This window comes from Pseudoxanthomonas sp. PXM01 (genome assembly GCF_014851815.1).
Classification (GTDB): Bacteria; Pseudomonadota; Gammaproteobacteria; order Xanthomonadales; family Xanthomonadaceae; genus Pseudoxanthomonas_A.
Window position 1 is genome coordinate 284,509 of record NZ_JACVAJ010000001.1, and the last position, 55,204, is coordinate 339,712.

The window sequence follows — 55,204 nt, forward strand, 5'->3', positions numbered from 1 at the left end:
GAGGAGGCGATGCGTACCCGTGCCGCGGTCTACGACACGCGCTTCGCATTCGACTATTACCGGCCGCTGCCCGATTCCCGTTTGCTGTGGGGAGGGCGCATCTCCATCCTCGACCGCTCGCCACATGCGGTCAGACGCCTGCTGTACCGCGACATGTTGAAGGTCTTTCCGCAACTGGAAGGGGTGGGTATCGACTACGCCTGGTCGGGCCTCATGAGCTACGCACGTCACGAGATGCCGCAGATCGGGCAGGTCGAGCCCGGTCTCTGGGTGGCGCAGGCATTCGGCGGGCACGGTGTGGCCCCGACGACGCTGGCTGGCGAAGTCGTAGCCTCTGCCATTGCGGAAGGCGACGGACGTTGGCGTGAGTTCGGTGCCTATGGCCTGGTATCGGCGATGAAGCCAGCAGGATTCCTGGGTGCCCAGCTCAGCTACTGGTGGGCCGAAGCGAAGGATGCGTGGAAGGCGCGGATGGAACAGGGGCAGCGACCATGAGCGGAACTGCAGACCCGATCGGGTGGGACGACTTCATGCGTGTCTGGTTGTGCGCGGGCACCGTGCAGAGGGTCGAGCCATTTCCGGAGGCGCGAAAGCCGGCGTGGAAGGTATGGGTCGACTTCGGACCCTATGGGGTGAAGAAGACCAGCGCGCAGATCCGGTCGCTGTATGCGCCCGAAGATCTGGTCGGACGCCAGATCGTGGGTGTCATCAATTTCCCGCCCAAGCAGGTCGGTCCTTTCATATCGGAGTTCCTGCTGACCGGATTTCACACCGACGAAGGCGTGGTGGTCACGACGGTCGAACGCCCGGTGCCCGACGGCACGCGCATGGCCTGATCACGCTCACCGAATGCAAAGGAATGGCGCCTTCCGGCGCCATTCCTCGTTCAGGCGGGCGAACGGTCTGCTTACAGCGATTCGAAGATGCCCGCCGCGCCCATGCCGGTGCCGATGCACATCGTCACCATGCCGTACTTCTGCTGGCGACGACGCATGCCATGGACGATGGTGGCGGTACGGATCGCACCGGTGGCACCCAGCGGGTGGCCGAGGGCGATGGCGCCGCCCAGCGGGTTGATCTTAGAGGGATCCAGCTCGCTGTCGCGGATCACGGCCAGCGCCTGCGCGGCGAAGGCTTCGTTGAGCTCGATCCAGTCCAGCTGGTCCTTGGTCAGGCCGGCCTGCTTCAGCGCCTTCGGGATTGCGGCGATCGGACCGATGCCCATCACTTCGGGGCGCACGCCGGCGACCGAGAAGCTGACGAAGCGGGCGAGCGGGGTCAGGCCGTAGTCCTTGATTGCCTGCTCCGAGGCCAGCAGAACGCCGGCCGCGCCGTCGCTCATCTGCGAAGACGTACCAGCGGTCACGGTGCCACCGAACTGCGGGTTGCGGAACACGGTGCGCAGCTTGGCCAGGCCTTCCAGCGAGGTGTCGGCGCGCGGGCCTTCATCCTGTTCGACCAGCAGCTTCTTCAGGCGCACGGTGTTGCCGGCGAGGTCGGGTTGGCGCGAGATCACTTCGTACGGACTGATCTCGTCCCTGAACTCGCCGGCAGCCTGCGCGGCCAGCGCCTTCTGGTGCGAGGCGACGGCGAAGGCGTCCTGGTCCTCGCGCGAGACCTTCCATTCCTCGGCGACCTTCTCGGCGGTGATGCCCATGCCATAAGCGATGGCCACGTGGTCGTTGTCGAACACGCTGGGGGCCATGGCGATCTTGTTGCCCATCATCGGCACCATGCTCATGCTCTCGGTGCCGCCGGCCAGCATCAGGTCGGCGTTACCTAGGCGGATCTGGTCCGCCGCCATCGCCACGGCCTGCAGGCCGGACGAGCAGAAGCGGTTGATGGTCTGCGCCGCGATCGTGTTCGGCAGGCCGGCCAGCAGTAGGCCGATGCGCGCCACGTTCATGCCTTGCTCGCCCTCGGGCATCGCGCAGCCGATGATGGCGTCGTCGATGCGATTGAGGTCGATGCCCGGCGCCTGCGCCACGACCGACTTCAGCACGTGCGCCAGCATGTCGTCGGGACGGGTGTTGCGGAACACGCCCTTGGGCGCCTTGCCGACCGGGGTACGGGTGGCGGCGACGATGTAGGCTTCCTGTACTTGCTTGCTCATGTCTCTATGTCCTGTGTCGTCGGCGGTCAGTTACGCAGCGGCTTGCCGGTCTTCAGCATGTGCGCGATGCGGGCCTGGGTCTTTTCCTGCTGGGCCAGTTCGACGAAATGCTGGCGTTCCAGCTTCAGCAGCCACTCCTCGTCGACGAGTGCACCGCGGTCGACTTCGCCACCGCACAGCACGGTGGCGATGCGCACGGCGATCTCGTAGTCGTACGGGCTGATGAAGCGGCCTTCCAGCATGTTGACCAGCATCATCTTGAAGGTCGCGATGCCGACATCGCCGGCCACCTGGATGCGGCGGGCGGGCAGGGGCGGACGGTAACCGGTCTCGGCCAGCGCCAGCGCTTCCTGCTTGGCGATATGCAGCAGTTCGTAGGCGTTGAACGCGACCTTGTGGCCGGCACGCACCAGCCCCAGTTCCTTCGCCTCGACGGCGGAGGCGGACACCTTGGCCATCGCGACGGTCTCGAAGGTCTTCTTGAGTTCGGCGAACACATCACCGCCCGGGCCCGCCGCCTGCGACGCGCGCACCGCGATTTCCTTCAAGCCGCCACCGGCCGGCAGCAGGCCGACGCCGGCCTCGACCAGGCCGATGTAGCTCTCCAGGTGAGCGACGGTGCGTGCACTGTGCATCTGGAACTCGCATCCACCGCCCAGCGCCAGCCCGCGCACCGCCGCCACGACCGGCACGAGCGAATACTTGATGCGCTGGCTGGTGGCCTGGAAGTTGGCGACCATCGCCTCGAACTCGGCGATCTTGCCGGCCTGCAGGGCGCCCAGTGCGCCGGCGAGATCGGCACCGGCGGAGAACGGCTCCTTCGGCTGCCAGATCACCAGGCCCTTGAACTTCTGCTCGGCAATCGTGATCGCCTGTTGCAGGCCGTCCAGCACGGCGTCGGACACGGTATGCATCTTGGTCTTGAAACTGACCACGCCGATACCGTCGCCGTCGGTCCACAAGCGCACGCCGTCGTTCTCGAACACCGTCTCGCCCTGCGGGAAGGTTTCACCCAGCAGCGGATCGGGGAAGCGCTGGCGCTTGTACACGGCCAGCGAGGAGCGTGGCAGCTTGGCGTTCTTGACCGGGCTGTAGCTGCCCTCCGCCGCATGCACGCCTTCGCGGCCGTCGAACACCCAGTTCGGCAGCGGCGCGCTGCTCATGGCCTTGCCGGCCACGATGTCGTCGGCAATCCACTGCGCCACCTGCTTCCAGCCAGCGGCCTGCCAGGTTTCGAACGGACCCAGCGACCAGCCGTAGCCCCAGCGGATGGCCAGATCGACGTCGCGCGCGGTCTCGGCGATGTCGGCCAGGTGGTAGGCGCTGTAGTGGAACAGGTCGCGGAACACCGCCCACAGGAACTGCGCCTGCGGATGCTGGCTCTCGCGAAGCTTGGCGAACTTCTCGGCCGGGTTGCGGATCTTCAGGATCTCGACCACCTCGGGTGCCGCGGTGCGATCGGACGCGCGATAGTCCTGCTTCTCCAGGTCGAGGACGACGATGTCCTTGCCGACCTTGCGGAAGATGCCCGCGCCGGTCTTCTGGCCCAGCGCACCCTTGGCGATCAGCGCTTCCAGCCACTTCGGCGACTTGAAGTAGCCGTGCCACGGATCCTCCGGCAGGGTGTCGGCCATCGTCTTGATGACGTGGGCCATCGTGTCCAGACCGACCACGTCCGAGGTGCGGTAGGTCGCCGACTTCGGCCGCCCGATCAGCGGGCCGGTGATGGCGTCCACCTCGTCGAAACCCAGCTTGAACTCGCCGGTGTGGTGGGCGGTAGCGAGGATCGAGAACACGCCGATGCGGTTGCCGATGAAATTGGGGGTGTCCTTGGCGTACACCACGCCCTTGCCGAGCGTGCTGGTCAGGAAGCTTTCCAGGCCTTCGAGCACCGAGGCATCGGTGGATTTGGCCGGGATCAGCTCGGCCAAGTGCATGTAGCGCGGCGGGTTGAAGAAGTGGACGCCGCAGAAGCGGTGGCGGAGTTGCTCAGGAAGCACCTCCGCCAGCTTGTTGATGCCCAGGCCCGAGGTATTGCTGGCCAGAACGGCATGGTCCGCCACGAACGGCGCGATCTTCTTGTACAGGTCCTGCTTCCAGTCCATCCGCTCGGCGATGGCCTCGATGATCAGGTCGCAGCCCTTCAGGTGCTCCAAGCCGGTCTCGTAGTTGGCCGCCGTGATGGATTCGGCCAGCGACTTGCTGGCCAGCGGAGCGGGGCTCAGCTTCGCCAGATTGGCGATCGCCTTGTGCACGATGCCGTCGGGATGGCCGTCCTTGGCGGGCAGGTCGAACAGGACGGTGTCGACACCGGCATTGGTGAGGTGCGCGGCGATCTGCGCGCCCATCACGCCGGCGCCCAGCACGGCCGCCTTGCGAACAAGCAGGGGATTGGACATGGGATTTCCTTGGATTGCAGGGGTTTAGGTGCGGTCGGCGCGCAGGCCGGCCTCGGCGAAGCGGATCAGTTCACGGGCGGCACGCTCACGGTGCGCTGCCTCCGTGACACCCGTGGGGCGCTTGATCAGGCCGAAATCGGCCATGGCGTAGGTCAATGCCCCGGAGAAAAAATCGAGTCGCCAGTACAGCTCCTCCTTGCTGAGGTCGGGCACGCAGGTGGCGATGGCCTTGCCGAACTCGCGCAGCACGTGGCCGTAGTGGTCGGAGAGGAACTTGCGCAGGCCGTCGTTCTTCTCGGCGTAGGCGCGCGCGATGACCCGGACGAAGGCACCACCGCCATGCCGGTCCTGGGCCAGGGCCAGAGCGGGCTCGACGAAGGCGGCCAGGATGGGCTCAAGCTCGCCGGGGCGGTCGGCCAGCGCCTTTTCCAGCAGCGAAAGGCGCGCCACGGTCATGTCGTCCATGCGCCTGCGGAACACCTCGTTGACGAGGTTTTCCTTGCTGCCGAAGTGATAGTTGACCGCGGCGATGTTGACGTCCGCCCGGCTGGTGACCTGCCGCAGGGAGGTGCCGGCGAACCCGTGCTGGGCGAACAGCTCTTCGGCCGCTCCCAGGATCCGCTCCTTGGTCGAGAAATGCGTGGTGTTGCCCATGACCCCCTCCGGGACTGAATCAAACGCTTGTTTGACTCATTGTCTGTCTGGGCGGGTCGGGGTGTCATGCTGCGAAGCAGCAAATCTGCCCGTCCCCCGGCTGCACACTTCCGTCGGATACGTTAGAATCTCGCTACGCTTTCTGGTCTAAGCCCGCGTTTCGACGCGGGTTTTTCATGTTAACCTTGGGCCTTCAGTGGCCCGCCCAACGGAGATAATCCCCATGGCGCTGGAGCGCACCCTGTCGATCGTCAAGCCCGATGCCGTTGCCAAGAACGTCATCGGCGAAATCTATGCCCGTTTCGAAAAGAACGGCCTGAAGATCGTCGCCGCGAAGATGAAGCACCTGTCGCGTCGTGAGGCCGAAGGTTTCTACGCCGTGCACCGCGAGCGTCCGTTCTTCAATGCGCTGGTCGAATTCATGATCTCCGGTCCGGTCGCCATCCAGGTGCTGGAAGGTGAGAACGCTGTGCTGAAGCATCGCGACATCCTCGGCGCCACCAACCCGAAGGACGCTGCGCCGGGCACGATCCGCGCCGACTTCGCCGACTCCATCGACGCCAACGCGGCACACGGTTCGGACTCGGTCGAGAACGCGAACATCGAGATCGCGTATTTCTTCGCTGCGACCGAAGTGTTCTCGCGCTAAGCGATAGACGATGAGCAGCCACGAACTGCCGCCGATCGAGTTGAAGCTGGCCACGGACGCTCCGTCCGTGGCTATCGGCGCGTCCGTGTCCGCGAAACAGAACCTGATGGACCTGGATCGTGAGGGTCTTGAGCGGTTCTTCGTCGGTAAGCTGGGCGAGCAGAAGTTCCGTGCGCATCAGGTGATGAAGTGGATCCATCACCGGTACGTCACCGACTTCAATGAGATGACCGATCTCGGCAAGAACCTGCGCGCGAAGCTGCAGGAGCATGCTGAAGTCGTTGTGCCGCAAGTAGTGTTTGATAAGCCCTCCACCGACGGCACCCACAAGTGGCTGCTCGGTATGGGCGTGGACGGCAAGAATGCCGTCGAAACCGTCTACATTCCCGACAAGAGCCGCGGCACGCTGTGTGTGTCCTCGCAGGTCGGTTGCGGTTTGAACTGTACTTTTTGCTCGACCGCCACGCAGGGGTTCAACCGCAACCTGACGACCGCCGAGATCATCGGGCAGGTGTGGGTGACGGCGCGCCACCTGGGCAACGTGCCCGCACAGAACCGTCGCCTCACCAACGTGGTGATGATGGGCATGGGCGAGCCTCTGCTCAATTTCGACAACGTCGTGCGCGCGATGAACATCATGCGCGACGATCTGGGCTACGGTTTGGCGAGCAAGCGCGTCACCCTGTCGACCTCCGGCTTGGTGCCGATGATTGATCGGCTCTCCACCGAGACCGACGTATCGCTCGCGGTCTCGCTGCATGCACCCAACGATGCGCTGCGCGAACAGTTGGTGCCGCTCAACAAGAAGTATCCGATCGCCGAACTGATGGCGTCGTGCGTCCGCTACCTGCGCGCCAACAAGAAGCGCGATTCGGTGACGTTCGAGTACACCCTGATGAAAGGCGTCAACGACCAGCCCGAGCATGCGCGCCAACTGGCGCAGCTGATGCGCAAGTTCAGCAATGCCGCGCAGCTGAAAGATGCCGGCAAGGTCAACCTCATCCCGTTCAACCCGTTCCCTGGAACACGCTATGAGCGTGCACCAGAGGAAGACATCCGCGCCTTCCAGAAGCTGCTGCTCGATTCCCAGGTGTTGACCATGGTCCGCCGGACCCGGGGCGACGATATCGACGCCGCCTGCGGTCAGCTGAAGGGACAGGTCATGGACCGGACCCGTCGCCAGGCAGAATTCCGCCGGCAGTTGCAGGAAAAGGGCATCGACGATGCGGCCTAAGGCGATCTGCCTGCTGCTGATCACTCTATTGCTGGCTACGGCCTGCAGCCGCCTGACCTTCGTCCGACCCAAGGGCAAAATGGAGCCCATGTCCGGGCAGCAGACAACGCCTGAGTACTCGGTTGGCGACAGTCCTGAGGTGAAGCGCCGCCAAGCCTTGCAGACACTGCTGGCCCGTGCGGTGCAGCGACTGCAGGCGGGCGAGCCTGATGCGGCTGAGAAGGACGCGCGCGCAGCGCTGAAGCTGGATGCCGGCTCGGCTGATGCGACGACCGTGCTCGCGGTGGTCGAAGACCAGCGCGGCAACAGCGACGCGGCTGGAAAGCACTACAAGCGTGCTGCAGAGTTGGCTCCTTCGCAGGGCGCGGCGCTGAACAATTACGGTACCTGGCTGTGCGCAAACGGGTTTGCTGCGGAGTCGCTGGTGTGGTTCGACCGTGCGATCCAGGCCCCCGGTTACGCCACCCCTGCCTCGGCCATGGCCAATGCGGGAAGCTGCGCGCTGAAGTCCGGTCAGGACGAGCGCGCGGCGCGTGACCTGCGTCAGGCGCTCGCGCAGGAGCCGGCAAATGCGGTCGCACTGGAAGCCATGGGCGAACTCGAGTTCCGCCAGCAGCAGTACATGTCGGCCCGCGCGTTCGTCGAACGCAGGTTGGCGGCGGCGCCCGCCAGCGCCGCTGTGTTGAAACTCGCATCACAAATCGAGGATAGACTCGGCGACAAGGCCGCTGCCAGTCGATATGTTCAGCGGATTCGGGCGGAGTTCCCCGACGCGCAGGACGTCACAACCGGGGGAAATGCAGGGCCATGATGCAATCGGTAGTCGGGGATGTGCCCACGCCGCAGGGGTGCGGCGTGGTCTTGAAGGCGGCACGCGAGCGGGCCGGCCTGTCGGTGCAGGAGATCAGTCAGCGGCTGAAGATGCCCGTGCGGGTGATCCAGTCGCTTGAAGCGGGGCAATGGGACCAGTCCGGGGGCGTGGTATTCGTCCGGGGTCAATTGCGCAGCTATGGCCGCCTGCTGAAAGTGGATGTGGAGCCGTTCCTGCAGCAGGCGGAGACGGTGGTGGCGAGGCCGGCCGAGCTGGTCAGCCATTCCCACACCCCTCGTTTCCAGTACTTCTTCGAGAGTTTCAAGCGGCGTGCGGTCTATGTCGTGCTGACGCTCGTCATCGCCACGCCGGTGTGGATGGCGTTGCGTCCTTCGTCCGGTCCTTCGCCGGATGCCGCCACCGCGTCGCTGGACGTGGTGCCGGTCGCGCCGCGTGCGGGCCCGATGGCGGACGCATCGTCTCCTGCAGTCAAGCCTCAGGCGGCTCCTTACGTCGCCTCGATGGCGCCGTTGCCTCGTGCGGCGACACCTTGGCTCTCGCTGTCGTTCAAGGGCGACAGCTGGGTAGAGGTCAACGCGCCCGATGGCCGCAAGGTCGAGCACGCGTTGCTGCGTGCGGGCGATGAGCGGCGCTACGCGCAGGGCGAGGTGGGCCGCATCAAGCTCGGCGATGCGACGGCGGTCGACGTTCAGCAAGCGGGTAGTACGGTGGATCTGGCGCCGTACCAGCGAGCGAATGTCGCACGCTTTACGGTATCCTCTGAGGGTTCCCTGGCGCCGGTCGTTGACTGACCCGCGTGCGGGTTTGTCCAACCTAGACCGAGACCCCGCCTGAGACGGGGCAAGAGAGCGCATGGCGATTGACGATCTGCTCGACGAGCACGAACAAAGCGAACGTGTCCGCAGCTGGCTGAAGAACAATGGTGCCGGCCTGTTGGGCGGCGTGGTCCTGGGGCTGGGTGTGATCCTCGGCTGGCAGTGGTGGCAGAAGGACCAGGCCGGCAAGAAGGAGCAGGCGTACCAGAGCTATCAGGCTGCCGTCGAAGGGCTCGCCAAGGGCGATCTCAAGCAGACCCAGGGCGCGGTGGATGCGCTGGTCAAGGAGGACGCGCTGTACGCCGACGTCGCCGGACTGCAATTGGCCAAGGCGCAGATCCAGGCTGGCGAACGTGATGCCGCTATTGCCACGCTGCGCACCCTTACCCCTGACAATGCGTTGCGGCCGTTGGTGAATCTGCGGCTCGCACGCCTGCTGATCGATGCGGGCAAGCATGATGATGCGTTGAAGGTGCTGGACAAGGCAGACGATGCCTCCAGCCTCGAAGTGCGTGGCGATGCGTTGCTGGCGACCGGCAAGTCAAAGGAAGCGCAGGATGCCTACACCCGCGCGTTGACCACGCTGGATGCGGTTTCTCCGCAGCGCCGGCTGGTGGAGTTGAAGTTGATCGATGCCGGCGGCACGCCGCCCAAGACCGGAGGTGCAGCATGAAGCGCGCTACCGGTCCCGTGGTTCGCCTGGTCGCGGCCGCCACGATCGTGGCCGCGCTCGGCGGCTGCAGCACGGTGAAGGGCTGGTTCTCCGGCAAGGAAAAGGAAGGCGAAAAGCCGGTCGATCCTGCGGAGTTGGTCGACTTCACGCCGGTCACGTCGGTTTCCAAGCTGTGGAGCGCGAACGTGGGCAAAGGCGAGAAGCGCCTCGGCCTGCAGCAGGTGCCCGTGGTCGACGACGGTCGTGTTTATGCCGCAGCGGTGGAAGGCGGGGTGCGTGCGTTCGACCTGCAGACGGGCAAGCAGGTGTGGCAGTACAAGTCCGACCTGCGTCTTTCTGGCGGTCCGGGTGCCGGGGACGGGCTGGTGGTCGTGGGCACCCTCGACGGACAGGTCATTGCCCTGGACGCAGCGACGGGCGCGGAGAAGTGGCAGGCGAAAGTGCCCAACGAGGTCATCGCGGCACCGGCCATCGGCCAGGGCATGGTCTACGTTCGCACCAATGACGGACGAGTGACGGCGTTGTCGGTGGAAAGCGGCGAGCGTCGCTGGTTCTGGAACAACGAACTCCCCAGTCTCACGGTGCGCGGCAACGCGCCGGTCGTAACGGGTCCGGGCGTGGTGTTCGCGGCCAGCGACGACGGCACGGTCACGGCGCTGGCCGGCAACGACGGTCGTCCGATGTGGACGCAGGCCGTCGGCATTCCGGAAGGCCGCAGCGAGCTGGAACGCATGGCTGACGTGGACGGTGCCCCCGTCTTGGAAGGCAGCACGCTGTACGTCACCAGTTTCAAGAAGGAAACGGTCGCCCTCGAAGGCCCATCCGGGCGTCCGCTGTGGACCCGCGACAATGGGGGCGCCGGTGGTCTGGGCGTGACCAGCAGCGCCGTTGTCGTGTCCGACCCGGCCGGTACGGTGTGGGGGCTGGACAAGTACAGCGGCAGCGCGCTGTGGTCGAACACCACGCTGGCACGCCGGTCGCTCACCGCGCCGACGATCCATGGTGATTACGCGGTGGTCGGTGATTACGACGGCTACCTGCACTGGCTGAAGACGGACAACGGCGATGTCGCGGCGCGTGCGCGCGTCGGCGGCAAGGCCATCCGTGGCAAGCCGGTCGTGGCTGACGGCATCCTGCTGGTGCAGGATGTGGAAGGCGGGCTGACCGCATTCGGGTTCAAGTGATCCGATGAAGGAGCGGCCAGGCCGCTCCTCCGAGTTTCAGGAAAGGGCCGCATTGCGGCCCTTTTTCGCGAAGGGGGGCGTATTCCGCTACCATGGCGACCCCTTGATCGACCGGAGCGGTCGCGCCACCCGCGCGACGGCGAGCGTCCGGCGCCCCCTTTCTTCACGGTTGCCCCCTGCATGCTGCCCCTCGTCGCCCTGGTGGGCCGTCCCAATGTCGGCAAATCCACCCTGTTCAACGCGCTGACCCGCAGTCGTGACGCGCTGGTCCACGACCAGCCGGGCGTGACCCGTGACCGCAACTACGGTGTCTGCCGCCTCGATGAGGAGGACCCGTTCCTGGTGGTCGATACCGGCGGCATCGCCGGCGAAGAGGAAGGTCTGGCCGGCGCGACCGCACGGCAGGCGCGCGCCGCGGCCGAAGAGGCCGACCTGGTCCTGTTCATCGTCGATGGCCGCGAGGGCGCCTCCGCGCTGGATGACGACATCCTGGCCTGGCTGCGCAAGACGTCACGCCCCACGTTGCTGGTCATCAACAAGATCGACGGCATCAACGAGACCACCGCGATCGCGGATTTCGCGCGCTATGGGTTCGCCGACGTCATTACGATCTCTGCCTCGCACCGCCAGGGCATCGACGACCTGCTGGAAGAAGTGCACCAGCGCCTGCCCGAAGAAGGCGGCTCCGCGGGCTTGGACAACGATCCGAACCGCATGCGCGTGGCTTTCGTGGGGCGCCCGAACGTGGGCAAGTCGACGCTGGTGAACCGCCTGCTGGGCGAAGAGCGCATGATCGCGTCCGAGGTGCCTGGCACCACGCGCGATTCCATCGCCGTGGACATGGAGCGCGATGGCCGCCAGTACCGTTTGATCGACACCGCCGGCCTGCGTCGAAAAGGCAAGGTGGAGGAGGCCGTCGAGAAATTCAGCGTGGTCAAGACGCTGCAGGCCATCGAGCAATGCCAGGTGGCCGTGCTGCTGCTGGACGCGACTGAGGGCGTCACCGACCAGGACGCGAGCGTGCTCGGTGCCGTGCTCGATGCCGGCCGTGCGCTGGTGGTGGGGATCAACAAGTGGGATGGACTGACCGCCTACCAGCGTGAGCAGGCCGAAGCGCTGCTCGCCCGCAAGCTGGGCTTCGTCGAGTGGGCCGAAGTGGTGCGCATCTCTGCCCTGCATGGCTCGGGGCTGCGCGAACTGTTCAAGGCGATCCACCGCGCGCATGCGTCGGCGACCAAGGAGTTCGGTACCAGCGAGGTCAACAAGGCGCTCGAGATCGCCTACGAGACCAATCCGCCGCCAAGCATCCGCGGGCATGTCTCCAAGCTGCGTTACGTGCACCCGGGCGGCGCGAATCCACCGACCTTCATCGTCCATGGCACGCGCCTGAAGGTGCTGCCGGAGTCCTACAAGCGCTATCTGGAAAACTTCTTCCGCAAGCGTTTCAAGCTGGTCGGTACGCCGGTCCGCTTCATCTTCCGCGAGGGCGCCAACCCGTACGAAGGCAAGAAGAACGTGCTGACCGAGAAGCAGATCGCCAAGAAGCGCCGTCTGATCCGGCACGTCAAGCGCGGCAAGTGACGGGTTACCCGACCCGCATCGATTTCGCCACCGCTGCGGAGATCATCCGCGACGTCGCCGCCAACCGGATGCTGAAGGCCGAACGCGTCCCCGTTGGCCGGGCCGCTGGCCGCGTGTTGGCCGAGGACATCAACGCACCGCTCTCGCTGCCGCCATTCGACAACAGCCGCATGGACGGCTTCGCTTTCGCCCATGCCAGCCTTGCGCAGAACGAAGCGACGACGCTGCGGCTCGCGGGTGAGCAGTTTGCCGGCCGCTTGCAGGATATCCACGTCGGAACAGGCGAATGCATCCGCATCACCACCGGTGCTCCGCTTCCGGCCGGTACCGATACCGTCGCCATGAAGGAAGCATGTGTCGAGGCTGACGGCCAGGTCCGTGTACCGGCAGGATTGCCACGGGGCAACGATGTTCGCCGTGCCGGCGAGGACGTGGTGGCTGGCACGCACGTGCTCTCCGAGGGACAGTGGCTGACGCCGGCGCGCGTCTCGCTGGCCGCAGCGTTGGGCATCGCATCGTTGGCCGTCACGCAGCGCCCGACCGTGGCCGTCTTCACCACCGGTGACGAACTGGTGGAGCCGGGCCTGCCGTTGGCGCCCGGCCAGATCTACAACAGCAACCGCGAACTGCTGATGGGTCTGCTGCGCGCGGAGGGTCTGGAGCCAACCGCGTGGCCGACCCTGCCCGACGATCCCGAACGGATGACGACCCTGCTCACCGACGCGGCTGCGGCGTTCGACGTGGTCATCACCTGCGGTGGCGTGTCTGCGGGCGAGAAGGATCATCTGCCCGGGCTGCTGGCCGCGCATGGCCGTACCCACTTCTGGAAAGTCCGCATGAAGCCGGGCATGCCGGTACTGTTCGGCGAAATGGACCGTGCGCTTTTCCTGGGCCTGCCTGGTAACCCGGTCTCGGTGCTGGCGACGTTCATGACGTTGGGCCGTGGGCTGCTGGATGGTCTGCAGCGCCGACGCGAGCCACGGCCGCAGTGGAAGGCGGTCCTCGGCGCGCCGTGGCGGAAGACGCACGAGCGACTGGAGTTCCTGCGCGGCTGGCTGGACAGCGCCTCCGATGGCCGGTTGCAGGTCGTGCCGAATACGGCCGATGCGTCGCACCAGCTGCGTGCGGCGGCCGACAGCAATGCCCTGATCGTGCTGCCCGAAGGGGTGCGCGACTACCGTACCGGTGATGTCGTGGACGTGATCGCCTGCTGAGGCGGGCGACGCCGCGACTTGCGCGATAATCGACGCATGGCCATCCGCGAAATCGAACCCCGTGACGTTGCCGCGCTGCTCGCGCAGGGCAGCGTGTTCATCGACGTGCGCGAGGAACACGAACGCGCCAGCGGCCAGGCGGAAGGGGCGCTCGGCATCGCGAAGGCGGAGCTGGAACGCGATCCCGCAGCCCATCTGCCCGACCGCAATGCGAGCGTCGTCCTGATCTGCCAGATGGGCGGGCGCTCGATGGACACGGCGCGCGTGCTCGAAACCGCTGGCTACACCACGTTGGCTTCGGTCGCGGGTGGCACGTCTCGGTGGAGGGAACAGCGCCTTGCGATCGTCGTGCCGGCGCAGTCCGACGATGCGCGCGATTTCAACGAGCGCTATTCGCGCCATCTGTTGCTGCCCGAGGTGGGCGTCGCCGGCCAGCAGCGCCTGCAGCAGGCACGCGTGCTGATGATCGGCGCCGGTGGACTTGGCTCGCCGGCGGCGTTCTACCTGGCGGCGGCCGGGGTAGGGCACCTGCGCATCGCGGATGACGACGTGGTGGACCGTAGCAACCTGCAGCGCCAGATATTGCATACCGAAGCACGCATCGGCGAGCCGAAGGTCGCGTCGGCGCAGGCCACGCTGGCCGCGCTCAATCCACGCACGCAGGTGGAGGCGGTCGCCGAGCGCGTCACCGCGGACAACGTCGAACGTCTGCTCGAGGGTGTTGACGTGGTGCTGGATGGCGCGGACAACTTCCCGGCCCGCTACCTGCTCAACGACGCCTGCGTGAAGCTGGGCAAGCCGCTCGTGTACGGCGCCGTGCAACGGTTCGAAGGGCAGGTGAGCGTGTTCGACGCCGGGCGTCACCGCGGCGAGCAGCCCTGCTATCGCTGTCTGTTCCCGGAACCACCCCCGCCGGAGTTCGCGCCGAACTGTGCCGAGGCCGGTGTACTGGGCGTGTTGCCCGGCGTGATCGGACTGCTGCAGGCCACGGAAGTGATCAAGCTGCTGCTCGGTACCGGCGAGACGCTGGCCGGCAGGTTGCTGCACTTCGATGCGCTGGCCATGCGGTTCCGCGAAACCCGCCTGCGCCACGATCCGGCGTGCCCGGTCTGTGCGGCCGATCGGCCGTTTCCCGGTTACATCGATTACGCCGCGTTCTGTCGCACGTCCTGATCAGTAGGTCGCGCGCATGCGCAGTCCGTCGCGGAACTGTCGCGGGGTGATGCCGGTGTCACGCTTGAACGCGGCGCTCAGGTGGCTGTGGCTTGCGAACCCGCACGCGTGTGCGATGTCGGTGATGTCGTCGCTGCCGTTGAGCAGGTACCAGCGTGCGCGGCGTAACCGCTGCGCCAGGATGTACTGCGCCGGGGTCGTGCCGAAGGTGCGCCGGAACGCGATCAGCAACTGGTGCACGCTCATGCCCGCCAGTGAGGCGAGGTCGGCCAGTGCGATGCGCTGGCCCAGCGTGTCCTCGATATGGTCGCTGAGCTGCCGCGCCATGCGGGGTGCGAGCGATGCCGGGGCCGGCGCCGGCACGGCGGGCAAGCGGTAACCGTCGTACAGATGCTGGCGCAACAGCAGTTGCAGCCGCTCGGCCATCATGGCCGACACATCGTCGTCCTGCTGGCTGAGCCTGCCCAGCCGCGCGACGCTGTAGTGGAGGAATTCGTCGCGATGGCCCAGCCTGGGCATGAGCCCCTCGATGGGGACGCGCCGGTCGGCACCGATGTCGACGTCCGCCGTCGGTGAGATGCGCAGTTCGGCGTAGGTGATGACCTGTCCCATCGCCTGGCTGGCGTAGCGCTTTCCCGCGGGCACCAACCAGATGTCGCCGGGAGAGGGCGGGGCATGCGTGGCGCCGACGCCGTCGATCTCGGTATCCAGTTCGCGCATCGTGCCGCCCAGGTGGACGATGACCGTATGGCGTGGCGCGTCGATCGCCCACAGCGTGCGCTGGCGGATGTCCTCCCGGCAGAGCACCAGTTCCACATCCGGCCAGTGTGCCTGCGCCAGCACCCGGTACTGCGGCGCAGCGCCGGACGCCGGATCGTTCGCGGGCGGGATCGCCTCATGCGGCTCACTAATGTGAGTTGACGCCGGAGAATTTGATAGCGGATGGGACATCGTGAAAGCCCGCCGGAACGCTTCCATCGCATCTTAGACGTGCCTCGCCGCGCTGCCCACTGCAGCGGCGGTGGGTGTCCTTCCCTGCCAGGAGCATTCCCATGACCGACCATTCCATCCGCGGCAAAGTCGTCCTGATCGCCGGCGGTGCCAAGAACCTCGGCGGCCTGATCGCCCGCGACCTTGCGCAGCAGGGTGCCGCGGCCGTCGCCGTCCATTACAACAGTCCGGCCAGCAAGGCCGATGCCGACGCGACCGTCGCCGCCATCCAGGCTGCAGGGGCGAAAGCCGTCGCGCTGCAGGGCGACCTGACCACGGCGGCGGCCATGGAACGCCTGTTCGCCGATGCCGTCGCCGCCGTCGGGCGTCCGGACATTGCCATCAACACGGTCGGCAAGGTCCTGAAGAAGCCGATCGCCGAGATTTCCGAGGCCGAGTACGACGAGATGTCGGCGGTCAACGCCAAGAGCGCGTTTTTCTTCCTGAAAGAGGCGGGCAAGCACGTCAACGACAACGGCAAGGTGGTCACGCTGGTCACCTCGCTGCTTGGCGCCTTCACGCCGTTCTACGCGTCGTACGCCGGCACCAAGGCGCCGGTGGAGCACTTCACCCGCGCGGCGGCCAAGGAGTTCGGCGAACGCGGCATTTCGGTGACGGCGATCGGTCCCGGCCCGATGGATACGTCGTTCTTCTACCCGGCCGAAGGCGCAGACGCCGTCGCTTACCACAAGACCGCGGCCGCCCTGTCGCCGCACAGCAAGACCGGGCTGACCGATATCGAGGACGTGGTGCCCTTCATCCGCCACCTGGTCAGCGACGGCTGGTGGATCACCGGGCAGACCATCCTGATCAATGGCGGTTACACCACCAAGTAAGTCGCGCGGTCAGGCGGCCTCGTGCTGCCTGGCCCATGTCGTGCGGCGTGCGCTTGCGATAACGTGAGCGCAACGGACGACTACCGCAGAGGAAGAGCGTCATGCGCACCCTGATCTTCATCGCCGTCGGCGTGCTGCTGGTGGGCAGTGCGATGTGGCTGGTCCGCCCCGGCAGGCGTCGCGCCGTGGCGGCGGTCTTCAGCGTGGGCTGGCTGGCGGCCGTGTGGTGGAACCTGCGGACCGGCATGTCGCATGGCTATTCGCTGCAGGAAGAACTGCCGATCCAGGCCGCGATCTATGTCGTGCCGGTCGCGTTGGCGTGGTGGTTGGCGAGAAAGACCCGGCACTGAAGCGCGTGCATACCCCAGGATAGGGACGGCAAGGCGGACACCATCCGGTAGACTTCCCGCATGAGCGCAGAATCCGGTGCCAGCCAACTGGTCAGTGTCGTCGCCCTGCTGGGCGCAGCGGTGGTTGCGGTGCCGATCTTCCGGCGCCTGGGTCTGGGGTCGGTGCTCGGGTACCTGGCCGCAGGCCTGGCGATCGGACCGTTCGGACTGAAGTGGTTCACCGATCCCCAGTCGATCCTGCACGTTGCCGAACTGGGCGTGGTGATGTTCCTGTTCGTCATCGGCCTGGAGATGCGGCCCAGCCACCTGTGGAGTCTGCGCAAGCAGATCTTCGGCCTGGGTGCGCTGCAGATCGCGGTGTGCACGCTGCTGCTGACCGGCGTCGGCCTGCTGTTCGGCTATTCGCTGCCGGTGTCGTTCATCGGCGGCATGGGCTTCGTGCTGACCTCCACCGCGGTGGTGATGCAGTTGCTGGCCGAACGCGGCGATGTCGCCCTGCCCAACGGGCAGAAGGTGGTCTCGATCCTGTTGTTCGAAGACCTGTTGATCGTGCCGCTGCTGGTGCTGGTCGCCTTCATGTCGCCGCAGGTGGTGCAGCCGGAAGAGGGCTCCCGCTGGCTGTCGATCGGCATCGCCGCGGCCTCGCTGGGCGGCCTGGTCGCGGCTGGCATCTGGCTGCTGAATCCGTTCTTCCGCATCCTCGCCGCTGCCAAGGCGCGCGAGGTGATGACGGCCGCTGCGTTGCTGGTCGTTCTGGGCGCGGCTTTGCTGATGCAGCTGGGGGGCCTATCGATGGCGATGGGCGCGTTCCTGGCCGGCGTGCTGTTGTCCGAGTCGACCTTCCGCCACCAGATCGAAGCCGATATCGAACCGTTCCGCGGCATCCTGCTGGGCCTGTTCTTCCTCGGCGTCGGCATGGCCCTGGACCTGGCCGTGGTGGCCGCCAACTGGCCGCTGATCGTCAGCGCGGTGCTGGCGATGATGGTGGTGAAGGCCCTCTGCATCTACGTGGTGGCGCGCGTGACCCGCAGTTCGCACGTCGAGTCCCTGGATCGTGCCGTGCTGATGGCGCAAGGCGGCGAGTTCGCGTTCGTGCTGTTTGCCGCGGCGGCGGCGGCCGGCATCATCGACGCCACGGTCAACGCCAACCTGACGGCGATCGTCGTGCTGTCGATGGCACTGACGCCGCTGTTCGTACTGCTGCTGCGTCGCTTCACCCATCCCGAGAAGCCGTCGATGGAAGGCATCGAGGAGGCCAAGGGGCTCAGCGGCAGCGTGCTGATCATCGGCTTCGGTCGCTTCGGCCAGGTCATGAGCCAGTCGTTGCTGGCGCGCGATGTGGACGTGACCATCATCGACACCGACATCGAGATGATCCGCAGCGCCGAGGAGTTCGGCTTCAAGATCTACTACGGCGACGGCACGCGACTCGACGTGCTGCGCGCCTGCGGCGCGCAGACGGCGCAGTCCATCGCCATCTGCATCAACGACAAGGAAGCGGCCAGTCGCATCGTCGAACTGGTCCGGCACGAGTTCCCGCAGGCGCAGGTGCTGGCGCGCTCGTTCGATCGCGAGCACTCGCTGGCACTGATCGCGGCGGGCGTCGATTTCCAGATCCGCGAGACCTTCGAGTCGGCGGTGGAGTTCGGCAAGGCCGCGCTGATGAGCGTGGGCACCTCGCCGGAGGAGGCCGATGCGATCGCGCTGGAGATCCGCCGGCGCGACGCCGAGCGCTTCGAGCTCGAGATCGCGGGCGGTGGCGACCTCAAGTCCGGCATTCCTGCGCTCTACGGCAATGCCAAGCCGGCCAAGCCCACGCCGACTCCGTTCACCAAGCCCAAGCGCGAAGCGAAGGCATTGAACGAGGAAGCCGCCGAAGCGATCGGAGAGGAAGAAGAGGAGTAACCGTCGCGATCAGTCGGCGGGCGCCAGGAAGGCGCGGATGGCTGGCCAGTAGGACGGATCCGACGACAGGTCGTCGTGTCCGGCATGCGGAAAGTCGACCACCTGCGCCTGTCCCTTGTATGTCGCCAGCAGCCGGTCGGTGTGCGGGGGCGGTACCACTGCATCCCGGCCGGCGCGTAGCGCGAGCAGCTTCCCGTGGTGGCCGGGCAGTCGTGCGACGGAGTCGTAGCGGTCCTTCAGCAGCAGGCGGACCGGGAAGGCCGGATAGTGCGATTGCGCGACGGCGGCCAGGCTGTCGAACGGCGTGACCAGCACCAGATTCCGGACGGGGCGCTCCGCCGCCACGTACGTTGCCACGCCACTCCCCAGGCTGCGGCCGATCACGGCCACGTCGCCCCCCGTATGGCGCCCCGCGATGTCGTCAAACACTGCGTGCGCATCGGCCAGCAGCGCTGCGTCCGAGGGTTCACCGTCGCTCGCGCCGTAGCCTCGGTGGGCTACCAGATAAACCGTGCGGGACGGCAGCCACTGGGCAAATACACCGCGGTTGGCCTGCAACGCTTCGGCATTGCCACCGAAGTAAAGCACCGCGTCCCGGTGACCGGGATTGACGGTCCAGCCCCGCAGGACGGCGTCGGGTCGGGAGATCGCGAAATCGGTCTGGTCCGCAGCGACCCGGGTGAACTGCGGGTAGTAGATCAACCGGCGCTGCTGCAGGTAGAGCAGGGCGCACAAGGCCAGATACACCGCCAGCAGGGCAAGGGCGACCCACAGGAGCATGCGGCGGACGCGGCGCTCAGCCATGGCGCTCCTGCGCGGCCTTGAAGGCGGCCAGCTGCTCCGGCGTGGCCTCGCGCTGGTGCTTCGCCTTCCAGTCCGCGAACGGCATGCCATAGACGCGCTCGCGCGCCTGCTCCTTGTCCATCGCGATGCCCGCATCCACCGCGGCGTCGCGGTACCAGTCGGCCAGGCAGTTGCGGCAGAAGCCGGCGAGGATCATCAGGTCGATGTTCTGCACGTCCGGACGGTCCTGGTTGAGGTGTTGCAGCAGGCGGCGGAACGCAGCGGCGTCGAGGGCGGTCGTGTCTGTCATGGGTGCGGGTCGCGCTGGGGTGGGGTAATCGGGGACAATACGCGCCGACTCTACACCGCCCCTTCCCATGACTGCCCGAATCCTGGACGGCCGCCGCATCGCCGAGAACCTGCTGGACGAACTGAAAGTCCGGGTCGACGTGCGCGTGGCGGCGGGTCTCGGCAGGCCGGGCCTGGCGGTGGTGCTGGTGGGCGGCGATCCGGCCTCCACGGTCTACGTGCGCAACAAGCGACGCGCGGCCGAGAAAGTCGGTATCGAGGCGTTCGACTACGACCTGCCCGCGGGCACGTCCGAGGCGCAATTGCTCGCGCTGATCGACCAGCTGAATGCCGATCCCAAGATCCACGGCATCCTGGTGCAGCTGCCGCTGCCGGGCATCCCCGATGCCACGCGCCTGATCGAGCGGATCGATCCGCGCAAGGACGTGGACGGCTTCCATCCCGCCAATGTCGGCCATCTGGCACTGCGCCAGTTCGGCCTGCGCCCCTGCACGCCGCGCGGCATCACTACGCTGCTGGGCTATACCGACCAGCCGGTGCGCGGTCGCAACGCGACCATCGTCGGCGTCAGCAACCATGTGGGCCGGCCGATGGCGATGGAACTGCTGATTGCGGGTTGCACGGTGACCAGCTGCCACAAATTCACCCCGCGCGAGGTGCTGCAGGCCCGGGTCGGCGATGCCGATATCCTGGTCGTGGCCGCGGGCAAGCCGGGCCTGGTACCGGGCGAATGGGTCAAACCGGGCGCCGTGGTCATCGACGTCGGCATCAACCGGCTGGATGACGGGCGGTTGGTGGGCGATGTCGGTTTCGATGCGGCATTCGAGCGCGCCAGCTGGATCACCCCGGTGCCGGGCGGAGTAGGGCCGATGACCGTCGCCACGCTGATGCAGAACACGCTGGAAGCGGCTGAAGCGGGGCTCTGAGTCCGCTGGCCAGCGTTGCGGCCGTCGCACCGGCCCGTTCCATCCGCGACCACCGGACGCAGGCCCATGACCGGCGTTGTGCGGTACAATATCGCGCTTCCCCAACTATCCGGGCCCGCCGATGCTGCGCATCCAGGCTGAAGCACTGACGTACGACGACGTCTCCCTCGTCCCCGCCCATTCCACCGTCCTGCCCAAGGATGTCAGCCTGGAAACGCGCCTGACGCGCGACCTGCGGCTGAAGCTGCCGATCGTCTCGGCCGCCATGGATACCGTCACCGAGGCCCGCCTGGCCATCGCCATGGCCCAACTGGGTGGCATCGGCATCCTGCACAAGAACCTCACCGTCGAACAGCAGGCCGCGGAAGTGGCCAAGGTCAAGAAGTTCGAGGCCGGCGTCATCAAGGAGCCCTTCACCGTCGGGCCCGAGACGACGATCGCCGAGGTGCTCAAGCTCACCCGCGCGCGCAACATCTCCGGCGTGCCGGTCGTCGACGGCGGCCAGCTGGTCGGCATCGTCACCAGCCGCGACATGCGCTTCGAGACCAAGCTCGACGATCCGGTCCGCCACATCATGACCAAGAAGGATCGCCTGGTCACCGTGCGCGAGGGCGCCAGCGACGGCGAGGTGCTGCAGCTGCTGCACAAGCACCGCATCGAGAAGGTGCTGGTGGTCAACGACGCGTTCGACCTGCGCGGCCTGATCACCGTCAAGGACATCCAGAAGAAGACCGACAATCCCAACGCCGCCAAGGACAGCGCCAGCCGCCTCGTCGTCGGTGCCGCGGTGGGCGTCGGCGGCGATACCGACCAGCGCGTCGAAGCCCTGGTCGCCGCGGGCGTGGACGTCATCATCGTCGACACCGCGCACGGCCATTCGCAGGGCGTGCTGGACCGCGTCAGCTGGGTCAAGAAGCGCTTCCCGTCGTTGCAGGTCATTGGCGGCAACATCGTTACCGGCGACGCCGCGCTGGCACTGATGGACGCCGGTGCCGACGCAGTGAAGGTCGGCGTGGGTCCGGGCTCCATCTGCACCACCCGCATGGTGGCCGGCGTGGGCGTGCCGCAGATCACCGCGATCGACATGGTCGCCGAGGCGCTGCAGGACCGCATCCCGCTGATCGCCGACGGCGGCATCCGCTACTCGGGCGACATCGGCAAGGCGATCGCCGCCGGTGCGTCGACGGTGATGATCGGTGGACTGTTCGCCGGCACCGAGGAAGCCCCGGGCGAAGTCGAACTGTTCCAGGGCCGCAGCTACAAGAGCTACCGCGGCATGGGCAGCCTGGGCGCGATGGAGAAGGGGTCCAAGGACCGCTACTTCCAGGACGCCAGCGACGCCGACAAGCTGGTGCCGGAAGGCATCGAAGGTCGCGTGCCGTATCGCGGCTCGGTCGGCGGCATCATCCACCAGCTGGTCGGCGGCCTGCGCGCCACGATGGGCTACGTGGGCTGCGCCACCATCGAAGACATGCGCAGCAAGCCCAAGTTCGTCGTCATCACCGGCGCGGGCCAGCGCGAAAGCCACGTGCACGACGTGCAGATCACCAAAGAGCCGCCGAACTACCGGATGGGCTGATCGTTATCAGAGAAGGGAGACGCCAGCGTTTCCCTTCTTCGTTTACAGCTGCAGGACACCATGACGAATATCCACACCGACAAGATCCTCATCCTCGACTTCGGCGCGCAGTACACGCAGCTGATCGCCCGCCGCATCCGCGAAATCGGCGTCTACTGCGAAATCTGGGCGTGGGACCACGATCCGGAAGAGATCGCGAAGTTCGGCGCCAAGGGCATCATCCTGTCGGGCGGCCCAGAGTCCACGACGCAGCACGGAGCTCCCGCGGCGCCGCAGCAGGTATTCGACAGCGGCCTGCCGATCCTGGGCATCTGCTACGGCATGCAGACGCTGGCCGCGCAGCTGGGCGGCGCGACGGAAGCTGCCGATGCGCGCGAGTTCGGCCATGCCGAACTGCAACTGGTCGCGCACGACGCGCTGCTCGGCGGCCTGAGCGACCATCAGGGCGAGCCGCGCATCGATGTGTGGATGAGCCACGGCGACCACGTCGCCAAGGCCCCGCCGGGCTGGACGATCACCGCCACCACCGACCGCATCCCGGTCGCGGCGATGGCGCTGGAAGAGAAGCAGTGGTACGGCGTGCAGTTCCATCCGGAAGTGACGCATACCAAGCAGGGCCAGACGCTGCTGCGCCGCTTCGTGGCTGATATCTGCGGCTGCAAGACGCTGTGGACGGCGGCGAACATCATTGACGACCAGATCGCCCGCGTGCGCGAGCTGGTCGGCTCTGACGAGGTGATCCTTGGCCTGTCCGGTGGCGTCGACTCCTCGGTCGTCGCCGCGCTGCTGCACAAGGCGATCGGCGAACAGCTGACCTGCGTGTTCGTCGACACCGGCCTGCTGCGCTGGCAGGAAGGCGACCAGGTGATGGCGATGTTCGCCGAGCACATGGGCGTGAAGGTCGTGCGCGTGAACGCCGCCGACCGCTATTTCACCGCACTGGAAGGCGTCGCCGATCCGGAAGCCAAGCGCAAGATCATCGGCAACCTATTTGTCGAGATCTTCGAGGAAGAGTCGAACAAGCTGAAGAATGCCAAGTGGCTGGCGCAGGGCACGATCTACCCGGACGTGATCGAGTCGGCCGGCAGCAAGACCGGCAAGGCACACGTCATCAAGAGCCACCACAACGTCGGCGGTCTGCCGGAGCACATGAAGCTCGGTCTGGTCGAACCGCTGCGCGAGCTGTTCAAGGACGAAGTGCGCCGCCTTGGCGTCGAGCTCGGCCTGCCGCGCACGATGGTCTACCGCCATCCGTTCCCGGGCCCGGGCCTGGGCGTACGCATCCTGGGCGAAGTGAAGCCCGAGTACGCCGAGCTGCTGGCCAAGGCTGACGCCATCTTCATCGATGAACTGCGCAAGGCCGACCTGTACGACAAGACCTCGCAGGCCTTCGCGGTATTCCTGCCGGTCAAGTCGGTGGGCGTGGTCGGCGACGCGCGTGCCTACGAGTGGGTCATCGCGCTGCGGGCGGTCGAGACGATCGACTTCATGACCGCGCACTGGGCGCACCTGCCGTACGAGTTCCTCGGCACGGTCAGCAATCGCATCATCAACGAACTGCGCGGCATCTCGCGCGTGGTCTACGACATCTCGGGCAAGCCGCCGGCCACGATCGAGTGGGAATGATGGATTGCCGCGGCTTGTGACGGCCGCGGCAATGAAGCCGCCGCCGGGCGCAGGCCCGGCGATCAGCTCGGCATTACTGGATGGTGGTGTTGTCCGTCTGGGTCAGGCAGGACTCGAAGCCCGACACCTCGATGCCCACGGACGTGTTGCCCTTGCACAGTGCGGGTTGGCCCGACAGGCCCGAGACACCGGGCTCGCGCATCATCAGCGCATTGTTGATCAACTGGCCGCCCGTGGTGTTCGCGCCCTGCGCCCAGCCACTCAACCAGATGGCGATGGCATGCGTGTCCGTGCGCCGCCGCAGATCCATCACATGGTTGTTGACCAGTCGCGGATTGGTCGAGCCGGAAATCATGAGGCCCACCAGCAGATAGTCCGCCGTCAGGCCCGCGACCGTGTTGTTGATCGCCTCCTGACCGGTCGCCGAGATCGCGGGCGAGTAGGGCATCAGGCTGATCCCGACGACCTGGTAGGCGGCGCTGGGCAGGATGTTGGACACACGGTTGTTCACCACGCGCGCGTTGTGTCCCCAGACCATGATGCCGTCGGACAACACGTTCTCGACCCGGTTGTTGAGGATCTGGGTGTTGCTGCCTTCATGGCCCGCACTGATGCCGCGATCGAAGTTCCTGACGATGCAGTTCTGCACGGTGACGTTCTGCAGTCCCGACATGCCCGCGATACCGTCCGAACCGGGCGATTGCGTCGCGGCCTGGATGCTGCGGCCCCGGCAGTTCAGCACGACGTCGCTGGAGGCGATGTGGATGCCGTAATGGCTCTGGACGACGGCGTTGCTGCGCAGGCAATAGTGGCCTGGTGCCGTGATCGTGTAGGGCAGTGACGTGATGATGGTGGAGCAGGTGCCTGCGGTGGTGGCGTCCTGTGCGAAGGCCGGAGTGCCCAGGGCGGCCAGGGCGAATACCGCTGCGAGTTTCCCAAACATTTGCGCATCCTTGTGATCGGTTGATGGTGTGGGAGCGCACGCACACCGGCGCCCCCGCTCGCGCGGGCCGTCGGCCTTGGTATCGTCCCCGCGCCGATTCTATCCCTGCCTCAGGGCCTGCGTGATGGCAGCGCGTTGTGCGCCGCGGCAACGCAGGCGACAATCCCGGCATGGCTCCAGGACGATCCCCCGGATGAGTGGCATCGACGACGAACACTGGATGCGCCAGGCCTTTGCGTTGGCGGATCGCGCTCAACAGGAATTCGACGAGATTCCGGTCGGCGCGGTGCTGGTGGATGCCGGAGGACAGGTGCTGGGCGAGGGCTGGAACCGCAACATCGTCGACCACGATCCCACCGCACATGCCGAAGTCGTGGCGATGCGCGAGGCGGGCAGGGTGCTGGGCAATCATCGGCTGGTGGGTTGCACGCTGTACGTCACGCTGGAGCCGTGCGCGATGTGCGCGATGGCGCTGGTGCATGCGCGCGTGGCGCGGGTGGTGTACGGCGCCACCGATCCCAAGACCGGCGCCTGCGGCAGCGTCTTCGACCTGGTCGCGGATCCGCGCCACAACCACCGCATCGAGGTCGTCGGCGGCGTACTGGGCGAAGATGCCGGGCGCCGTCTGACCAACTATTTCCGCGCCAAGCGCGGTCGGCCACTGGTCTAGGGTGTCGGGAACTTCCGCTTGACCTTGCGGTGATCCATCTCTTCGTTGATCGCAGTCACCGCCAGCGTGGACTCGCGCGCAAGCAGCAGGCTTGCCGCCAGCATCGCCACCACGCCCAGGGCAGCCAGCCATGTGGGCAGCGAGCCCAGCTTGTGGCCTGAGAACGTATCGACCGCCACCGCCAGACTGGTACCGACGAAGCAGCTGATCGCTGCGTAAAGCAACTGGCCGGCACGCAGGATGATCAGGCTACGCAGGCGTTGCAGTGCGATGCGTTTCTCCAGCAGCGAGCGCTCGACCTCCTCTTCGGCCTCGGCCAGTTCACGCAACAGGGTGCGGGCCCGATCGATGATGCGTGCCAGCCGGTTGTTGGCCGACAACAGCAGCGACGCCGTCGCGGTCAGGAAGAATGCGGGCGCGAGCATCGCGGTGAGGACGGCATGATCGGTGGATGGGTTCATGGGCCGGTCGCCGGAGTGGTCTGCGTTATGATGACACGATGCGGCCAGTCCGCATTCCCGGCGTGGAATGGCCGGACCTTCTTCCCCGTCATGGACCGCTGCATGGCCTCGAACAACGCGCACACCGACCGTCTGATCTGGATCGACCTGGAAATGACCGGGCTCGATACCGATCGCGACTCCATCCTGGAGATCGCCACGGTGGTCACCGACTCGAAGTTGAACGTGCTGGCGGAAGGGCCCGAATTCGCCATCGCCCACCCCGTCTCGGTGCTGGAGGCGATGGACGACTGGAACCGCAACCAGCATGGCCGTTCGGGCCTGTGGAAGCGGGCGGTGGAGAGCGAGGTGTCGCTGGGGCAGGCGGAAGCGCAGACCGTGGCCTTCCTCAACGAGTGGCTGCCGGCCGGTGCGTCACCGATGTGCGGCAACTCGATCTGCCAGGACCGTCGCTTCCTGCACCGGCTGATGCCGCGGCTGGAGAAGTACTTCCACTACCGCAACCTCGACGTCAGCACGTTGAAGGAACTTGCGCGCCGCTGGGCGCCGCAGGTGCTCGAAGGCGTGCGCAAGCAGGCCAGCCACACCGCGCTGAGCGACGTGCGCGATTCCATCGAAGAGCTGCGTCACTACCGCAAGCACATGGCGGCGCTCGCGGGCGAGTGACGTCACCGGGACGCGAGCTCTGCCGCAGGAATCGACGCAGGATTTGACCTCCTGGAAGCGGCCTGCAGATAATGCCTTGGCCGTCGCAGGGCTTTGATAGGGGCGGCCTGGGCTTCTTGTCGGGGACATCTTGATGCGTATCCAAGCCTGGACCGTCCTGGTCATCGGACTGTGCTGCAATTTCTCCTACGCCACACCCGCGGCACCACAGATCGCACAGGAACTTCCGCGATGCCAACGGCTGCATGGTGACGCGCCCGCGCTACCGGTCGCGGAGGACTACCCCGGCGGCTTTTCGGCCAAGGGTAATGCGTTGACGCCGGCGACCGTGGCCGGTGCCCACACGGTCAATCCGGAAACAGCATCCTGCCTGATCGAGGCTCTTGGCGAGGAACTAGTGGTCATGCAGCCCATGAGCGATGCCGAGGGCATCGTTGATGCATGGTCTCTACCAGGGGTTGGCATGGGTCGCGAGCCGACGTCCGGCGAGCGGGAGGCGTTGCGCAGCCTGTTCGATACCATGATCAAGGGACGAAAGGACCGTCCGGTGCTGGTGTACTGCCATCACACGAGTTGCTTCCTTTCCTACAACGCGATCCTGCATTTGCGTGCGGAGGGCTATACCAATCTGCTGTGGATGCGTGAAGGCACGCGTGGATGGCGAGCAGCGGGTCTGCCGACGGGACTGACCCGGCAGAAGGGAAACCGTCAATGGCCCGACGTCGCGATCCCCGTGGTGACACCGACATTGGGTGACACCAACTACCCTGCCGCTCCGGACCACTACGACGATGCGCGCTGGGTATCGCTGAACGCAGCCGGTTTCGATCGACGCGCGTTCTGTCGGGCCATCGAGTCCGATGATGGCGACGTGGTAGGCGACCATGTGCGTTTCGCTTTTGAAGCCGTACTGGACAAAGCGGCGGGCGTGGATCGTCGCTTGGACAACTCTGTCGCCGCCGCCCGGAAGATACGTGCATTCTGGGTCGCCAATGCCCACCGGATGGAATGCCACGAGCCATTCGTCGGACAATTGAACGCATTCAAGTACGCGCTGTACAAGCGGCACGACTCATTGATCCTTCGTGCTGTCGAGGAGTGGCGGCTACCGGCCCCCGCATTCAACGTCATCGATGCCACGGATGGACGCACCTTGCTGGATTTCATTGCCGATCTACATGCGCGACGCGGCGGACAGTCAGGTCAGGAGGGCTTGCGCATGGCGTATCGGTACCTGTATCGCGCCGGTGCACGCACGCGGGCCGAACTGGAGGCCAGTGGCGTACTTCCAAGAGCTGCCGAACTACAGGCGCGCATCTTGCCATTGTGGCGCGAGCGTGCAGAGGCTGGGGATTCGGGTGCCATGTTCCATCTTTCCCACGTGTATCGACGCGGAGTCCACATAGCCGCCGATCGTGGAGAGGCCGATCGTTGGTGGGACAGAGCGGGAAAGCTCGCGATCGAGCGACGCGATGGCGCTACTTTGGCCAGCATCGGTACCACCTACTATCCGGGCATGTATAGCAAGCCGCACCCCAACGATATCCCCGCCGATCCGGCCAAGGCGTTGCTGTGGATCAAGCGGGCCCAAGCGCTCGATCATCGGGACGGCAACTTATGGATGGGGCGTACTTTCCTGGACGGGGTAGGCAATCCGCGCGACCCGCGTGCAGCCATCCCCTACCTGGAGCGCGCGCATGAGCAGGGTGACTTCAGCGCGGCGGTCAAATGGTTGGCAGTCGCGCACATCCGTCTCAATGAAGGCAGCAAGGCAGCCTACTATCTGCGCAGTCTGCCGCCGATTTCAGACGTGGAAGGCCTACTCGCGGAGGAGTGGTTCGACAGATTGAACGTGGACTTCTGCGGTCCGCGGGCCGGCCTGCCGGAGATCGTCTGCGACGGCACCAATCGGCGCCCGCCAGGAATGCCGTTCGGGAGCTGATGTCCAGCCGTGGCCATCCGTCAATTCGCACTCGTCAGCGGGGCGCTGCAGCATCGCCGTCGTCGGCGACGCCTTTGGTGATGATGTCGGTCAGCGGCGTGCCGTCGCTGTTGTGGTGGTACACGTGCAGGTCGCGTTGCGGATACGGGATGTTGAGGCCGTTGCCGATGATCTCGGTGCGGACGGCTTCGGTGAGGTCGCTCTTCGCGTCGCCGAAGTCGCTCGTGTTCGACCAGGCCTGCAGGATGAGGTCCACGCTGCTTTCGCTCAGTTTCGACACGATCACGCTGGGCGGGGGATCGCGCAGGACGAGGGGGTGATCCTCAGCGATCTGCAGCAGGATCTGTTTGGCGCGTTTCAGGTCGTCGTCGTAGCCGACGCCGACAGCGATGTCGATCCGGCGGTGCGGCTTGGCGGTGAAATTGATGATCGGTGCCGTCGTGATCAGGCTGTTCGGCAGGACGATCAGGCGGTTGTCGGCCGTGCGCATGCGGGTCTGGAAGATGCGCACTTCCTCGATGGTGCCTTCCAGGCCGGCTGCGAGGACGAAATCGCCGTCGCGGAACGGACGAAGCACGATCAGCATGACGCCGGAGGCGATGTTCGACAGTGAATCCTTCAGCGCCAGGCCGACGGCCAGGCCGGCGGCGCCGAGTACCGCAAGCATGGATGTGGGATTCACGCCCAGCGACGTGAGCGCGGTGATGATGACCAGCACCATCATCGCGGCATAGCTCGCGCGGCGCAGGAAGCCACCCAGCGTCGCATCGGCATGCGTGCGGCCGAGCACGCGCTCCAGGCCCGTACTCAGCCGCTTGGCCAGCCACATGCCGACCAGGAAGATGATCACGGCGGCCAGCAGCTTCAGACCCCACGTTTCCAGCAACTGCAGCCAGTCGATACCGCGAAGCTCGCGCATCAGCGCGGCGGGTTCGGTCGGAATCTCGGTGAGGGCGGGCGCGGTGGCGGTTGCTGCGGGTGTGGGCATGGGCACTCCTGAAAAGCAGCACGCCCCATCAGGGGCGTGCCGGGTCTACAGGAAGATGGTAACCGCCTTTGCGTGAAGGAAGTTGCGGTCGCGTCAGCCCGCCTTGGTCTTGGCCAGCCGCAGCCAGGTGTCGACCACAGTGTCGGGATTCAATGACACCGATTCGATACCTTCCGCCATCAGCCACTCGGCGAGGTCCGGATGGTCGCTGGGGCCCTGGCCGCAGATGCCGACATACTTGCCCTTGCTGCGCGCGGCCTTGATGGCCATCGACAGCATCTTCTTCACCGCCGGATTCCGTTCGTCGAACAGGTTGGCGACGATGCTGGAGTCGCGATCCAGGCCCAGCGTCAACTGGGTCAGGTCGTTCGAGCCGATCGAGAAACCATCGAAAATGTCCAGGAACTCCTCGGCCAGCAGGGCGTTCGACGGCACCTCGCACATCATGATGATCTTGAGCCCGTTCTCGCCCTGGCGCAGGCCGTGCTTGGACAGCACCTCGACGACCTTGCGGCCTTCCTCCAGCGTGCGCACGAACGGGATCATCACCCACAGGTTGTCCAGCCCCATCTCGTCGCGGACGCGCCGGACGGCCTGGCATTCCAGCGCGAATGCCGGCTCGAACGACGGATCGACGTAACGGCTGGCGCCGCGGAAGCCGATCATCGGGTTCTCTTCATGCGGCTCGTAGCGCGTGCCGCCGATAAGGTTGGCGTACTCGTTGGACTTGAAGTCCGACAGGCGCACGATGACCGGATGCGGAGCGACCGACGCCGTAATGGTGGCGATGCCTTCCGCCAGCCGGTCCACGTAGAAGCTCACCGGATCGGCATAGCCGGCGGTCTTGGCGTCGATTTTCTTGCGGACGTCGAGGTCCTGGCGGTCGTACTCCAGCAGCGCCAAAGGATGCACGCCGATGTGGCTGGCGATGATCATTTCCAGGCGCGCCAGGCCGATGCCGGCGTTGGGCAACTGGCCGAAATCGAACGCGCGCTCCGGGTTGGCCACGTTCATCATGATCTTCAGCGGCGCCGGCGGCATCGCGGCGAGATCGGTCGTCGTGCGCTCGAAGGGCAGGGCACCGGCATAGATGAAGCCGGTATCGCCCTCGGCGCAGCTGACGGTGACCTCGACGCCATCCTCGATCAGGTCCAGCGCGTTGCCGGTGCCGACGACGGCCGGTACCCCCAGCTCGCGCGCGATGATGGCGGCGTGGCAGGTGCGGCCGCCGCGGTTGGTGACGATGGCGCTGGCGCGCTTCATCACCGGCTCCCAGTCGGGATCGGTCATGTCGGCGACCAGCACGTCGCCGGGCTGTACGCGGCTCATGTCGTCCAGCGAGCGCACCACGCGGGCGACGCCGCTGCCAATCTTCTGGCCGATGGCGCGACCCTCGGCGATCACGTCACCGCGCTTCTCCAGCGCATAGCGTTCGATCTGCGTGGCCTTGGCGCGCGACTTCACCGTTTCCGGGCGCGCCTGCACGATGAACAGCTTGCCGGTCACGCCGTCCTTCGCCCACTCGATGTCCATCGGACGACCGTAGTGCTGCTCGATGACCAGCGCCTGCTTGGACAGCTCGTGCACGTCCTCGTCGGTGATCGAAAAGGTGTTGCGCAGGTTCGCCGGTGTGTCTTCGGTACGCACGCGCTCGCCGGGGACGTCCGAATACACCATCCGCAGCGCCTTGCTGCCCAGCGCACGGCGCAGGATCGCCGGCTTGCCCTGTTTGAGCGTGGGCTTGTAGACATAGAACTCGTCCGGGTTCACCGCGCCCTGCACGACCATCTCGCCCAGGCCGAAGCTGGAGGTGACGAACACCACGTCGCGGAAGCCGGACTCGGTATCCAACGTGAACAGCACGCCCGACGCGCCGACACCCGAGCGCACCATCAGCTGCACGCCGGCGGACAGGAACACGTCTTCGTGCTTGAAGCCGTGGTGCACGCGGTAGGCGATGGCGCGGTCGTTGTAGAGGCTGGCGAAGACTTCCTTCACCTTGTGCACGACATCGTCGGCGCCGGTGACGTTGAGGAAGGTCTCCTGCTGGCCGGCGAACGAGGCATCCGGCAGGTCTTCGGCGGTGGCCGAGGAGCGCACGGCCACCGCGACGTCACCGCCGCCGTTGTCGGCCGAGAGCTTCGCGTAAGCGGCGCGGATGTCGGCGTCCAGGTCGGGCTGCAGCGGGGCGTCGATGACCCAGCCGCGGATTTCCTTGCCGGCCGCCGTCAGCGCGGGCACGGCCTCGACATCCAGCGTGGCCAGCTTGTCGAAGATGCGCTTGGACAGGTCGTTGTGCGCGATGAAGGCCTTGAAGGCCTCCGCCGTGGTCGCATAGCCTCCCGGGACCGAGACGCCGAGGTTGGCCAGATGGCCGATCATTTCGCCCAGCGACGAATTCTTGCCGCCGACGCGGGCCAGGTCAGCCAGGCGCAGCTCATGCAACCACAGGATGTTCTCGTTCAAGCGCAATGCTCCGAAGCAGGCCGCGCCATGCCGATGACCATCGGCGTGGGGTGCCGTGTCCATGGGGAAAGAGGCGATATGATGCAGTGCATACCAATTGCAGACAAGCTTGATCTGACGGGGGTTTCCATGGTGAAGCAGGGAAGGGAAGGGCATGTCTGAGTTGCGCCCCGTGTTCTACGTCTCCGATGGCACCGGTATCACCGCCGAGACCATCGGCCACAGCCTGCTGACCCAGTTCGCCGGGATGCGGTTCCAGACCGACCGGCTGTCCTTCGTCGACGACGAAGAGAAGGCGCGGGACGCGGCGGATCGCATCCGCCGGACCGGGGAGCGGATGGGCGCGCGCCCCATCGTGGTGAGCTCCTGCGTCGATCCGGGCCTGAGCGCGCTCATCGCCGAGAGCGGTGCGCTGATGCTTGATGTGTTTGCGCCGTTCATCGAGCCGCTGGAGCGCGAACTGGGCGAGCAGCGGCAGTCGCGCGTCGGCCAGGCGCACGGTCTGGTCGATTTCGAGACCTACCACCGCCGCATCAACGCGATGAACTTCGCCCTGACCCACGACGACGGCATGGCGGTGAACTACGACGAGGCCGACGTGATCCTGGTGGCGGTGTCCCGCGCGGGCAAGACGCCGACCTGCGTCTATCTGGCGCTGCATTACGGCATCCGCGCGGCCAACTATCCGCTGACCGACGGCGATCTGGAAACCGACCGCCTGCCGGCCCGCCTGCGTCCGTACCGTCGCAAGCTGTTCGCGCTGACCATCGACCCCGATCGCCTGCACCAGATCCGGCAGGAGCGCCGGCCGAACTCCGGCTACGCGAAGATGGAAACTTGCAAGCGCGAGGTCGCGGCCGCCGAAGCGATGTTCCAGGTGGAACGCCTGCCCACGCTCAGCACGACCAACAAGTCGATCGAGGAAATTTCCAGCAAGGTGCTCTCCACGCTGGGTCTGCAGCGGGAAATGTACTGAGGGGAAGGGGACGGCGACCGGCGGGAAACGCACGCCTCGAACCCTTAACTTAGGCCGCACGCGACGGCGCGTCAATGCTGCCGCGATGGCGATCCGGCGTGTAGGATCGACCCATGTCTCAAGCCCTCGCACGTGCAGCGCGCATCCCCCGGCTGGGCCGTTTCGGCTGGCTGATGGCGCTGTATGCGGAGAACCATGCTCGCCTCGTCCGCCTGTTCGCGCCTGAGCACCTGCAGGTGGGCACGTACGTGTCGAGCATCGGCGATGGGCTGGACGTGCGGCTCGAGGTCATCGAGACGCATCGCTACACCGTGGAGCTGCGGTTGACCTACGGCATCTGCGATCCGCTGACCGGTGAGCCGGATCCCTCCGCGTTCGTTCGCCTGTATCGCGACGCGCACCAGGCTGAAGCGACGCACTGCTATGTCGGCAAGCGCTGGCAGGACGTGATCGGTCTGTATCCGCCGCCCGCGGAAGTCATCAGCCATCGCATGCGGATGAACACCTTCCTTGGCAAGTGGCTCGAGTACCTCGGTGAGCAGGGGCACGGCGTCGCCACCCTGCATCCGGTGGGGATCGCACGCGACGTGGCCTGACGCGCGCAGCGCGGTCGGTCAGGCCACGCGGGTAAAACGGATGGCGTTGAGCCGGCGCAGGCCATGGCTGGCGTCGCGCGACATGTTCATCACGTCGACGGCGCCCGATGATTCCAGTTCGAGCAGCCGTTGCGCGACCGCGTCGAACGCAGCCTCGTCCAATCCAAGTGAGCCCGCCGTCCAGCGCGTATCGCGATGGAGGGGCAATTGCGCGATCAGTTCGTCGGCGAGGGTATCGTGCGTCATGGCGGCAACTCCGCGAAGGTCGGAATGCACTTCGACTGCGACAGAAACTGCAACGATCGGCCGCGAGGTGGCGAGCCGGCGTTGCAGCAGCTTGTACGCTGGCACCGGTGAGGTTCTTGTAAAAATGAGCGCAAGCGCGCTCAGTCGCCGAACACCGGACAAAAAAAGGCCCGGTTTCCCGGGCCTTGAAGAGATTGGCGTCCCCACGGGGATTCGAACCCCGGTCGCTACCGTGAAAGGGTAATGTCCTAGGCCTCTAGACGATGGGGACGCACGAAAGTGTTGCCAGATTTTCTTTCCGGACGGCCTATTGTCCGGAAATTGGTGGAGCCAGGCGGGATCGAACCGCCGACCTCCTGCATGCCATGCAGGCGCTCTCCCAGCTGAGCTATGGCCCCACGTGCTGGCAGGAGCGGAATAATAGCCAGCCTCTTTCCGATGCGCAAGCATCCGTTACGAAAAATTTCACGACTGGCGAACGTCGGGGCAGGCGGGTTGAAATAGGCTGATCGGAATCGGCAAGGCATTGCGCTGCGAATGATCGGCTTTTCAGTGAGGGAGTGGTCGGCGTGGGCGCCGGGACTGGTGGATCGCGACGCATGGCGCGCGTGGGCCGCTGCGCCGTGGCTGCCGACGGGCGATGCCACGCCGGCGCTGGCCGAGGTGCCGGCCATGCAGCGGCGACGCATCGAGCGGCTCGGACGCATGGCGATCCAGACCGCGTTCTGGTGCCAGCAGGCGGAGGACAGTGGCCTGCCGCTGGTGTTCGCCTCGCGCCACGGCGATGTGGCGCGTTCGATGGAACTGCTGGAAGCCCTCGCGACGGCGCAACCGCCATCGCCCACCACCTTCGGCCTGTCGGTGCACAACGCGATCGCGGCGCTGTACTCGATCCTGCGGCGCGAGCGAGGCAACTATCTCGCACTGGCCGGCGGCATGGCGACGGTGGAGGCCGCCTGCGTCGAAGCGGCGGCACTGCTGGCCGATGGCGCGCCCGAGGTCATGCTCGTGGTGTATGACGCCCCGTTGCCCCCGGTCTATGCCGGTTTCGCGGACGAGCCCGATGCCGGCTTCGCGTGGTGCTGGCGGATCGGTGGCCGCGATGTTTCCGCTCCGACCTTGACGCTGGAATGGGAGGGCGACGACGGTGGCGGGAGCCCGCTGGCCTCCACGCTGCCGCATGGCCTGGACGTACTGCGTTTCCTCCTGGCGGGGGACGCATCGCTGCGCTGGCATTGCGACGGTTCGGTGTGGCAGTGGCGACGCGATGCGTGACCGCCTCGATCATGCGTGGCGTGTAGCGGGCACCGGCCTGAGCTTCCTCGCGTTCGGGGTGGGCGGTTTGCTCCTCGGGGTATGTGTCCTGCCGCCGATGCTGTGGCTGGTGCGCGACCCGGAACGGCGCCGGCGTTGGTCGCGTCGCATCGTTCAGCGCAGTTTCGCCGCCCATGTCGAGTTCATGCGTCGCATGGGCGTGATGACGTACGAGATCCGGGGGCGGGAACGGTTGGCCCGCGATGGCTTGCTGGTGCTGGCGAACCATCCCACCCTGATCGACGTGGTCCTGCTGGTGTCCCTGCTGCCCAACGCCGACTGCGTGGTGAAGTCCGCGGTGGCCCGCAATCCGTTCATGCGCGGGCCGGTGCGGGCGGCAGGCTACGTGGCCAACGACGACGGCGCCGGCCTGGTGGAGGACTGCATCGCCGCCGTGCGGGCCGGCGGTGCGCTGGTGATCTTCCCCGAGGGCACGCGGACCACCCCGGGGCAACCGTTGAAGCTGCAGCGGGGCGCCGCGAACATCGCCGTGCGGGGCGCGCTGGACATCACGCCCGTGCGGATATCCTGCTCGCCGCTGACGCTTGGGAAAGGGGAGAAGTGGTATCGTGTGCCGCCGGTGCGATTCCATATGGTGATCGATGTTCAGGAAGACCTGCCGATCGCCCCATTCCTGAACGGAGTGGCGGGGGCGGATCCATCGGCGGGGGGAGAGGCGCTGGCAGCCCGGCGGCTCACGGAACATCTGGCCAACTACTTTGCGGGAGATCCATCGCGTGCAGGCACTTGAGCACGAGATCAAGGAATTGATCATTTCGTCGCTGTCGCTGGAAGACATCACGCCCGACGACATCGACACCGGCGCGCCGCTGTTCGTCGAAGGTCTCGGGCTGGACTCGATCGACGCCCTGGAACTCGGGCTGGCGCTGCAGAAGCGCTACGGCGTCGCACTCTCCGCAGACTCGCAGGAAACCCGCCGGCATTTCGCCAGCGTGCGTGCCCTGGCGGATTTCGTCGCCTCGCAGGGCAAGGCCTGAGCAGGGACGGGCAGGACTGGCAAGATGACCAAAAACGAACTTTTCGACCGGATCGTCACGATCCTGCATGACAGCTTCGAGATCGAGCCCGCGCGCATCACGCCGGAGGCTCGGCTCTACGACGACCTCGACATCGACAGCATCGATGCGGTGGACCTGATCGTGCAGCTCAAGCCCTTGCTTGGGCGCAGCCTGCAGCCCGAGGCTTTCAAGTCGGTGCGCACGGTGCAGGACATCGTGGACGTGCTGTACGGCCTGATTCGCGACCAAGCTGCCTGAGCGCAGGCGCGTTCCCGTGTCCCGGATAGGCGCGGCCATCTTCGTGGCGTTGTCGGTGGCGTATCCCCTGGTGGTGTACTGGGCGATGGGCCGCTTCGAGCCGCGTTGGCTGGCGGTGCTGCTGCTGGTCCTCGCCGTGCTTCGTGCCATCGCGACCCGGCAGGCGATCTGGCTGGTCGCTGCGGCCGGCGCCGCGATGCTGGCGGCACTGGCCACGGCCTTCAATGAGGCGCTGCCGCTGAAGCTGTACCCGGCGCTGATCAACGCCGTAATGCTGGTGGTGTTCGCGACCAGCCTGGCGTTCCCGCCTTCGGCCGTCGAACGCATCGCGCGGCTGACCGAGCCCGATCTGCCGCCCGCTGGCGTGGCCTATACGCGCCGCGTCACCCAGGTGTGGTGCGGGTTCTTCGTCTTCAATGGCGCGCTCGCGCTGGTCACGGCGTTGTGGATGTCGGACCGCGCCTGGGCGCTGTACAACGGCCTGATTGCATACGCGCTCATCGGCCTGCTGTTCGGGGCCGAATGGCTGGTGCGGCAGCGCGTGAAGGCGGGGTACCGGCATGGCTGAGTGGCGCGCGCTCGCCGACGTCGCCGTGCGGCCCATGCCGGGACGCGCGTTCCTCGCTGCAGGCGCCGCGTCCGCGGACCACGCAGACTTCCATCGTGACGTGCTGCACTGGCAGGCGAGTTTCCGCGCGCATGCCGGCGACGTCTGGGCGCTCCATTTCGAGGACGCCGCGCGTTTCGCTGCAGCGCTTTACGGCGCATGGCACGCCGGCAAGACCGTGGTGCTGCCCGGCGATGCGCTGACTGGCACCCAGTCGCGCCTGCGGACGCGGGTGGACGGTTTCGTCGGCGACTGGATCGAGAGCGATATGCCGACGCCGGATCACGCGCCGGATACCGATGCCGTCGTGGGAGCGCTCGATGCGGACGCCACGCGTCTGGTCGTGTTCACCTCGGGCAGCACCGGTGAGCCGGTCGCCATCGAGAAGCGGCTGCGCCAGCTCGACGCCGAAGTGCATGCGCTGGAGGCGGCGCTCGGCCGGTCGCTGGACGGCGTGGCCGTGCACGGTACGGTCTCGCACCAGCACATCTACGGGTTGCTGTTCCGCGTGCTGTGGCCGTTGGCGGCCGGACGCGCCATCGTGTCGCGGGCGTTCTTTCCCGAAGACCTGTTGGCGGCGATGGACGGGCAGGACGCGGTACTGGTCGCCAGTCCCGCGCATCTGAAGCGCTTGCCTGCGCAGCTGCCGTGGGCATCGCTGCACGGGAAATTGCGCGCCGTGTTCTCCTCGGGCGGTGCGTTGCCCGCCGAGGCGGCGCACGAGGTTGCCCGCCTGCTCGGCGTGCCACCCACCGAGATCCTCGGGAGCACTGAAACCGGCGGCATCGCCTGGCGTCGCTGGGAGACGGAAGTGCCGGTCTGGTGCCCGCTGCCCGGTGTCGACTGGCGCGTGCAGGACGGCGTGCTCGAAGTGCATTCGTCCCACCTGTCCGATGATGCGTGGTGGCGCAGCCAGGATCGTGCGGAGCCCGACGGCGCCGGCGGCTTCCGCCTGCTGGGCCGGGCCGACCGTATCGTCAAAGTGGAGGAGCGGCGCGTGTCGCTCGACGCGCTCGAACGCCAGATCCAGACGCATCCCGCGGTGAAGGAGGCACGCGTGCTGCTGCTGGGCGGCGCGCGCAATGCCCTCGCGGCGGTCGTCGCCATGGCCGACGGTGTCCCCGTGCCGGACGATGCTGCGGCGCGCCGTGCCCTCTCGCAGTCGTTGTCGCGGCATCTCGCGGCTACCCAGGATGCGGTGACGCGACCGCGCCGCTGGCGTTTCACCATCGCGCTGCCCGTCAACGCGCAGGGCAAGGTGACCGAGGCGGCGTTGGCCGCGCTGTTCCGTCCCGAACGCCCGGACGCGCACTGGACCTTGCGCGAAGCGAGCCGGGCACAGGTGGAGTTGTCGCTGGATGCGTCGCTGGCGGTGTTCGACGGCCATTTCAGCCAGGCAGCGATCCTGCCGGGCGTGGCGCAGCTCGACTGGGCCGTGCAACTGGCGCGCGAAGCCTTCGACATGCCGTCGCAGTTCCTGCGCATGGAGGCCCTGAAGTTCCAGCGGGTCGCGCGTCCCGGCGACCTGATCCGGCTGGATCTCGAATGGCAGGCGGAGCGGGGCACACTGGTGTTCCGCTACACCTCCGTGCACGGGGCGCATGCGAGCGGTCGCGTGGTGTTTGCCCATGGCGAATGACCCTGCGCCGATGTCGGCCGGTTTCCACCCGTTGGTGGTGATCCCGGTGTTCGACCACGAGCATGCCATCGCCACGATGGTGGAGGGCGTGCTGGCGACCGGCACGCCGTGCCTGCTGGTGGACGACGGCTCGGGCGAGGCCTGCGCACGTGAACTCGACCGGCTGGCGGCGCTGCATGCGCCACGGGTGCGACTGCTGCGGCTGCCCGTCAACCAAGGCAAGGGCGGGGCGGTGCTGGCCGGTTTTCGCGACGCGGGCATCCACGGGCACTCGCATGTCCTGCAGATCGATGCAGACGGCCAGCACGACCCGGCCGACATCCCGCGTTTCCTCGCCGATGCGCAGGCGCACCCGGACGATGTCGTCTGCGGCGTGCCGCTGTACGACGCGAGCGTGCCGAAGGGACGGCTCTACGGGCGCTATCTCACCCATGTTTGGGTGTGGATCAACACCTTGTCGTTCGGTATCCGGGATTCGATGTGCGGCTTCCGCGTCTATCCGCTGCCGCCGGTACTGCGGCTGATCGACGAGGAGACCATCGGCCGCCGCATGGATTTCGACGTGGAAGTGCTGGTAAGGCTGTTCTGGCGGAACATCGCGGTACGTAACCTGCCGACGCGGGTGACCTACCCGCTCGACGGCGTATCCCACTTCGACGTGTGGCGCGACAACGTGCGCATCAGCCGCATGCACACGCGCCTGTTCTTCGGCATGTTGCGCCGGTTGCCGCGCCTGCTGGTGCGTCGTGCCCGGGTAGCCGCGGCATGAGCGGTCGCAGCGAACACTGGGCCGACATCGGCGAATCCACCTCGGTGCGCGGCATCCTGTTGCTCTGCGCGGTGCACCGCTGGCTGGGCCGCTGGCCGTTCCGTGTGTGCGTGTATCCGGTGGTGTTCGTCCACTGGCTGCTCAACGGCACGGCGCGACGCGCATCGCTTCAATACCTGCGGCGTGCGCACGGCCACCTGGGCGTGCCGTCGCCGCGACCCGGCGTGCGGCAGAGCCTGCATCACTTCGCGATGTTCGCCGAGACGATGCTGGACAAGATCCTGGCGCTGGGCCAGCGCTATCCCGTCGACAAGGTGCGGATGCTGAGGCAGGACGTCTTGGCACGGGTGAAAACGGGCGAGGGCGGACTGATCGTCACTGCGCACCTCGGATGCCTGGAGCTGTGCCAGGTCATGGCCGACCAGGTGCCCGGTTTCCGCCTGACCGCACTGGTGCATACCGCCCATGCCGAGCGCTTCAACCGGCTGATCCGTCGCCTCGATGCGGGCAGTCGCGTCGAGCTGTTGCAGGTCACCGACCTGGGGCCGGCCGATGCGGTGAAGCTGGCCGAACGTGTGGCGCGTGGGGAGTTCATCGCCATCGCCGGCGACCGCGTGCCCCTGCGTGGCGGCCGCAGCGTCATGGTTCCGTTCCTGGGACACGACGCGCCGTTTCCCATCGGGGCCTACGTGCTGGGCTCGGCGTTGCGGTGCCCGGTGTTCACCATGGCGTGCACGCACGAGGGCGACGGCTACAGCGTGCGCCTGGAGGCCTTCGCCGACCGGATCACGCTGCCGCGCGGCTCGCGCGATGCGGCCCTGGCCAGCTACGCTGCGCAGTTCTCGACATGGATGGAGCGGCAGGTCCGCCTGTCCCCGTACGACTGGTTCAACTTTTACCCCTTCTGGGATCAGGTACCGCATGACCTCCGCACTGAATGAATCCGTGGCGCCGGTGTTCGGCGACGCACCGCTGCGTATCGAGGACGTGGTGGCGCTGGCGCAGCGGAAGACCCACGCCGTGTTGTCCACGGACACCGTCTTCCGGGCGCGGATCGCGCGCGGCGCAGACTTCCTCAGCCGCCTCCTGGAAGAGGAGGGGGTCATCTACGGCGTCACCACCGGTTACGGCGACTCCTGCACGGTCAACATCCCGCCAGCGCTGGTGGCGGAACTGCCGCAACACCTGTACACCTACCACGGCTGCGGACTCGGCCGCTTCCTCGACGAAACCGAAACCCGTGCGGTGCTCGCCGCGCGGCTGGCGTCGCTGGTGCGCGGCATGTCCGGCGTCAGCCTGCCGTTGTTGCAGGGGCTGGAGACGCTGCTGCGCCACGACGTGCTGCCGCTGATTCCCGCCGAAGGGTCGGTCGGCGCCAGCGGCGACCTGACGCCGCTGTCGTACGTGGCGGCCGTGCTGTGCGGCGAACGCGAGGTGATGCACGACGGCCGGCGCCGTCCTGCGCGCGAGGCGCTGGCCGAGATCGGCATGACACCGCTGACGCTGCGCCCGAAGGAAGGGCTGGCGATCATGAACGGCACCGCGGTGATGACCGCGTTGGCCTGCCTGGCGTTCCATCGCGCCGAGTACCTGTCGCGGCTGGCAACGCGGTTGACCGCGTTCAACGTGCTCGCCAGCGACGGCAATGCCCACCATTTCGACGCCGTGCTGTTCGCGGCCAAGCCGCATCCCGGCCAGTCGCGCGTCGCGCAGCGCTTGCGCGAGGACCTGCACAGCGACCGTCCGCCGCGCAACGAGCAGCGTCTTCAGGACCGTTACTCGCTGCGCTGCGCGCCGCATGTCATCGGCGTGCTGGAAGATGCCTTGCCGTTCCTGCGCCAGCTGATCGAGACCGAGTTGAACAGCGCCAACGACAATCCGCTGATCGATCCCGAGCGCGAGCAGATCCTGCATGGCGGCCACTTCTACGGCGGGCATATCGCGTTCGCGATGGATTCGCTGAAGAACACCGTTGCCAATGTCGCCGACCTGCTGGACCGCCAGCTCGCCCTGATCGTCGACGCGCGCTACAACCATGGCCTGCCGGCCAACCTGTCCGGCGCCACCGGACCCCGCGCCGCCATCAATCACGGCCTGAAGGCGCTGCAGATCAGCGTGTCGGCCTGGACCGCCGAGGCGTTGAAGCTGACGATGCCGGCCTCGGTGTTCTCGCGCTCCACCGAATGCCACAACCAGGACAAAGTCAGCATGGGGACCATCGCCGCGCGCGATTGCCTTCGCGTGATCGAACTGACCGAACAGGTGGTCGCCGGCATGCTGATCGCCGCGCGCCAGGCATTGGCGCTGCGCGAGCGGGTCGGACTGCAGTCGACGTTGGGCGAGGGCCCGGCGGCGATGTACGCCGACCTGCAGCACCGCATCGCGCTGGTCGAAGAGGATCGCGCGCTGGATGGCGAGCTGCGCCAGCTGCTGGTCGACATCCGTGATGGGCGCTGGGACGTCTATGCCGGCTGATGCGCGCGAGGACCTGGCGATCGAGGTCCGGCTAGCGCCGGCCTTCCACGACTGCGATGCGATGCAGGTGGTCTGGCACGGGCACTACTTCAAGTACCTGGAGATCGCCCGCTGCGCGCTGCTGCAGCGGTTCGACTACGACTACCCGCAGATGCAGGCATCCGGCTACCTGTGGCCGATCGTCGACACCCGCGTGAAGTACATCCGGCCGCTGCTGTACGCACAGCCGCTGATCGTGACCGCGCGCATCAGCGAATGGGAAAACCGGTTGAAGATGGACTACGAAATCCGCGACGCGGCGAGCGGCGACGTGCTGACGCGTGCGCATACGATCCAGGTGGCGGTCGACGCCGCTTCAGGCGAGATGCGCTATCAGTGCCCGCCCGTGTTGTGGGAACGGTTGGGAGTCCAGGCACCATGAAGAGGCATCGCGTCGTACTGCTGCTCGCCTTTGCACTGGCCAGCGGCCTTGTTCCTTCCGCGCGCGCGGCCGATCCGCTGGCGCAGGTGCGCGCCCAGGTGGCTCAGGTGCCGATGCTGCGCGGCGAGTTCGCGCAGGAGAAGCAGGTCGCCGGGTTCAAGAACCCGTTGCGCTCGAGCGGCCGCTTCCTGCTGGCGCGCGAGAAAGGCGTGCTGTGGACCACCACCGCGCCGTTCCCGTCGGAGATCGTCATCACCCAGGACCGCATCCTCAGTCGCCAGCGCGACGGCAGCCGCCGGGTGGAAGTGGATGGCAGACAGCAGCCGGGGCTGCGCAGCGTCAACGCGATGATGTTCGCGTTGATGAGCGGCGACATGAAGGCGCTGACCTCGACCTTCGAGGTGAAGGAAGAGCCGGCCGCCACGGGCTGGAAGATGACGCTGGTACCGCGCTCGCGGCAACTGGCACAGGCGTTCACCTCGGTACGGCTGTCGGGCGACCGCTATGTCCGCGAAGTGGAACTGCGCGAAGCCAATGGCGACCTCACCCGCCTGCGCTTCAGTGGTATGAGCGAAACGCCCGCCACGCTGTCGCGCGACGAGGCGGCCCGGTTTGAGTGATTCCGCACTTCCCGCAACGCCGGGCCACCCGCTGCGTGGCTGGCGATGGCTCGTGCTCGCGTGGCTGCTGGTGCTGGCGGCCGTGGCATGGCACCAGTGGGGGTTCTGGCAGTCGCCACGCATCGACAGCGACGTGCTGGCGCTGCTGCCGCAGGAAGCGGGCGATCCCACGGTGGCCGACGCCACGCGCCGCATCGCCGAGAACAGTTCGCGTGACGTCGTGGTCATGCTGGGAGCGAAGGACGCGGACGCCGCGCTGAAAGCGCGTCAGGCCTTCGAAACCGCTCTCGCGCAACCCGCGGCGCAGGCCCTGCTTGAGGCCGGGGGCTCGCCGGAGGACTGGTTCGCGCAGGCGCGCGATACGCTCGCGCCGTATCGCGATCGCTTGCTGACACCCGCGCAGCGCGAGGCGCTGATGCAGACTCCGGCGGATGCGCTCGCCGAGTCCGCCTTGGCGGCGCTGTACGGGCCGATGGGCGCGCCGCGTCTGACCGAGTGGCGCAATGATCCGCTGGGGCTGTGGCCGCAATGGTGGCAGGCGCAGGCTGCGGCCTCCGGTATGGCGCTGGATGGCGATGGCCTGCTGCAGGCCGAGGACCGCCATTGGGCGGTGATGCAGTTCACCCTGAAAGGATCGGCGTTCCGGCTGGATGGCGAACGCCATCTGCAGGACGTGCTGGATGGCGCGACGGCTGCCGCGATGGCCTCCGCGCCGGATCTTCGCGTGCTGAAGGCTGGCGTGCCGCTGCACGCCGAATCCGCCGCCGTCCAGGCGAACCGCGAGGTCAACACCATCGGCTGGGGATCGCTGGCCGCGGTGCTGCTGCTGGTCTGGCTGGCGTTCCGCTCCCTGCGCCCGCTGCTGCTGGTGGCGATGTCGCTGCTGGTGGGCTGCGCGGTCGCGCTGACGGTGACGGTCCTGGTGTTCGGCAAGGTCCATCTGCTCACGCTGATCTTCGGTGCCAGCCTGGTCGGCGTGGCGGAGGACTACGGCATCCACTGGTTCGCCTCGCGCCAGGGCGTGGCCAGCGAGCGGCGCTGGTCGCTGCTTCGGTACCTGTTGCCGGGCCTGTGGCTGGCGCTGCTGACCAGCGCCATGGCCTATCTGGCACTCGGCCTCGCGCCGTTCCCCGGCCTGCGGCAGATGGCGCTGTTCTCGGTGGTCGGCCTGACGGCCGCTTTCCTGACGGTGATCTTCTTCTTCCCCTGGCTCGATGGCGGACAGGTCCGCACCACCGGCTTCTCGCGCTGGCTGGGCGGCACGCTGGCGCGCTGGCCGCGCCTGGGCAGCCGACGCGCCGGCATCGTGCTGGCGGTCGTCGTGCTGGTCGTCGCCGTGCCCGGCCTGTTGCGGGTGCAGGGTAATGACGACCTGCGGGGCCTGCAGTCGTCGCCGCCGGAACTGATCGCCCAGCAGCGCGACGTCGGCCGCTTGCTGGGCATGCCCAGCCCCGCGCAGTTCTTCCTCGTGCAGGGACGCGATGCCGAGCAGGTGCTGCAGCGCGAAGAACACCTCATCGCGCGCCTTCGCCAGGCCGAAGCCCAGGGCAAGGTGGGCGGACACCGTGCCCTGAGCGACTGGCTGCCATCGCAGCGCCGGCAGGATGAGGACGCGGCGTTGACCGCGCGCGTCGAACAGGACGTGCTGGCGCGCCTGTCGACGGCGACCGGCGAGACGCTCGCACGCGGTGAGCTTGCGCCGTCGGCGTTGGGCATCGACGCCTTCCTCGCGTCGCCCGCGTCGCTGCCCGTGCGTCATCTGTGGCTGGGACAGGTGGGGCAGGGCATGGCGTCGGTGGTGATGGTCAACGACCTGTCGCGGACGGATGCACTGGCCACGTTCGCGGCGCAGGCGGAAGGCTTGGAGGGCGTGCGCTGGGTCGACCGCACTGCCGATATTTCACGCCTGCTCACGCACTACCGCCACATGATGTCGTGGCTGCTGCTGGCCGGTGTCGTCGTCGTGTTCGCCGTGCTGGCGCTCCGCTATCGCGGCCAGGCGTGGCGCGTGATCACGCCGACCTTGCTGGCGGGCGTGCTGACGGTGGCGCTGCTGGGCTGGCTGGGCCAGCCGCTGCAACTGTTCAACGTGCTGGCGCTGATGCTGCTGCTCGGCATGGGCATCGACTACGGGATCTTCCTGGTCGAACACCGTGGCGATGCCAGCGCATGGCTGGCGGTCTGCGTCGGCGCGGCGAGCACCTGGCTCTCGTTCGGTCTGCTGGGCCTGTCGGCCACGCCGGCGTTGCGCGCGTTCGGTCTGACCCTGCTGTTCGGCATCGGCCTGGTCTGGCTGCTGTCGCCCCTGTTCCGGCCGCCGCCGGATGACTCCTCCTCGCATGGAAACACGGCTGCATGAAAACGGAACGTACTGACATCCTGATCATCGGCGCCGGCCCGGCCGGCTCCGTGGCGGCGGCGATGCTGCGCCAGCAGGGCCGCAAGGTGCTGATCGTCGAGCGCGAGCAGTTCCCGCGCTTCTCCATCGGCGAGAGCCTGCTGCCGCAGAGCATGGAGTACATCGAGGCGGCGGGCCTGCTGCAGGACGTGGTGCAGGCCGGCTTCCAGTACAAGAACGGTGCGGCGTTCGTGCGCGGCGAACGCACCACCGAGTTCGATTTCCGCGACAAGTTCTCGCCCGGCTGGGGTACCACCTACCAGGTGCAACGCGCCGACTTCGACCATGTGCTGGCAAAAGGCGCCGAGCGCATGGGCGCGGAAGTACGTTACCGCCATGAGGTGCTTTCGGCCGAACCGGGCGACACGCCGCGCGTGACCGTGCGGTCGCCGGAAGGGGAGGAGTACGCGATCGAAGCGGACTTCATGCTCGATGCCAGCGGCTTCGGGCGCCTGCTGCCGCGCCTGCTGAAGCTGGAGTCGCCGTCGAACTTCCCGGTGCGCGGCGCCATCTTCACCCATGTGCGCGACCACATCCCGCACGACGCCGGTTTCGACCGCAACAAGATCCTGATCACCACGCATCCCGAGCATGTCGACGTGTGGTACTGGACCATCCCGTTCTCCAACGGCTGCTGCTCGCTGGGCGTCGTGGCGGAAATGGACTTCCTCAACCGCTACCAGGGCACCGATCTCGAGCGCCTGCAGGCCATCGTCGGCGAGGACCCCAACCTCACGCGCCTGCTGAAGAACGCGGAATGGGCGGTGCTGCCGGTGCGGCAGATCACCGGGTACTCGGCCAACGTGTCGTCGCTGTCGGGACCGGGTTACGCGTTGCTCGGCAACGCGGGCGAGTTCCTCGATCCGGTGTTCTCATCGGGCGTGACCATCGCGTTCAAGTCGGCGCAGTTGGCGAGCGAATGCCTGCGCCGGCACTACGCCGGCGAAACCGTGGACTGGGAAGCCGACTATTCGGTGCCGCTGCGTGGCGGCGTGCAGACGTTCCGCCGGTTCGTGGAATCGTGGTACGCCGGCGGATTCCAGAAGATCATCTTCCACCCGGACCCGCAGCCCGACATCCGCCGCATGATCTGTTCGATCCTCGCCGGCTATGCGTGGGACAAGAAGAATCCCTACGTGGCCGATACGCAGCGGCGGCTGCAGGTGCTGGAGCAGCTGTGCACCGGCTGATCGCCCTCCTGTTGATGGGCCTGGTACTGGCGGCGTGCGCGACGCGCGTGCCGCCATCTGCCGTCACTCTGCCTGCGCTGAGGCTGGCGCCGGCGTCTCTAGGCCACGAACTGACGGCGCAGCAGCACCTGGTGTTCCGCTTCGGCGCGCACGTACGCGAGCTGGATGCACTGCTCGAAGTGGACGCTGGCGAAGTGCGCCTCGCCGTGCAGGCCATGGGACGGACCGGCGTGCGCCTGCAATGGGATGGCAAAGACCTGGTCGAGCAGCGCGCTGCATGGCTGCCGGCCGCTGTGCGAGGCGAACGCGTGCTCGATGACGTGCAGTTCAGCCTGTGGCCGGCAGAAGCCATCCGTGCGGCGCTGCCTGCAGGATGGGAGCTGGCCGAACGCGATGGCTCCCGCGAGCTGCGCAAGGATGGCCGGACCTGGCTGCAGCGCGAACAGGTGGATGCCACCACCGTGCGCGTCCGCAATGAGGCGGATGGCTACGAGCTGACGATCGAATCGGTGGCTGGCGGAGTCCACGACCCGTGAGCGGCGCCCCGGTCTTCCTGAACCACCTGGGCATCGTCTGTGCGCTCGGCACGGACGTCGCTACGGTGCGCACGGCGCTCTTCCGCGCCGATGCGCCGGCTGGCGTCGCCGTCGACGACACACTCGTGCCCGGACATGCGCTGGCACTGGGCAAGGTGGCCGACACGCTGCCCTCGCTCGACCACCACCCCGTGCAGCTTCGTGGCCGCAACAATGCGCTGCTGCGCGCGGCCTACCTGCAGATCCAGGACCCCGTGCAGCAGGCCATCGAACGGTATGGCCCTGCGCGCGTGGCCATCGTAGTCGGCACCAGCACCTCGGGCATCGGTGAAGCCGAGCAGGCGATGGCGCACTGGCAGCAGCACCGCCAGTGGCCCGCAGGCTTCCACTACGTGCAGCAGGAAATCGGCGCGCCGTCGCGCTTCCTTGCCGCCGAGTCCGGCGCCCGCGGCCCGGCCTGGACGATCTCCACCGCCTGTTCCTCCAGCGCGAAGGCGATGGCGTCTGCCGCCCGCCTGCTGCGTGCAGGCCTGGTCGATGCGGTCATCACGGGTGGCGCCGACTCGCTGTGCGAATTCACCGTGCGCGGGTTCATGGCGCTGGAATCGGTCTCGGCCGAGCGCTGCAATCCGTTCTCCACGCATCGCCACGGCATCAACATCGGCGAGGGCGCGGCCCTGTTCCTGATGACACGCGCACCGGGACCGGTGCGGTTGGCGGGATGGGGCGAAACCGCGGATGCCCACCACATCTCGGCGCCCGAGCCGCAGGGCATCGGCGCCATCGAGGCGATCGGGCAGGCGTTGGCGCGGGCGAAGCTGTCGCCGGCGCAGATCGACTACGTGAACCTGCATGGCACGGCCACGCCGCAGAACGACGCGATGGAAAGCCGGGCCGTGACGGCGGCGCTGGGGAGCGGCGTACCGGTCAGTTCCACCAAGCCATTGACCGGCCACACGCTGGGCGCGGCCGGTGCGGTCGAAGCGGGCCTGTGCTGGCTGGCGATGACCGACAATCCCACGTACCGCCTGCCGCCGCACTGGTGGGACGGGGCGGCGGATCCCGCGCTGCCGCCGCTGGCCTTCGTTGCGCCGGGCGACCGTGCGAAGGGGCCGCTGCGCCACGTACTGAGTCAGTCGTTCGCATTCGGCGGCAGCAATGCCGTGCTGGTGTTCGGAGGGGAATGATGCGCGAGCTGTACGACATCGAACGCGTGGTGCCGCATCGCGGAACGATGCGCCTGGTCGAGCGGCTGGTCGACTGGGACGAGGACACCGTGGCCGTCGAACTGCGCGTGCCCGAAGAAGGTCCGTTCAGCCACGCAGAAGGCGTGCCTGCCTGGGTGGGCGTGGAATACATGGCGCAGACCATCGCGGCCTGGGCCGGCTGCCATGCGCGGGCCGCGGGACGTGAGCCGTCCATCGGATTCCTGCTGGGCACCCGCCGCTACGAGAGCCGCACCTCGTGGTTCCCGGCCGGGACCGTGCTGCGGGTGGAGGCGATCCGCGAATTGCTGGGCGACAATGGGCTGGGCATGTTCCGCTGCCGCATCCTGGGGGAGGGCGAGGAACTGGCGACCGCCAACGTGTCGGTGTTCGAACCACCGGACGCGATGGCTTATCTGGAGAGTACGCAGGAATGAGTGCAGAGAATACGGTCCTGGTCACCGGGGGGAGCCGGGGCATCGGGCGGGCGATCGCGCTGCGGTTGGCGCAGGACGGCTTCGATGTCGTCGTGCATTGCCGCAGCCGGGTGGACGAAGCGGAGGCCGTCGCTGGCCAGATCCGCGGGTTGGGCCGCGCGGCGCGCGTGCTCGCCTTCGATGTGGCCGACCGCGCTGCCGCTGCGCAGGCGCTTGAGGCGGACATCGGCGAACACGGCACCTACCACGGCGTCGTCTGCAACGCCGGCATCGCGCGCGACACCGCCTTCCCGGCGATGAGCGCGGAGGATTGGGACGACGTGCTGCGCACCAACCTCGACGGTTTCTACAACATCCTCAATCCGCTGGTCATGCCGATGGTGCGGCGGCGCAAGCCCGGCCGCATCGTCACGCTGTCGTCGGTGTCGGGCCTGGTGGGCAATCGTGGCCAGGTGAACTACAGCGCGGCCAAGGCCGGCATCATCGGCGCGACCAAGGCGCTGGCGCTGGAGCTGGCCAGCCGCGAGATCACGGTGAACTGTGTGGCGCCCGGCCTGATCGATACCGAGATGGTCAGCGGCGAGGTCGTCGACGAGGCATTGAAAATGATCCCCATGAAGCGTGTGGGCAAGCCGGAGGAGGTCGCCGCGGTGGTGTCGTTCCTGATGTCGCCGCAGGCCTCGTACGTCACGCGCCAGGTGATCTCGGTCAACGGAGGACTGGTCGGATGAATCGCAACGATCGACGCGTGGTGGTCACCGGTGCCGGCGCCATCAGTCCACTCGGCCACGACTGGCCCAGCGTGCACCTGCGCCTGCGCGAGTGCCGCAACGCCGTGCGCCACATGGATGACTGGGCGAAGTACGAAGGGCTGAACACCCGCCTGGCGGCGCCGGCCGAACCCTTCGAGTTGCCCTCGCACTACAACCGCAAGACCACGCGCAGCATGGGGCGCGTGGCGCTGATGTCCGTACGCGCGACCGAACTGGCGCTGGAAGAGGCCGGCCTGCTGGGCGACCCGGTGCTGAAGAGCGGCCGGGTAGGCGTGTCGTACGGCTCGTCCGCGGGCAGCCATGAGGCGGTCGGCGATTTCGGCCGGATGCTCAACGAGTACACCACCGAAGGCATCAACGCGACCACCTACCTGAAGATGATGAGCCACACCGCGCCGGTGAACATCGGCGTGTTCTTCGGCCTGACCGGGCGCGTGTATACGACTTCCAGCGCCTGCACGTCCGGCAGCCAGGGGGTCGGCTGTGCGTACGAGGCCGTGCGCAGCGGAAAGCAGGTGGCGATGATCGCCGGTGGTGCCGAGCAGCTCGATGCGACAGCGGCGGCGGTGTTCGACACCCTGTTCGCCACCAGTGTGCGCAACCACGAACCGGAACTGACGCCGCGTCCATTCGACGCGAACCGCGACGGCCTGGTGCTGGGCGAGGGCGCCTGCACGCTGATCCTGGAAGACCTCGACCACGCGCAGGCGCGTGGCGCGACCATCCTGGCCGAGATCGTCGGCTACGGCACCAACAGCGACGGCCAGCACGTCACCCAGCCCAGCGCCGACACGATGGCGCAGGCCATGCGGCTGGCGCTGGACGATGCCGGCCTGTCGCCGGACGCCATCGGCTATGTCAACGCGCACGGCACGGCCACCGACCATGGCGACATCGCCGAGACCGCGGCGACCGCGTCCGTGTTCGGCAGTCGCATGCCGATCAGTTCGCTGAAGAGCTACGTCGGCCACACGCTCGGTGCCTGCGGCGCCTACGAGTCGTGGATCACGCTGCAGATGATGCGCGAGGGATGGTTCGCCCCCACGCTGAACCTGGAAACACGCGACCCACGTTGCGCCGACCTCGACTACATCACCGGCGAGGGCCGCGAACTGCAGACCGATTACGTGATGAACAACAATTTCGCTTTCGGCGGCATCAATACGTCGCTGATCTTCAAACGCTGGTAAGCGAGCGGGCAGGGGTGCCCGCGCCGGCGTTATCCACGACAACAGGGGGAAGGATGAGCAAGCGTTCCGTTTCGTTGCTGCTTGCGGCCGTACTGGCCGCTGCCTGTGCGCCCGCCATCGCCGGCAAGCAGGACCCGATGGTGATCCCGGCGTACGAGAAGGTGGAATCCACCAACGGCATCGCGCCGACCGCCGCACGCATCAAGGCGGCGATCATCCACGCCGGCAAGTCGCGCGGCTGGACCGTCAGCGACAGCGAGCCCGGCAAGGTCACGCTGCGCTATGCGCCACGCACGCACGAGGTCATCGTGGCGGTGCGCTACGACGCCAATGGCTTCAAGATCGAGTACGTCTCCAGCAAGGAGATGAACTACGAGGTCAAGCGAGGAACGCCGGAGATCCACGGCAACTACAACCGCTGGATCAGCAATCTTGCCTTCGACATCCAGAACTCTCCCGTGTTCCACCAGCCTGATGCCGCCGCTACCGAGGCCGCCACCCCGTGATGGCTGCCCGCTTGCAGGTCGTGTTCGCGCTGTGCCTGATCGCATTCGCCTCGCCGGCGATCGCGGGCGACGTCATTCTCACCAACCCACGCATCACGCTTCGGGACGGTTACGTCGGCTCGCCGGAGTTCATGAAAGAGTGCGACTGGGCGGCGGAGCTTCCTTCCCATCTGGTCGAGTACTCGAAGGGTCTGGTGGAGCTGACCGATCAGGAACTCCAAGGCCTGCCGGGTCGGACGCTACGGCTTCGCGTCATGCACATGCGGTCTGCCGACGGTGGCGGCTTCTCCGGACCCAAGTGGGCAACGGTGCGCGCAGAGTTGTTCCAGGACGGGAAGCTCGTCGGTCAGTACCAACCTTATCGGCAAACGATGACGCTGTTCCGTGGCGGCTGTTCGTCGCTGAGCAAGATCAGCGATGCGTTGGCAGGCGACATCGCGACATGGCTACGCCGCGGAAATTTCAGCGTGCAGTTCACGGATGAACAGAACAGGATCGAAATCGGCCCCGAAGAGGACGTGCCGCCGATCCAGTGACACCCTGTTAGACGCCCGTGCGGGCCTCCACGCCACCCGAACATCCCGGTTGGCAAGCTTCACTCTTCAGCGGCCCGGCCGCCCATCCCCCAGGAGCTAGACCTTGAAACGACTTCTGACCACCGGACTGACCTGCCTGATGCTGGCGGCAACGCCCGCTTTCGCGGCCGATACCCGACTCGAACTGCCGCTGCAGGAGCTGATCAACTCGCCCGAAGCCAAGGCGGCGGGCATCGATGGCAGTGTGCGCTTCTATCTTGCCGGCCAGAAGACGCCGGCCGTGGTGTCCCGTTTCGGCGAAGACGTCACCAACAAGAAGACCAACGGTGTGGGCAAGTCCGATGCCGAGTCCTGCCGCTGGGTGGCGCTGTCGGCGCTCAAGGCACTGCAGGAAGGCGCCAAGGACCGCGGCGCCAACGCGGTCATCGATATCGTCAGCTACTTCAAGAAGAAGGAGTTCCGCAGTGCCACCAACTACGAGTGCCATGCGGGCGGCATCATGAGCGGCGTCGCGTTCAAGGCCACGTACGTCAAGATCAAGTAACGTCGCATGCGTTGCCACACAGGGCCGCCGCAGGGCGGCCCTGTGCTTTTCAGCCGTCGGCGAGCCGCGCATGCCGCAGGCGCAGCGCGTTGCCGACCACCGACGCGGAGCTGAGGCTCATCGCCAGGGCCGCCAGCATCGGCGACATCAGCGGGCCGCCGAACAGCCCCAGCACACCGGCGGCGACCGGCAAGCCCAGGGCGTTGTAGGCGAAGGCGAACGCCAGGTTCTGCCGCATGTTGCGCACGGTCGCTTCGGACAAGGCCTTGGCACGCGCGATGCCGCGCAGGTCGCCTTTCACCAGCGTCACCTGGGCGCTGGACATGGCCACGTCGGTGCCCGTTCCCATGGCGATCCCGACATCGGCCGCCGCGAGCGCGGGAGCGTCGTTGATGCCGTCACCCGCCATCGCGACATGCCGTCCCTCCTGTTTCAGGCGCGCCACCAGCGCGGCCTTGTCGGCCGGGCGTACGTCGCCGTGAATTTCCTCGATGCCGAGTCGCGCGGCGATGGCGCGTGCCGTGCGCTCACCGTCGCCGGTCGCCATGATGATGCGGAGGCCGTGGCTGCGCAGCGTGCGCAGCGCCTCGGGCGTACTGGCCTTGATCGGGTCCGCCACGGCCACGCAACCGGCAAGGACGCCGTCCACCGACAGGAACATCACGCTGCCGCCTTCCCCGCGTAGGTGTTCCGCATGCGCCTGCAACGCGTCCGTGGACACGCGTTCTTCCCGCATCAGCGTGGCGTTGCCGAAGGCGAGGCGGTGACCATCGACGCGCCCACGCACACCGATGCCGCTGCCGGACTCGAAATCCTCGGCCGTGGAGAGCGACAGACCGCGGCGACGTGCTTCCTGCACGACCGCTTGCGCCAACGGATGCTCGCTGCCGGCATCGAGGCTCGCCGCCAGCTGCAGCACCTGGTCCCCGTCGAACGGCGAGGATGCGTGCACCGAATGGAAGGCTGGACGCCCCTCCGTCAGCGTGCCGGTCTTGTCGACGATCAGCGTGTCGACCTTGCGCAACGTCTCGATGGCTTCGGCGTCGCGGAACAGCACGCCCGCCTGCGCGGCGCGGCCGCTGGTCACCATCACCGACATCGGCGTGGCCAATCCCAGCGCGCAGGGGCACGCGATGATCAGCACGGACACAGCGCTCAGTACGGCATGCGTCCACGACGGCGAGGGGCCGAACAGGCCCCAGCCCAGCAGCGTCGCCAGTGCCGCGGCCAGCACCGCCAGCACGAACCAGAACGACACGCGGTCGGCCAGTCGCTGCATCGGTGCGCGTGAGCGCTGCGCCTGCGCCACCAGATGCACGATCTGCGCGAGCACGCTGTCGCTGCCGATCTTCTCCGCGCGCATCACCAGGCTGCCGCTGCCGTTGAGCGTGGCACCGATGACCGGGTCGCCGGGCGTGCGCTCCACCGACATCGGTTCGCCGGTCAGCATCGACTCGTCCACGTGGCTGCGGCCTTCCAGCACCACGCCATCCACGGGTACCTTCTCGCCCGGCCGGACACGCAGGCGGTCGCCGACATGGACGTGCGACAGGTCGATGTCTTCCTCGCTGCCGTCTTCGCGCAGCCGGCGCGCGGTTTTCGGGGCCAGCCCAAGCAGGGCACGGATGGCGGCCGAGGTCTGTGCGCGCGCCTTCAACTCCAGCAACTGGCCAAGCAGGGTCAGCGAGACGATCACCGCAGCCGCCTCGAAGTAGACGCCGACATGGCCATGTTCGCGGAACGAAGGCGGGAACAGCTGCGGTGCCAGTACCGCGACCACGCTGTAGCCGTACGCGGCCGCGACGCCGGTACCGATCAGCGTCCACATGTTGGGACTGCGGTGCCGGATCGACTGCGCCCAGCGCTGGAAGAACGGCCACGCCGCCCACAGCACCACGGGCGTGCTGAACGCGAACTCCAGCCAGGTCCGCACGATGGGCGGGATGACGGTGATGTACATGCCACCCATGGCCAGCACCAGCGTGGCCGCGCTGAAGGGCAGCGTCCACCAGAAGCGGCGACGGAAATCCGTGAGCTCCGGATTCTCGCCTTCGTCCAGCGAGGGCAGCATCGGTTCCAGCGCCATGCCGCAGAGCGGGCAGATGCCGGGACCGTCCTGCACGATCTCCGGATGCATCGGACAGGTGTACTGCGTGCCTGGGGGTGCAGGCGCCTCGTCCGCCCCCGTGGGATGCAGGTAGCGGGACGGGTCCGCGATGAATTTCGTGCGGCAGCCGGCGGAGCAGAAATGGAAACGCGCGCCCGCGTGGTCGGCGTGGTGCGGCGTCGCGGCCGCGTCCACCTGCATGCCGCAGACCGGATCGATGGTCTGAGTAGTGCCGGCGGGCGGCGAATTTTTGTGGCCACCGCAGCAGGCGGACTTCGCCGGTACGGCACCGGCATGGGCAGGGGAGTGCGAAGGACCGCTCATGCATCACCGCCCAGCGCGGACAGGATGGGGCACTGGCCCAGGGCGCCGTGTCCCGGGCACGCGTCGACCAGCGTGCGCAGGCCGTCACGCACGCGCGTCAGTTCCGCCAGGCGATGCTCCACATCGGCCAGCTTGCTGTCCGCCGCCGCGCGGATGGCGGACATGTCGCCATCGTGCGCCTGGCTCAACGCCAGCAGGTCGCGGATCTCTTCCAGCGTGAAACCGAGCGTCTTGGCGCGGCGGATGAAGGTGAGCCGCAGCACGTCGCCATCCTCGTAATGGCGGTAGCCGGACGCGCTGCGCACGGGCGCCGGCAGCAGGGCCTGTTTCTCGTAGTAGCGCACCGTATCGATGGGCACGCCGGTGCGGCGGGACAACTGTCCGATGTTCATGCGGGGACTCCTCGAAGTGCCTGCAGTCTGCACCCTGGAGCACACTCCAGAGTCAAGCCTCGGGGCGGCGTCCCGGCCGCCCCTGGCTGCTCACGGCCTGTGCTGCGCGTAGGTGGACGTGGTGCCGTCATGACCGACGGCGAGCACCGTATACGCCTCGGCGTC

The 55,204-nt window shown here is 67.0% G+C and carries 57 protein-coding genes and 2 tRNA genes (2 of these 59 running past the window's edge); 43 read left to right on the plus strand and 16 right to left on the minus strand.

Going from position 1 to position 55,204, the window contains the following annotated elements:
• Together IB230_RS01280 and IB230_RS01285 are read left to right on the plus strand one after the other, a co-directional pair.
• On the plus strand, positions 1-495 hold the final stretch of the coding sequence (locus IB230_RS01280; RefSeq protein ID WP_192271192.1) for an FAD-binding oxidoreductase. It extends 798 nt beyond the left edge of the window; only the last 495 of its 1,293 coding nucleotides appear in the window; its start codon lies off the left edge, out of view; its stop codon occupies positions 493-495.
• A complete protein-coding gene (locus tag IB230_RS01285; RefSeq protein WP_192267971.1) occupies positions 492-836 on the plus strand; it encodes a tRNA-binding protein in 345 nt (114 codons plus the stop codon). The genes IB230_RS01280 and IB230_RS01285 overlap by 4 nt, the downstream gene beginning before the upstream one ends.
• Positions 837-907: 71 nt before the next feature.
• Here IB230_RS01285 and IB230_RS01290 read toward each other — a convergent pair whose 3' ends face one another.
• Genes IB230_RS01290 through IB230_RS01300 form a run of 3 tightly spaced genes read right to left on the minus strand, consistent with a single transcriptional unit; the run spans position 908 to position 5,166 of the window.
• Positions 908-2,113 (minus strand): acetyl-CoA C-acyltransferase, encoded by a 1,206-nt coding sequence (locus tag IB230_RS01290; protein WP_192267973.1) that lies wholly within the window; start codon positions 2,111-2,113, stop codon positions 908-910.
• Between the two features lie 26 nt (positions 2,114-2,139).
• Positions 2,140-4,512 (minus strand): 3-hydroxyacyl-CoA dehydrogenase/enoyl-CoA hydratase family protein, encoded by a 2,373-nt coding sequence (locus tag IB230_RS01295; RefSeq protein WP_192267974.1) that lies wholly within the window; start codon positions 4,510-4,512, stop codon positions 2,140-2,142.
• A gap of 24 nt (positions 4,513-4,536) precedes the next feature.
• Positions 4,537-5,166: a TetR family transcriptional regulator gene (locus tag IB230_RS01300; RefSeq protein WP_192267976.1), complete on the minus strand. Its 630-nt coding sequence runs from the start codon at positions 5,164-5,166 to the stop codon at positions 4,537-4,539.
• Between the two features lie 223 nt (positions 5,167-5,389).
• Here IB230_RS01300 and ndk point away from each other — a divergent pair, with 223 nt between their 5' ends.
• The 9 genes from ndk (at position 5,390) to moeB (ending at position 14,521) form a co-directional block, all read left to right on the plus strand.
• Positions 5,390-5,815 carry a nucleoside-diphosphate kinase gene (gene ndk, locus IB230_RS01305; protein WP_093485870.1) on the plus strand — a complete coding sequence of 142 codons (426 nt, stop codon included), beginning with the start codon at positions 5,390-5,392 and terminating at the stop codon, positions 5,813-5,815.
• 10 nt (positions 5,816-5,825) lie between these two features.
• Entirely contained in the window at positions 5,826-7,049 is a 1,224-nt protein-coding gene (gene rlmN / locus IB230_RS01310; RefSeq protein WP_192267978.1) for a 23S rRNA (adenine(2503)-C(2))-methyltransferase RlmN, read from the plus strand.
• Between the two features lie 79 nt (positions 7,050-7,128).
• Positions 7,129-7,860 (plus strand): type IV pilus biogenesis/stability protein PilW, encoded by a 732-nt coding sequence (gene pilW, locus IB230_RS01315; RefSeq protein ID WP_225589360.1) that lies wholly within the window; start codon positions 7,129-7,131, stop codon positions 7,858-7,860.
• The gene (locus tag IB230_RS01320) at positions 7,857-8,672 is read left to right on the plus strand and encodes a helix-turn-helix domain-containing protein (RefSeq protein ID WP_192267982.1); all 816 of its coding nucleotides are present in this window, start codon (positions 7,857-7,859) and stop codon (positions 8,670-8,672) included. The genes pilW and IB230_RS01320 overlap by 4 nt, the downstream gene beginning before the upstream one ends.
• A 61-nt stretch (positions 8,673-8,733) precedes the next feature.
• Positions 8,734-9,369 carry a tetratricopeptide repeat protein gene (locus IB230_RS01325; RefSeq protein ID WP_192267984.1) on the plus strand — a complete coding sequence of 212 codons (636 nt, stop codon included), beginning with the start codon at positions 8,734-8,736 and terminating at the stop codon, positions 9,367-9,369.
• Complete coding sequence (gene bamB / locus IB230_RS01330) at positions 9,366-10,553, plus strand: outer membrane protein assembly factor BamB (RefSeq protein ID WP_192267986.1); 1,188 nt, start codon at positions 9,366-9,368, stop codon at positions 10,551-10,553. The genes IB230_RS01325 and bamB overlap by 4 nt, the downstream gene beginning before the upstream one ends.
• 180 nt (positions 10,554-10,733) lie before the next feature.
• Complete coding sequence (gene der, locus IB230_RS01335; protein ID WP_192267987.1) at positions 10,734-12,134, plus strand: ribosome biogenesis GTPase Der; 1,401 nt, start codon at positions 10,734-10,736, stop codon at positions 12,132-12,134.
• Positions 12,131-13,348: a gephyrin-like molybdotransferase Glp gene (gene glp / locus IB230_RS01340; RefSeq protein WP_192267989.1), complete on the plus strand. Its 1,218-nt coding sequence runs from the start codon at positions 12,131-12,133 to the stop codon at positions 13,346-13,348. The genes der and glp overlap by 4 nt, the downstream gene beginning before the upstream one ends.
• An 18-nt stretch (positions 13,349-13,366) precedes the next feature.
• On the plus strand, positions 13,367-14,521 hold the full coding sequence (gene moeB / locus IB230_RS01345) for a molybdopterin-synthase adenylyltransferase MoeB (RefSeq protein WP_192267991.1): 1,155 nt from the start codon (positions 13,367-13,369) through the stop codon (positions 14,519-14,521).
• On the opposite strand, the gene IB230_RS01350 is transcribed toward moeB, so the two are convergent.
• Positions 14,522-15,364, minus strand: coding sequence for an AraC family transcriptional regulator (locus tag IB230_RS01350; RefSeq protein ID WP_192267993.1), 843 nt, complete (start codon positions 15,362-15,364; stop codon positions 14,522-14,524).
• A 209-nt stretch (positions 15,365-15,573) separates the two neighbouring features.
• On the opposite strand from IB230_RS01350, the gene IB230_RS01355 reads away from it, so the two are divergent.
• The 3 genes from IB230_RS01355 to IB230_RS01365 all read left to right on the plus strand — a co-directional run bounded on the left by IB230_RS01355 (position 15,574) and on the right by IB230_RS01365 (position 18,602).
• Entirely contained in the window at positions 15,574-16,347 is a 774-nt protein-coding gene (locus IB230_RS01355; protein WP_192267995.1) for an SDR family oxidoreductase, read from the plus strand.
• A 101-nt stretch (positions 16,348-16,448) separates the two neighbouring features.
• The gene (locus tag IB230_RS01360; RefSeq protein WP_192267997.1) at positions 16,449-16,697 is read left to right on the plus strand and encodes a hypothetical protein; all 249 of its coding nucleotides are present in this window, start codon (positions 16,449-16,451) and stop codon (positions 16,695-16,697) included.
• Positions 16,698-16,757: 60 nt separating this feature from the next.
• Positions 16,758-18,602, plus strand: coding sequence for a monovalent cation:proton antiporter-2 (CPA2) family protein (locus IB230_RS01365; RefSeq protein ID WP_192267999.1), 1,845 nt, complete (start codon positions 16,758-16,760; stop codon positions 18,600-18,602).
• A 9-nt stretch (positions 18,603-18,611) separates the two neighbouring features.
• Here the strand turns inward: IB230_RS01365 and IB230_RS01370 are convergent, their stop codons facing one another.
• Positions 18,612-19,406 (minus strand): alpha/beta fold hydrolase, encoded by a 795-nt coding sequence (locus IB230_RS01370; protein ID WP_225589117.1) that lies wholly within the window; start codon positions 19,404-19,406, stop codon positions 18,612-18,614.
• On the minus strand, positions 19,399-19,695 hold the full coding sequence (locus IB230_RS01375; RefSeq protein ID WP_192268001.1) for a DUF1244 domain-containing protein: 297 nt from the start codon (positions 19,693-19,695) through the stop codon (positions 19,399-19,401). The genes IB230_RS01370 and IB230_RS01375 overlap by 8 nt, the downstream gene beginning before the upstream one ends.
• 67 nt (positions 19,696-19,762) lie before the next feature.
• Here IB230_RS01375 and folD point away from each other — a divergent pair, with 67 nt between their 5' ends.
• The 3 genes from folD to guaA all read left to right on the plus strand — a co-directional run bounded on the left by folD (position 19,763) and on the right by guaA (position 23,825).
• A complete protein-coding gene (gene folD, locus IB230_RS01380) occupies positions 19,763-20,620 on the plus strand; it encodes a bifunctional methylenetetrahydrofolate dehydrogenase/methenyltetrahydrofolate cyclohydrolase FolD (RefSeq protein WP_192268003.1) in 858 nt (285 codons plus the stop codon).
• Positions 20,621-20,741: 121 nt separating this feature from the next.
• Positions 20,742-22,199 carry an IMP dehydrogenase gene (guaB, locus tag IB230_RS01385; protein ID WP_192268005.1) on the plus strand — a complete coding sequence of 486 codons (1,458 nt, stop codon included), beginning with the start codon at positions 20,742-20,744 and terminating at the stop codon, positions 22,197-22,199.
• A 60-nt stretch (positions 22,200-22,259) separates the two neighbouring features.
• Complete coding sequence (guaA, locus tag IB230_RS01390; RefSeq protein WP_192268007.1) at positions 22,260-23,825, plus strand: glutamine-hydrolyzing GMP synthase; 1,566 nt, start codon at positions 22,260-22,262, stop codon at positions 23,823-23,825.
• Between the two features lie 73 nt (positions 23,826-23,898).
• Here guaA and IB230_RS01395 read toward each other — a convergent pair whose 3' ends face one another.
• Positions 23,899-24,768 (minus strand): right-handed parallel beta-helix repeat-containing protein, encoded by an 870-nt coding sequence (locus IB230_RS01395; RefSeq protein ID WP_192268010.1) that lies wholly within the window; start codon positions 24,766-24,768, stop codon positions 23,899-23,901.
• 193 nt (positions 24,769-24,961) lie between these two features.
• On the opposite strand from IB230_RS01395, the gene tadA reads away from it, so the two are divergent.
• Positions 24,962-25,438 carry a tRNA adenosine(34) deaminase TadA gene (gene tadA, locus IB230_RS01400; RefSeq protein WP_192268011.1) on the plus strand — a complete coding sequence of 159 codons (477 nt, stop codon included), beginning with the start codon at positions 24,962-24,964 and terminating at the stop codon, positions 25,436-25,438.
• On the opposite strand, the gene IB230_RS01405 is transcribed toward tadA, so the two are convergent.
• A complete protein-coding gene (locus tag IB230_RS01405) occupies positions 25,435-25,899 on the minus strand; it encodes a DUF2721 domain-containing protein (RefSeq protein WP_192268013.1) in 465 nt (154 codons plus the stop codon). The genes tadA and IB230_RS01405 overlap by 4 nt on opposite strands.
• Positions 25,900-26,001: 102 nt before the next feature.
• On the opposite strand from IB230_RS01405, the gene orn reads away from it, so the two are divergent.
• Together orn and IB230_RS01415 are read left to right on the plus strand one after the other, a co-directional pair.
• Positions 26,002-26,565: an oligoribonuclease gene (gene orn, locus IB230_RS01410; RefSeq protein WP_192268015.1), complete on the plus strand. Its 564-nt coding sequence runs from the start codon at positions 26,002-26,004 to the stop codon at positions 26,563-26,565.
• Positions 26,566-26,698: 133 nt separating this feature from the next.
• The gene (locus IB230_RS01415) at positions 26,699-28,507 is read left to right on the plus strand and encodes a hypothetical protein (protein ID WP_192268017.1); all 1,809 of its coding nucleotides are present in this window, start codon (positions 26,699-26,701) and stop codon (positions 28,505-28,507) included.
• Positions 28,508-28,541: 34 nt separating this feature from the next.
• On the opposite strand, the gene IB230_RS01420 is transcribed toward IB230_RS01415, so the two are convergent.
• Positions 28,542-29,495 (minus strand): mechanosensitive ion channel domain-containing protein, encoded by a 954-nt coding sequence (locus tag IB230_RS01420; protein WP_192268019.1) that lies wholly within the window; start codon positions 29,493-29,495, stop codon positions 28,542-28,544.
• Positions 29,496-29,588: 93 nt separating this feature from the next.
• Entirely contained in the window at positions 29,589-31,961 is a 2,373-nt protein-coding gene (gene ppsA, locus IB230_RS01425; RefSeq protein WP_192268021.1) for a phosphoenolpyruvate synthase, read from the minus strand.
• Positions 31,962-32,115: 154 nt separating this feature from the next.
• Here ppsA and IB230_RS01430 point away from each other — a divergent pair, with 154 nt between their 5' ends.
• Positions 32,116-32,937: a pyruvate, water dikinase regulatory protein gene (locus tag IB230_RS01430; protein ID WP_192268023.1), complete on the plus strand. Its 822-nt coding sequence runs from the start codon at positions 32,116-32,118 to the stop codon at positions 32,935-32,937.
• A 113-nt stretch (positions 32,938-33,050) separates the two neighbouring features.
• Positions 33,051-33,533 (plus strand): DUF1249 domain-containing protein, encoded by a 483-nt coding sequence (locus IB230_RS01435; RefSeq protein WP_192268025.1) that lies wholly within the window; start codon positions 33,051-33,053, stop codon positions 33,531-33,533.
• Positions 33,534-33,551: 18 nt separating this feature from the next.
• On the opposite strand, the gene IB230_RS01440 is transcribed toward IB230_RS01435, so the two are convergent.
• The 3 genes from IB230_RS01440 to IB230_RS01450 all read right to left on the minus strand — a co-directional run bounded on the left by IB230_RS01440 (position 33,552) and on the right by IB230_RS01450 (position 34,177).
• Complete coding sequence (locus IB230_RS01440; protein WP_192268027.1) at positions 33,552-33,779, minus strand: hypothetical protein; 228 nt, start codon at positions 33,777-33,779, stop codon at positions 33,552-33,554.
• A gap of 195 nt (positions 33,780-33,974) precedes the next feature.
• Positions 33,975-34,050: transfer RNA gene (locus tag IB230_RS01445), tRNA-Glu, on the minus strand.
• Between the two features lie 51 nt (positions 34,051-34,101).
• A tRNA-Ala gene (locus IB230_RS01450) sits at positions 34,102-34,177 on the minus strand.
• 139 nt (positions 34,178-34,316) lie between these two features.
• Here IB230_RS01450 and IB230_RS01455 point away from each other — a divergent pair.
• The 21 genes from IB230_RS01455 to IB230_RS01555 all read left to right on the plus strand — a co-directional run bounded on the left by IB230_RS01455 (position 34,317) and on the right by IB230_RS01555 (position 52,216).
• Entirely contained in the window at positions 34,317-35,054 is a 738-nt protein-coding gene (locus tag IB230_RS01455) for a beta-ketoacyl synthase chain length factor (RefSeq protein ID WP_192268029.1), read from the plus strand.
• Positions 35,047-35,844, plus strand: a complete 798-nt coding sequence (locus tag IB230_RS01460; RefSeq protein ID WP_192268031.1) for a lysophospholipid acyltransferase family protein — start codon at positions 35,047-35,049, stop codon at positions 35,842-35,844. The genes IB230_RS01455 and IB230_RS01460 overlap by 8 nt, the downstream gene beginning before the upstream one ends.
• On the plus strand, positions 35,831-36,091 hold the full coding sequence (locus tag IB230_RS01465; protein ID WP_162337822.1) for a phosphopantetheine-binding protein: 261 nt from the start codon (positions 35,831-35,833) through the stop codon (positions 36,089-36,091). Before IB230_RS01460 ends, IB230_RS01465 begins: the two co-directional genes overlap by 14 nt.
• 24 nt (positions 36,092-36,115) lie before the next feature.
• Positions 36,116-36,370, plus strand: coding sequence for an acyl carrier protein (locus IB230_RS01470; protein WP_192268033.1), 255 nt, complete (start codon positions 36,116-36,118; stop codon positions 36,368-36,370).
• 16 nt (positions 36,371-36,386) lie between these two features.
• Complete coding sequence (locus tag IB230_RS01475) at positions 36,387-36,938, plus strand: hypothetical protein (protein ID WP_192268035.1); 552 nt, start codon at positions 36,387-36,389, stop codon at positions 36,936-36,938.
• The gene (locus IB230_RS01480; RefSeq protein ID WP_192268037.1) at positions 36,931-38,616 is read left to right on the plus strand and encodes an AMP-binding protein; all 1,686 of its coding nucleotides are present in this window, start codon (positions 36,931-36,933) and stop codon (positions 38,614-38,616) included. Before IB230_RS01475 ends, IB230_RS01480 begins: the two co-directional genes overlap by 8 nt.
• Positions 38,606-39,385, plus strand: a complete 780-nt coding sequence (locus IB230_RS01485) for a glycosyltransferase family 2 protein (protein WP_192268038.1) — start codon at positions 38,606-38,608, stop codon at positions 39,383-39,385. The genes IB230_RS01480 and IB230_RS01485 overlap by 11 nt, the downstream gene beginning before the upstream one ends.
• Positions 39,382-40,326 (plus strand): acyltransferase, encoded by a 945-nt coding sequence (locus IB230_RS01490; RefSeq protein ID WP_192268040.1) that lies wholly within the window; start codon positions 39,382-39,384, stop codon positions 40,324-40,326. The genes IB230_RS01485 and IB230_RS01490 overlap by 4 nt, the downstream gene beginning before the upstream one ends.
• Positions 40,307-41,860 (plus strand): aromatic amino acid ammonia-lyase, encoded by a 1,554-nt coding sequence (locus tag IB230_RS01495; protein WP_192268041.1) that lies wholly within the window; start codon positions 40,307-40,309, stop codon positions 41,858-41,860. The genes IB230_RS01490 and IB230_RS01495 overlap by 20 nt, the downstream gene beginning before the upstream one ends.
• The gene (locus IB230_RS01500) at positions 41,850-42,281 is read left to right on the plus strand and encodes an acyl-CoA thioesterase (RefSeq protein WP_192268043.1); all 432 of its coding nucleotides are present in this window, start codon (positions 41,850-41,852) and stop codon (positions 42,279-42,281) included. The genes IB230_RS01495 and IB230_RS01500 overlap by 11 nt, the downstream gene beginning before the upstream one ends.
• Complete coding sequence (locus IB230_RS01505) at positions 42,278-42,901, plus strand: outer membrane lipoprotein carrier protein LolA (protein WP_192268045.1); 624 nt, start codon at positions 42,278-42,280, stop codon at positions 42,899-42,901. The genes IB230_RS01500 and IB230_RS01505 overlap by 4 nt, the downstream gene beginning before the upstream one ends.
• Positions 42,894-45,260 carry an MMPL family transporter gene (locus tag IB230_RS01510; protein WP_225589120.1) on the plus strand — a complete coding sequence of 789 codons (2,367 nt, stop codon included), beginning with the start codon at positions 42,894-42,896 and terminating at the stop codon, positions 45,258-45,260. The genes IB230_RS01505 and IB230_RS01510 overlap by 8 nt, the downstream gene beginning before the upstream one ends.
• Positions 45,257-46,489: an NAD(P)/FAD-dependent oxidoreductase gene (locus IB230_RS01515; protein WP_192268047.1), complete on the plus strand. Its 1,233-nt coding sequence runs from the start codon at positions 45,257-45,259 to the stop codon at positions 46,487-46,489. Before IB230_RS01510 ends, IB230_RS01515 begins: the two co-directional genes overlap by 4 nt.
• A complete protein-coding gene (locus IB230_RS01520; protein ID WP_192268049.1) occupies positions 46,477-47,025 on the plus strand; it encodes a DUF3261 domain-containing protein in 549 nt (182 codons plus the stop codon). The genes IB230_RS01515 and IB230_RS01520 overlap by 13 nt, the downstream gene beginning before the upstream one ends.
• On the plus strand, positions 47,022-48,212 hold the full coding sequence (locus tag IB230_RS01525; RefSeq protein ID WP_192268051.1) for a beta-ketoacyl-ACP synthase: 1,191 nt from the start codon (positions 47,022-47,024) through the stop codon (positions 48,210-48,212). Before IB230_RS01520 ends, IB230_RS01525 begins: the two co-directional genes overlap by 4 nt.
• Entirely contained in the window at positions 48,212-48,667 is a 456-nt protein-coding gene (locus IB230_RS01530) for a hotdog family protein (RefSeq protein WP_192268053.1), read from the plus strand. Before IB230_RS01525 ends, IB230_RS01530 begins: the two co-directional genes overlap by 1 nt.
• Positions 48,664-49,398, plus strand: a complete 735-nt coding sequence (gene fabG / locus IB230_RS01535; protein ID WP_192268055.1) for a 3-oxoacyl-ACP reductase FabG — start codon at positions 48,664-48,666, stop codon at positions 49,396-49,398. The genes IB230_RS01530 and fabG overlap by 4 nt, the downstream gene beginning before the upstream one ends.
• Complete coding sequence (locus tag IB230_RS01540) at positions 49,395-50,630, plus strand: beta-ketoacyl-ACP synthase (RefSeq protein WP_192268057.1); 1,236 nt, start codon at positions 49,395-49,397, stop codon at positions 50,628-50,630. The genes fabG and IB230_RS01540 overlap by 4 nt, the downstream gene beginning before the upstream one ends.
• 53 nt (positions 50,631-50,683) lie before the next feature.
• Entirely contained in the window at positions 50,684-51,136 is a 453-nt protein-coding gene (locus tag IB230_RS01545) for a hypothetical protein (RefSeq protein ID WP_192268059.1), read from the plus strand.
• Positions 51,133-51,672, plus strand: coding sequence for a hypothetical protein (locus tag IB230_RS01550; protein ID WP_192268061.1), 540 nt, complete (start codon positions 51,133-51,135; stop codon positions 51,670-51,672). The genes IB230_RS01545 and IB230_RS01550 overlap by 4 nt, the downstream gene beginning before the upstream one ends.
• A 103-nt stretch (positions 51,673-51,775) precedes the next feature.
• A complete protein-coding gene (locus tag IB230_RS01555; RefSeq protein ID WP_225589121.1) occupies positions 51,776-52,216 on the plus strand; it encodes an excinuclease ATPase subunit in 441 nt (146 codons plus the stop codon).
• A 49-nt stretch (positions 52,217-52,265) separates the two neighbouring features.
• Here IB230_RS01555 and IB230_RS01560 read toward each other — a convergent pair whose 3' ends face one another.
• The 3 genes from IB230_RS01560 to IB230_RS01570 all read right to left on the minus strand — a co-directional run.
• Positions 52,266-54,647, minus strand: a complete 2,382-nt coding sequence (locus tag IB230_RS01560; protein ID WP_192268063.1) for a heavy metal translocating P-type ATPase — start codon at positions 54,645-54,647, stop codon at positions 52,266-52,268.
• A complete protein-coding gene (locus tag IB230_RS01565) occupies positions 54,644-55,039 on the minus strand; it encodes a heavy metal-responsive transcriptional regulator (RefSeq protein WP_192268065.1) in 396 nt (131 codons plus the stop codon). The genes IB230_RS01560 and IB230_RS01565 overlap by 4 nt, the downstream gene beginning before the upstream one ends.
• 90 nt (positions 55,040-55,129) lie before the next feature.
• Positions 55,130-55,204 carry the 3' end of a DUF411 domain-containing protein gene (locus IB230_RS01570; protein WP_225589122.1) on the minus strand. 435 nt of this gene lie beyond the right edge of the window, so 75 of the gene's 510 nt are visible here — the last part of the coding sequence; its start codon lies beyond the right edge, outside the window; its stop codon occupies positions 55,130-55,132.

Excerpts from the sequence above, each read along its gene's own strand:
- IB230_RS01285 (WP_192267971.1), top strand. The coding sequence starts at position 492 with ATGAGCGGAACTGCAGACCCGATCGGGTGGGACGACTTCATGCGTGTC.
- IB230_RS01290 (WP_192267973.1), bottom strand. The coding sequence starts at position 2,113 with ATGAGCAAGCAAGTACAGGAAGCCTACATCGTCGCCGCCACCCGTACC.
- IB230_RS01295 (WP_192267974.1), bottom strand. The coding sequence starts at position 4,512 with ATGTCCAATCCCCTGCTTGTTCGCAAGGCGGCCGTGCTGGGCGCCGGC.
- IB230_RS01300 (WP_192267976.1), bottom strand. The coding sequence starts at position 5,166 with ATGGGCAACACCACGCATTTCTCGACCAAGGAGCGGATCCTGGGAGCG.
- ndk (WP_093485870.1), top strand. The coding sequence starts at position 5,390 with ATGGCGCTGGAGCGCACCCTGTCGATCGTCAAGCCCGATGCCGTTGCC.
- rlmN (WP_192267978.1), top strand. The coding sequence starts at position 5,826 with ATGAGCAGCCACGAACTGCCGCCGATCGAGTTGAAGCTGGCCACGGAC.
- pilW (WP_225589360.1), top strand. The coding sequence starts at position 7,129 with ATGGAGCCCATGTCCGGGCAGCAGACAACGCCTGAGTACTCGGTTGGC.
- IB230_RS01320 (WP_192267982.1), top strand. The coding sequence starts at position 7,857 with ATGATGCAATCGGTAGTCGGGGATGTGCCCACGCCGCAGGGGTGCGGC.
- IB230_RS01325 (WP_192267984.1), top strand. The coding sequence starts at position 8,734 with ATGGCGATTGACGATCTGCTCGACGAGCACGAACAAAGCGAACGTGTC.
- bamB (WP_192267986.1), top strand. The coding sequence starts at position 9,366 with ATGAAGCGCGCTACCGGTCCCGTGGTTCGCCTGGTCGCGGCCGCCACG.
- der (WP_192267987.1), top strand. The coding sequence starts at position 10,734 with ATGCTGCCCCTCGTCGCCCTGGTGGGCCGTCCCAATGTCGGCAAATCC.
- IB230_RS01355 (WP_192267995.1), top strand. The coding sequence starts at position 15,574 with ATGACCGACCATTCCATCCGCGGCAAAGTCGTCCTGATCGCCGGCGGT.
- IB230_RS01360 (WP_192267997.1), top strand. The coding sequence starts at position 16,449 with ATGCGCACCCTGATCTTCATCGCCGTCGGCGTGCTGCTGGTGGGCAGT.
- IB230_RS01365 (WP_192267999.1), top strand. The coding sequence starts at position 16,758 with ATGAGCGCAGAATCCGGTGCCAGCCAACTGGTCAGTGTCGTCGCCCTG.
- IB230_RS01370 (WP_225589117.1), bottom strand. The coding sequence starts at position 19,406 with ATGGCTGAGCGCCGCGTCCGCCGCATGCTCCTGTGGGTCGCCCTTGCC.
- IB230_RS01375 (WP_192268001.1), bottom strand. The coding sequence starts at position 19,695 with ATGACAGACACGACCGCCCTCGACGCCGCTGCGTTCCGCCGCCTGCTG.
- folD (WP_192268003.1), top strand. The coding sequence starts at position 19,763 with ATGACTGCCCGAATCCTGGACGGCCGCCGCATCGCCGAGAACCTGCTG.
- guaB (WP_192268005.1), top strand. The coding sequence starts at position 20,742 with ATGCTGCGCATCCAGGCTGAAGCACTGACGTACGACGACGTCTCCCTC.
- guaA (WP_192268007.1), top strand. The coding sequence starts at position 22,260 with ATGACGAATATCCACACCGACAAGATCCTCATCCTCGACTTCGGCGCG.
- IB230_RS01395 (WP_192268010.1), bottom strand. The coding sequence starts at position 24,768 with ATGTTTGGGAAACTCGCAGCGGTATTCGCCCTGGCCGCCCTGGGCACT.
- tadA (WP_192268011.1), top strand. The coding sequence starts at position 24,962 with ATGAGTGGCATCGACGACGAACACTGGATGCGCCAGGCCTTTGCGTTG.
- IB230_RS01405 (WP_192268013.1), bottom strand. The coding sequence starts at position 25,899 with ATGAACCCATCCACCGATCATGCCGTCCTCACCGCGATGCTCGCGCCC.
- orn (WP_192268015.1), top strand. The coding sequence starts at position 26,002 with ATGGCCTCGAACAACGCGCACACCGACCGTCTGATCTGGATCGACCTG.
- IB230_RS01415 (WP_192268017.1), top strand. The coding sequence starts at position 26,699 with ATGCGTATCCAAGCCTGGACCGTCCTGGTCATCGGACTGTGCTGCAAT.
- IB230_RS01420 (WP_192268019.1), bottom strand. The coding sequence starts at position 29,495 with ATGCCCACACCCGCAGCAACCGCCACCGCGCCCGCCCTCACCGAGATT.
- IB230_RS01430 (WP_192268023.1), top strand. The coding sequence starts at position 32,116 with ATGTCTGAGTTGCGCCCCGTGTTCTACGTCTCCGATGGCACCGGTATC.
- IB230_RS01435 (WP_192268025.1), top strand. The coding sequence starts at position 33,051 with ATGTCTCAAGCCCTCGCACGTGCAGCGCGCATCCCCCGGCTGGGCCGT.
- IB230_RS01440 (WP_192268027.1), bottom strand. The coding sequence starts at position 33,779 with ATGACGCACGATACCCTCGCCGACGAACTGATCGCGCAATTGCCCCTC.
- IB230_RS01455 (WP_192268029.1), top strand. The coding sequence starts at position 34,317 with ATGATCGGCTTTTCAGTGAGGGAGTGGTCGGCGTGGGCGCCGGGACTG.
- IB230_RS01460 (WP_192268031.1), top strand. The coding sequence starts at position 35,047 with ATGCGTGACCGCCTCGATCATGCGTGGCGTGTAGCGGGCACCGGCCTG.
- IB230_RS01470 (WP_192268033.1), top strand. The coding sequence starts at position 36,116 with ATGACCAAAAACGAACTTTTCGACCGGATCGTCACGATCCTGCATGAC.
- IB230_RS01480 (WP_192268037.1), top strand. The coding sequence starts at position 36,931 with ATGGCTGAGTGGCGCGCGCTCGCCGACGTCGCCGTGCGGCCCATGCCG.
- IB230_RS01485 (WP_192268038.1), top strand. The coding sequence starts at position 38,606 with ATGGCGAATGACCCTGCGCCGATGTCGGCCGGTTTCCACCCGTTGGTG.
- IB230_RS01490 (WP_192268040.1), top strand. The coding sequence starts at position 39,382 with ATGAGCGGTCGCAGCGAACACTGGGCCGACATCGGCGAATCCACCTCG.
- IB230_RS01495 (WP_192268041.1), top strand. The coding sequence starts at position 40,307 with ATGACCTCCGCACTGAATGAATCCGTGGCGCCGGTGTTCGGCGACGCA.
- IB230_RS01500 (WP_192268043.1), top strand. The coding sequence starts at position 41,850 with ATGCCGGCTGATGCGCGCGAGGACCTGGCGATCGAGGTCCGGCTAGCG.
- IB230_RS01505 (WP_192268045.1), top strand. The coding sequence starts at position 42,278 with ATGAAGAGGCATCGCGTCGTACTGCTGCTCGCCTTTGCACTGGCCAGC.
- IB230_RS01515 (WP_192268047.1), top strand. The coding sequence starts at position 45,257 with ATGAAAACGGAACGTACTGACATCCTGATCATCGGCGCCGGCCCGGCC.
- IB230_RS01530 (WP_192268053.1), top strand. The coding sequence starts at position 48,212 with ATGCGCGAGCTGTACGACATCGAACGCGTGGTGCCGCATCGCGGAACG.
- fabG (WP_192268055.1), top strand. The coding sequence starts at position 48,664 with ATGAGTGCAGAGAATACGGTCCTGGTCACCGGGGGGAGCCGGGGCATC.
- IB230_RS01540 (WP_192268057.1), top strand. The coding sequence starts at position 49,395 with ATGAATCGCAACGATCGACGCGTGGTGGTCACCGGTGCCGGCGCCATC.
- IB230_RS01545 (WP_192268059.1), top strand. The coding sequence starts at position 50,684 with ATGAGCAAGCGTTCCGTTTCGTTGCTGCTTGCGGCCGTACTGGCCGCT.
- IB230_RS01560 (WP_192268063.1), bottom strand. The coding sequence starts at position 54,647 with ATGAGCGGTCCTTCGCACTCCCCTGCCCATGCCGGTGCCGTACCGGCG.
- IB230_RS01565 (WP_192268065.1), bottom strand. The coding sequence starts at position 55,039 with ATGAACATCGGACAGTTGTCCCGCCGCACCGGCGTGCCCATCGATACG.